This window comes from Mesorhizobium sp. B2-3-2 (assembly GCF_006442295.1).
Taxonomy (GTDB): Bacteria; Pseudomonadota; Alphaproteobacteria; order Rhizobiales; family Rhizobiaceae; genus Mesorhizobium.
In genome coordinates this window covers 56190-110901 of the sequence record NZ_VFWA01000017.1, presented here as the reverse complement: position 1 = coordinate 110901, position 54712 = coordinate 56190, and the positions used below count along the sequence as shown (strand labels likewise).

Sequence of the window (54712 nt, the reverse complement as noted above, 5' to 3'; positions counted from 1 at the left end):
GGCCTTCCTGCTCGCCAACGGCTTCTGCCTGGTCTCCATCGACTATCGCATGCTGCCCGAAGCCGACATCGCCACCCAGGCCGGCGATGTCGAAAAGGCCTATGCCTATGTCCGCGCCAACATTGCCCGACATGGCGGCGATGCCAAGCGGATCGTGGCCATGGGCCATTCGGCCGGTTGTCACCTCGTTGCGCTGACCGGCATGCGCGGCGGTCTGCCAGGTGTGGCCGCACTGCTTCTCGATGACACCAGGGCCTATGACCTCACCGCGCTTGCCAGGAATGGCGGCATGGCGCGGGCCTATGCGCGGGCCTTCCCAGATCCCGCGCAATGGGCGGCGTTGTCGCCGGCCAGTTATGTAGACGGCCGCAAGCACCCGCCGACCTTCATCGCCTACTCAGGCGCTTCGGGCCGGGCGAGGACTCCAAGGCCTTTGCCGAGCGCTTGCGCGCCACCGGCACCAGGGTGACCCTGTTCGACGGCAGCGCCTATACGCATATGTCGATCAACCGCGATTTCGGCGAGGATGGCGACGCCCTGACCGGGGCGGCACTGGCATTCCTGAAATCGGCGGTTGAATGATTCCGGCATCGAAACGGAACCCTGAACGTCACCGCGAGGAGGACCGGCCTACCAGCGCGTCTTTTCGCCCGGAGCCGCCGGTTCGATCGCCAGCGCGTGCAGGCCTGCCTTCAATTCATCGGCCAAAAGCGCGTTGACCGCGCGGTGGCGCTCGACGCGGCTCATGCCGGCAAAATCCTGCGAAACAATGCGGACGCGGAAATGCGTCTCGCCGGTGCCGTCGAACGTAGCCTGATGGCCAGATTCCAGATGATGATGGCCGGCGTGCAGATGGCTTTCGTTGATCACGGCCAGCCGCTCCGGCGAAAATGCCTTTTTCAGCTTGTCTTCCATGGTTGCCTGTATGGACATTGCCGTCTCCCTTCACCACATATCGCCAGCAGGATCGCGGAAGCCGAACCGACTTCGTTGCATGCCGCGCTTCAACAAAATCGGTCCTTCGCCCGCTTTATGCCGCGATTCAGCGGTTAGGGCGATCATCGCGAAAATGTCAATTCTTGTTTCGCATCTGCGAACGCCCCATAAATGGGTTAGATGAAGCCGTATCCCAAATATTTTGAGAAGATCCGCATCCGCCAGGAGAAGGACGCGGAGTTGAAGTCGCACGCGCCGGTCTGCCAGTGGGATGGCTGCAAGGAGGCGGGCACCCACCGCGCTCCGGTCGGGCGCATGAAGGAGGGCGAGTATTTCCGCTTCTGCTTCGACCATGTGCGCGAGTACAACAAGGGTTTCAACTATTTTTCCGGCGTTCCGGACACCGAGGTCGCCCGTTTCCAGAAGGAGGCGATGACCGGCCATCGGCCGACCTGGAAGATGGGCGTCAATGGCGCCTCGACGCGCTCGTCGCCCGATATGGCGCAGATGCGCTCCGGCCGCGCCGGCTACTACAACCGCATGCGCGACCCGTTCGACCTGTTCAAGGGGCCGAAGGATCCGCGCGAGGTGCGCGAGCGCAAGGCCAAGCCGCTTGAGGCCAAGGCGCTGGAAACGCTTGGCCTTGATACAAAGGCGACTGGCAAGGAGATCAAGGCGCGCTATAAGGAACTGGTGAAGCGTCACCATCCGGATGCGAATGGCGGCGACAGAGGTTCGGAAGACCGGTTCCGCGATGTGCTCCAGGCCTATCGCGTGCTCAAGCAGGCGGGTTTGTGCTGAGCAACCCAACGGTTCGTGTCGTTTTCCAACTTTCATAAGGGTGGAAAAGGCTCTAAGACCGCCCCCGGACAAAATCGATTGCCGGCGAAATCAGTCGTTTCGCCCGTGGAGACGTGGATAGAGATGAACAAGGTCGACCGCGACATCGCCAACCTGCCCGACACCACGGTGTCGGTGAAGGACAAATTCGGCTTCGACTCCAAGATGGTGGTGCCGGCCTATTCGGTCACCAGCGAACATGTGCCCGACATCGATCCCGACTATCTTTTCGACAAGGCGACGACGATGGCGATCCTCGCCGGCTTCGCCTACAACCGGCGCGTCATGGTGTCGGGCTATCACGGCACCGGCAAGTCGACCCATATCGAGCAGGTCGCGGCCCGCCTCAACTGGCCTTGCGTGCGCGTCAATCTCGACAGCCATGTCAGCCGCATCGACCTCGTCGGCAAGGACGCGATCGTGGTCAAGGACGGCTTGCAGATCACCGAATTCCGCGACGGCATCCTGCCCTGGGCCTACCAGCACAATGTGGCGTTGTGCTTCGACGAATATGACGCCGGCCGTCCGGACGTGATGTTCGTCATCCAGCGCGTGCTGGAATCGTCTGGTCGCCTCACGCTGCTCGACCAGAGCCGCGTCATCCGTCCGCACCCGGCGTTCCGGCTGTTCTCGACCGCCAACACGGTCGGGCTGGGCGACACCACCGGCCTCTATCACGGCACCCAGCAGATCAACCAGGCGCAGATGGACCGCTGGTCGATCGTCACCACGCTGAACTACCTGCCGCACGACAATGAGGTGAACATCGTGCTGGCCAAGGCCAAGCACTATCGCGACGGCAAGGGCAAGGACATCGTCAACAAGATGGTGCGCGTCGCCGACATGACGCGCTCGGCCTTCATCAACGGCGATCTGTCGACCGTGATGAGCCCGCGTACCGTCATCACCTGGGCCGAGAATGCCGAGATCTTCGGCAATATCGGCATGGCGTTCCGGCTGACCTTCCTCAACAAATGCGACGAACTGGAGCGCTCGGTGGTTGCCGAGTTCTACCAGCGCGCCTTCGGCGAGGATCTGCCGGAGAGCGCCGCCAATGTGGTGCTGGGCTAAGCAGAGCCTCGATGGCGGGTCCGGGCGACAACACGCGCAACAAGTCGAAGACGGGCTCTGAAGCCGACAGCTTCAAGCGTGCCGTCACCGTCTGCATGCGCGCCATCGCCGGCGACAAGGAAATGGAAGTCGGCTTCGCCAAGGACCGCCCGGCGCTCGCCGGCAGCCGCGCCCGGCTGCCGGAATTGCCCAAGAAGGCGTCCAAGGCCGACATAGCCATCACCCGCGGCCTCGGCGATTCCATGGCGCTCAAGCGCGCCTGCCACGACGTGCGCATCCACACCAGGCTGGCGCCGGAAGGCAAGGCGGCCCGCGCCATCTACGACGCGGTCGAGCAGGCGCGCGTCGAGGCGATCGGCAGCCGCGCCATGCAAGGGGTCGCCGACAATATAGGCTCGATGCTGGAGGACAAATACGCCAAGGCCAATCTCGTCGACGTCAAGGACAAGTCCGACGCCCCGATCGAGGAGGCGCTGGCGCTGATGGTGCGCGAGAAGCTGACCGGCCGGCCGATCCCCAAGAGCGGCGAGCGGCTGGTCGAGCTCTGGCGCCCCTGGGTCGAGGAAAAGGCCAGCGCCGACCTCAACGGGCTGTCGTCCAAGCTCGACGACCAGCAGGCCTTCGCCCGCGTCGTGCGTGAAATGCTCGCCTCCATGGAAATGGCCGAGGAACTCGGCGACGAGCAGGAGACCGAAGACTCAGAGGACAATGACGACAACCAGCCGCAAGGCGAGGAACAGAGCGAGGAAGGCGGCGAGGACGATTCCGGCTCCGAACAATCGCAGTCCGAGGATGCCGAGGCTTCCGCTGACGACGAGCAGTCGGCCGAGACCGAAGCCTCCGACGCCACTGCCGACGATTTGTCCGATGATGACGATGCCGATGCCGAGACGCCCGGCGAGGCGCGCCGTAACGACAACCCCTTCACCAACCTGCCGAAGGAGATCGACTACAAGGTCTTCACCTCAGCTTTCGATGAGACGGTGGGGGCGGAGGAGCTTTGCGAGGAAGAAGAACTCGACCGGCTGCGCGCTTTCCTCGACAAGCAACTCGCCAACCTGTCCGGCGTCGTCGGCAGGCTGGCCAACCGTTTGCAGCGCCGCCTGATGGCGCAGCAGAACCGGTCGTGGGATTTCGATCTGGAAGAGGGCTATCTCGACCCGGCACGGTTGGTGCGCGTCGTCATCGATCCGATGCAGCCGCTGTCCTTCAAGCAGGAGCGCGACACCAAATTCCGCGACACCGTGGTGACGCTGGTGCTCGACAATTCGGGTTCCATGCGCGGCCGGCCGATCACCGTCGCCGCCACCTGCGCCGACATTCTGGCGCGCACGCTGGAACGCTGCGGCGTTTCGGTCGAGATTCTGGGCTTCACCACGCGCGCCTGGAAAGGCGGGCAGGCCCGCGAGAAGTGGCTGAAGGACGGCAAGCCGCCGAATCCGGGCCGGCTGAACGACTTGCGCCACATCATCTATAAGTCGGCCGACCATCCCTGGCGGCGGGCACGGCGCAATCTCGGACTGATGATGCGCGAAGGCTTGCTCAAGGAAAACATCGACGGCGAGGCGCTGCTGTGGGCGCATAACCGGCTGATCGCGCGACCCGAACAGCGCAAGATCCTGATGATGATCTCGGACGGCGCGCCGGTCGACGATTCGACGCTCTCGGTCAATCCGGGCAATTATCTCGAGCGCCATCTGCGCGCCGTCATCGAGCTGATCGAGACGCGTTCGCCGGTCGAGCTGCTTGCCATCGGCATCGGCCATGACGTCACCCGCTACTACCGGCGCGCCGTCACCATCGTCGATGCCGAGGAACTGGCCGGCGCCATGACCGAGCAATTGGCTTCGCTGTTCGCCGAGGAAAGCGCACGCGATACACGGCGCGGCGGCATGCGGCGCGCCGGATGATCTTTTCGCGCGGCGAATTTCGACAAGCACTTTTCGCCGCCATCGCCCTGTTTGCCGGTGCAGCCCCGGTGCCATCCAGTTCGGCCGGCGCGACCTCGGTTGAACCGGTCGAGGTCTCGGCCCGCCCGATCACCGAATTCCGTATAGGCCGTACCGACAGGCAATTCGGTCCGCTCGAATTCGTCGGCGGGCTGGAGATGACGTCGCCGTCGCGCGATTTCGGCGCCCTGTCGGCCTTCCGTTTCCTGAAAGGCGGTCGCGACTTCGTCGGCGTCGCCGATACCGGCTTCTGGTTCTTCGGCACCGTGACCCATGATGCGGACAAGCGCCCGTCAGGCATCCGGGACTTCCGCATGGAACAGATGGTCGATGGATCGGGCCAGCCGATCGACGAGAAATCGAAAGTCGATGCCGAGGGGCTTTCCGTCAAGGACGGCATTGCCACCGTGGGTTTCGAGCGCAACCATCGGGTCGCCCAGTTCAGAATAAACCCCGACGGTATGAAGGCGCCCTTCAGGCAGATAGATTTCCTGGTTCCGGCATGGGAACTGCGCCGGAACCGAGGCTTCGAGACGGTCACCCACGCCAATGCCAATGGCCGCCACCAAGGCGGCCTGGTCGTGGTGTCGGAAAAGAGCTTGGACAAGGCCGGCAACATCTATGCCGCCATCATCGAAGGTCCGCACAAGGGCATCTTCACCGTCAAGCGCAACGGCGATTTCGACATCACCGATGGGGCCTTCCTGCCGGATGGCGACCTTCTGCTGCTGGAGCGCAGTTTCACGATGGCAGGAGGCCTCAAGATGCGGCTGCGGCGCATTGACGGCGAGACCGTGGAGAAGGGCGCGGTCGCCGACGGTCCGGTGCTGCTGGAAGCCGATATGGGCTACCAGATCGACAATATGGAAGGGCTCGACGTCTGGACGCGCGAAGACGGCGCGCTGATGGTGTCGCTGATCTCCGACGACAACCACTCGATCCTGCAGCGCAATCTCTACCTGGAATTCATTCTGCACCAGGACTGAGCAAGGCCGCTGCGATCAGGGCCTTGTGGCGATCCAGATGACATGGCGCGCGCCGCGCTTGCCGTTGGCGCGCGTGCTCACCTCCTCGACCGCGAAACCTGCCTGCTTCAGCCGCCGGGTGAAGCCGCTGTCCGGTCCTTGCGACCACACGGCAAGCACGCCGCCGGGCTTCAGTGCGGTGCGCGCTGCCGCCAAGCCCTGCAGGCTGTACAGCGCGTCGTTGGATTTGTGAACGATGCCGTCCGGGCCGTTGTCGACATCGAGCAGGATGGCGTCCCAGACCGCGGGCCGGGATCTTATCAACTGCCCGACATCGGCCTCCCGCACGATGACGCGCGGGTCGTCGAGACAGCCACCAAACAGCTCGGCCATCGGCCCGCGTGCCCAGGCTACGACCGCCGGCACCAACTCCGCGACAACGATTTCAGCAGTCTCGCCCAACTCGTCGAGAGCGGCGCGCAGCGTAAAACCCATGCCAAGCCCGCCGATCAGCATTCTCGGCTGTCTGCGGCCGGCGATCCTCTGACAAGAGAGCTTTGCCAGCGCCTCTTCCGAGCCGCTGAGGCGGCTGTTCATCAACTCGTTGGTGCCCAGCATGATCGAGAATTCGGAACCGCGCCGCTTGAGCCGAAGCTCCTGCGCGCCATCCGGGGTTTTCGCGGAGTCCAGCTGGATCCAGGGAATCACGCGCCACCTCTCGTCGTGGCCGTGATCTGGTCCGAAAACCGGATTCCACTTTTCGGGATCACGGCCTAGACCGCGGCAACAGCCGGCTGGCTCCAGCGCGCGGCGAGCAGCCGGTAGGGGATCAATGCCACGACGGCGATGATCAGCTTCACGCTGAGGTCGCCAAGTGCCCAGGAGACCCAACGCATGGCCTCGACCGGCAACACGCCCATCAGCGGCGCCGTTTCCAGCGCAAAACTGTCGCTTGGGCCAACGAAGGCGAAAGCCGCGGAGAAAGCGACGCTGAAGAACACGACGGTGTCGAACACCGAGCCGACCAGCGTGCCGATGATCGGCGCCCGCCACCAGCTCTGTCGGCGCAGACGGTTGAACACGGTCACGTCGAGCAATTGCGCGGTGAGGAAAGCCGCGCCGGACGCCGCCGCGATGCGCGCCAGCCGGTCGGCGGCGGTCTCGAATTCGATGAAACCATGGCGGAACAGGAAGGGCGGCACGAGGACCGAGCAGACCACCGCCGTCATAAAGCCGACAAAGACGATCCGGCGCGCCACGGCAGGCCCGTAGCGGCGATTGGCGAGGTCGGTGACGAGGAAGGAGAAGGGATAGGTAAAGGCGCCCCAGGTCAGCAGGTCGGCCAGCGACAAGCCGCCGATCTGGCCGTGCATCGGGAACTGCACGAGGATGTTCGATGCCACGACGACAAGCGCCATGGCGGCCACGAAGGGCAGGTATCGCGAGAAAGAAGTCATTTTTTTATCCTGGGTAATGGAACCAGCGGAGCGTCATGTCGAAACCGGATCGCGCTCGCTTTGTTCGAGCACCGGATTTCCGAAACCGCCTTGCGGACGGCGATCCGATGCTCAAGGCCAATAAGAGGTTGGCCAGGGCGGTCGTCCCCCGCCTGAAAGACAGTTTACGCGGCAGCCTGCTCGGCGAGCTTCTTGGCGATCTGCTTCTTCAAGAGGCGCGCGCGCTGCGACAGCTCCTTGACGTCAGCCTTGGCCAGGAAGGCATCGAGACCGCCACGATGCTCGACCGAACGCAGCGCGTTGGCAGAGATGCGCAGGCGCACATTCTGGTTCAGCGCTTCCGAAATCAGCGTCACGTTGACGAGGTTCGGCAGGAAGCGACGCTTGGTCTTGTTGTTGGCGTGGCTCACATTGTTGCCGGTCTGGACTGCCTTGGCAGTGAGTTCGCAGGTGCGGGACATGGTTCTAACCTTCAGTTCTTTCGGGGACCTGCCAAACCTTCGTGCCCACGCCGGGTGGCGCGCGGTTCTGGTCAAGCGGCCTTATGGAAAAAGTTGGCGTTCCATAGTTGCATTTCGCCAATGCGTCAAGCTCCAGCCTGGCCCATCGGCATTTCACATTAAGGCCGGAATTCGTCGTATAAGCGGTTCCATAGGGACATGCCAGACCGGAGTTGTCCGCCTCCGGCTGAAATCAAGGACCCGATCGCGCCATGCTTCGCTTGCCCCATGCCCTTGCCGCCGCGCTGGCCGTCGCCTCGCCGTCGCCTGCGACAGCCGCCTCGCCGCAGTCCTTCAGGGGCGAATACACAGTGTCGTTTCTCGGCCTTTCTATCGCGAAATCAAGCTTTTCCAGCCATTATGAGAACGGCGTCTATTCGATCGACGGCAGCGTTTCCGCGGCTGGTCTGGCCAAGCTGTTCGACGATACGCGCGGCACGATCTCGTCCAAGGGTACGATCTCGGGCCAGAAGATGGTGCCGCAGGCGTTCCGCGCGGACTACACTTCCGGCAAGAAAGCCTCCGCGATCGACATCCGTTTTGCCAATGGCAACGTCACCTCGACGACGGTCGTTCCCGCGCCGGAAAAGCGCGATCCCGACAGTTGGGTGCCGCTCGGCGCCGGCGACCTGGCATCGGTGCTCGATCCGATGGCGGCGACCGTCATCCATGCCGACAGCCTCGACAAGGTCTGCGGCCGCACGGTGAGGCTCTATGACGGCGAGATGCGCGCCGACCTGACGCTGAGCTACGCTTCGAAAGGGTCTATCTCGGTGCCCGGCTACAAGGGCGACACGGTCACCTGCCGGATGGGTTTCGAGCCGGTGGCGGGCTACCGCAAGGGCCGCAAGGCGCTCAACTACCTCAAGAACAAAAGCCGGATGATGGTGACGTTTGCACCGCTTGGCCAAACCGGGGTATATGCGCCGATCCGCGCGACGGTCGGGACGCAGATCGGCACCTTGACGATCAGCGCCAGGCGGTTCGAAGCAATACAATAAGGCGCCACGCGCGCCGCTGGAGACAGAATGGGGCGCGCGACACTGATCGGCTTTTCGGCCGTCGCCATGTGGGCACTGCTGGCGTTGCTTACGGACGCATCCGGCAAGGTGCCGCCGTTCCTCTTGTCGGCGATCACCTTCTCGATCGGCACCGGGGTCGGGCTTTTCGCGCGCCTTTTCATGCCGGCCGCTGATAAAAGCCAGAAGATACCTCGCCAGGTTTGGGTGATCGGCATTGCCGGCCTCTTCGGATATCATTTCTTCTACTTCACCGCTCTGCGCAACGCGCCGGCGGTGGAGGCGAGCCTGATCGCCTATCTGTGGCCGCTGCTGATCGTGCTCGGCTCGGCACTGATGCCGGGCGAGCGGCTGGCCTGGAACCATATCGTGGGCGCGCTGCTCGGCCTTGCCGGCACCGTGCTCATCGTCACCAAGGGCGGCGGCCTCGCCTTCGACGCGCGCTATGCCTTCGGCTACGCCATGGCTGCCGTCTGCGCCGTGCTGTGGTCGTCCTATTCGCTCCTGTCGCGGCGTTTCCCTTCGGTGCCGACCAGCATCGTCACCTGGTTCTGCGCGGCGACCGCGCTGCTGTCGCTTGCTTGCCATCTGGCGCTGGAAGAAACGGTGCTGCCCGCGAGTGCCGGGCAGTGGCTTGCCGTGCTCGGTCTCGGCGTGATGCCGGTCGGGGCAGCCTTCTATGCCTGGGACGTCGGGGTCAAGCGCGGCAACATCCAGGTGCTGGGCGCGGCAAGCTATGCCGCGCCGCTCCTGTCGACGCTGGTGTTGATCGCGGCCGGCGTCGCCGAGCCGTCGCTGCGCATTGTCGCGGCCTGCGTGCTCATCACCAGCGGGGCCGCACTTGCGGCAAAGTCGCTGCTCGTGCGCAAGCCCACCGAAGGCGGAGCCCGGGCATCCGAAAGCGGAGCCGGGGCATCCGAAGGCGGAGCCGGGGCATCCGAAGGCGGAGCCCGGGCATGACGATGCCGTTTCCAGGCGGCATCGACGGCAACGCCAATGCGACGCTGATCTTTTCGCTGGTGGCGGCGGTCGTCTACGCCTTCACATCAGGCATGGCGCCGACGCTCGCCCGTTCGGCGGCAAAAACCCTCGCTGTCGCCATGCTTGCCGTGCTGGCGGCGATGCAGGGCGGGCCGCTGCTGCTGGTCGCCGCCCTTGCACTGAGCGCCATCGGCGACGCCTTCCTGTCGCGCGATGGCGAAAAGATGTTTCTGGGCGGGCTGGGCAGCTTTCTCGCCGCGCATATCGTCTATGTCGTGCTGTTCCTGCGCAGCGGCGAGGGGATGGGAGTGCTGGCGGCCGAACCCTGGCGCGCGGCAATCACACTTGTCATGGCGGTGTTCGTGATCCTCATGCTGGCGGCGCTGTGGCGCCGCATCGGCCCGGCCCTGCGGGCCCCGGTCGCGGGCTATGTCGCGGCCATCCTCGCCATGGGCATTTCGGCGCTGACGACGAGCAGTGCCGCTGTTATCGGCGGCGCCATTCTGTTCATGGCCTCAGACGCGCTGCTGGCCACGGAACGGTTCCTGGCGGCCGCCATTTCGCCGCATCGCGCCTGGATGCGTTTGGCGGTCTGGGTGCTCTACTACACCGCCCAACTCGCGATCACGCTTGGTTTCCTGCTGCGTTAAGGCTGTTTTGGCCGCCAGCCGGGCTCCGCCAGTTCAAACGCCGCAAAGTCGAAGCCCGGCGCCACCGTGCAGCCGACCAGTGTCCACTCGCCCAGGCTGCGTGCCGATTGCCACCAGCCCGCCGGCACGACGATTTGCGGCCGCTCGCCGGCGGCGAACTCGATGCCGAGCACCTGCTCGATCACCCGGTTAGCCCTTGGGCCGCCTTCTTCCCATATCGACAACGCCAGCGGCGCGCCGGCGTAGAAGTGCCACGCCTCGGCGGCATCCCTGACCCGATGCCAGGCGGAAACCTGGCCCTGCTCCAGCAGAAAATAGATCGCCGTCGAGTGGCCTCGGGCCCCGCCGCCACCGTCGCGAAAGGTTTCCGTGTACCAGCCGCCTTCCGGGTGCGGCTTCATGCCAAGGAGGGCGATGATTCCTGCGGAACTCGTCATGGTTTCGACCAGTGTCGCTTGGCCTAGAAATTATCCTTGCGCTTGCGGATCTCGGCAAAAACCTCGACGTCCGACGCCTCCTCCATGCCGAGATGCCTGCGGATTGCCGGATCGTGCCAGCGCAGGAAAGGGTTGGTCGACAATTCGTCGCCGATCGTGGTCGGCAGCGTCGGCTTGTTATCGGCGCGCAACGCTTCAATTTTTGCCGCGCGTTCCTTCAATGCCGAATTGGTCGGGTCGACGCTCAGCGCGAAACGGGCGTTGGCGAGCGTGTATTCGTGCCCGCAATAGACCACGGTCGCGGCAGGCAGTGCAGCGAGCTTCTTCAGGGATCCAAACATCACCGGCGGCTTGCATTCGAACAGCCGCCCGCAACCGAGCGCGAACAGCGTGTCGGCGGTGAACGTCACTTTCGATGCCGGCAGGTGATAGGAGACGTGGCCGGCGGTGTGGCCGGGGGTGGCGATCACTTCGATACGTTCTTCGCCGAGATGCAGGACCGAACCGTCCTCGACCGTGTCGTCAATGCCGGGGATCCTGGCCTTTTCCGCTTCGGGACCGACGATGCGCAGCTTGAACCGCTGCTTCAGCGCCAGATTGGCCTCGACATGGTCGACATGGTGATGCGTGGTCAGGATAACAGTCGGCGTCCAGCCGGTGCGCTTGACCGCGGCCAGGATCGCCGCCTCTTCCGGCGCATCGATAAGCGCGGTCTGACCGCTTTTGGGGTCATGCACCAGCACGCCGAAATTGTCGCTGCGGCACATGAACTGTTCGATTTCGACCGCCATCGCATCTCTCCATCTTCGCCGCAGACATAGGACGCCGACGCGCAGATGTCATCCCGAAGATGACTGATGTCAGGATGTCATTCGACATCCGGGATCTTGGGACCTCACGGCCTTTTGTTGAAACCCGCCGATATCGCGGCTACATCCCTGACATGCATTCCGACATCGTCGATCTCCGCTCCTTCTATTCGACAGCGCTTGGTCGCTTCGCCGAGCATTCGATCACCATGGCCTTGTCATCGATATGGGCCACCGTCCCCAATGAGCGGCTGGTGGGGCTCGGCTACACCTTGCCGTGGCTGGAACGGTTCGGCAGCGACGCCGAGCGGGTGTTCGCCTTCATGCCGGCGACGCAGGGCGCCGTGGTCTGGCCGGCGACGGGGCCGACCGCGACGGCCCTGGTTTTCGACGAGGAACTGCCGCTGGTCGATTCCTGCATCGACCGCATGCTGCTCGTGCATTCGCTCGAACATGTCGAAAACCCCCGCGAAACGCTGAACGAGATCTGGCGCGTGCTGTCGCCGGCCGGCCGGGTGGTCATCGTCGTGCCCAACCGGCGCGGCGTCTGGGCGCGGTTCGAGCACACGCCGTTCGGCAATGGCAGGCCCTTCTCGCGCGGTCAGCTCACCGAATTGCTGCGCGAGGCGAATTTCACGCCCGCCGCCTGGTCCGACGCCCTGTTCTTTCCGCCATCGCGGCGGCGTTTCATGATGCGCTTCCACAATATGCTGGAGCGTGCCGGCCGGCGGCTGTGGCCGATCTTTTCCGGCGTCATCGTGGTCGAGGCGCAGAAGCGGCTCTATCAGGGCGTGCCGGCCGCCCAGCGCGCTTCCCGACGGGTTTTCGTGCCGGTGCTTTCGCCGCATGCAGCAACGCGGCTCGGCCGGCGGATAGAGACCGGGGCCGCGACATCGCCGGGTTCGCGAATGACACCTTCGTGATCATGCTGGAAATTTGCGCCAGACGGCATTTCGCGACCTATCTGTCGCTGACGGGCCCGCAGCCTGGCTGAGGACCGATGCCGTCACTGCTCTCCCGCCGGTTTCAGCGCCGCCTCTGAATGCAAGGACTTCAGTTCATGGCCGATCAACCGGACAATGATGCCTCTGCCCGGCCTATCGCGGCGGTCGAAGCCTCGAGCCTGCGTGACCAGGTGGCGACGATCAAGCTGGCGCTTGCCGGATCGCCGGTCCGCAAAGGGCTACGCTGGGCTTCCATCGGGATGGTTGCCGTCATTGTCGCGACCTCGATCGGCCAGGTTCTGCTCAACCGCTGGAACCAGCCTTTCTACGATGCGCTTGCACGCCGCGACATGCAGGCCTTCCTGCACCAGCTCGCCATTTTTGCCGCCATCGCCGGTGGGCTTCTTGTGCTCAATGTCGGCCAGACCTGGCTCAATCAGACGATCCGGCTGAAGCTGCGCGAGGCGCTGACGCTCGATCTGATCGATGGATGGATGCGGCCGGCGCGCGCCTTTCGCCTGGCGCATGCGGGCGCCATCGGCGTCAATCCCGACCAGCGCATGCAGCAGGATGCGAGCCATCTTTCCGACCTGTCGACGGATCTTGGGGTTGGCCTGCTGCAATCCTTAATCCTGCTCGCCTCCTTCGTCGGCGTGTTGTGGGAGCTGTCCTCGGGCTTCGTCTTCCATATCGGCGGAACGTCGCTCGCCATACCGGGCTACATGGTGTGGGCGGCCATCCTCTATGCCGGAACGGCTTCCTGGCTGAGCTGGCTGGTCGGACGGCCTCTGATCCGCCTCAACAGCGACCGTTACACACGCGAGGCGGAGCTGCGTTCCTCGATGGTGCGCGTCAACGAGAACATCGATGCCATCGCGCTCGCCCGCAGCGAGCCCGACGCCAGGCGGCGGCTGGAAATCGATCTCGGCACCGTGCTCGGGGCCATGCGGCGCATCTACAGCGCCCAGATCAATCTCGCCTGGGTGACAGACACCTATGGCTGGATCACCGTGGTGGCTCCCATTCTGGTCGCTTCGCCGGTCTATTTCGCGGGCGATATCAGTTTCGGCGGGCTGATGATGGCGGTCGGCGCCTTCAATCAGGTCCATTCCTCATTGCGCTGGTTCATCAATAATATCGGCAGCATCGCCGATTGGCGCGCGACGCTGATGCGCGTCGCCGATTTCCGCATTGCGCTGGATGAGACCGATGTGCTGCACGACCAGGAAAAGCGCATCGAATTCGGCGAGAATGCAAACCGCAAGCTGACCTTCGAGAAACTCGAAGTGGCCTCGCCCGAGGGGCGCACGAGGCTCGCCGAACAGCATGTCGAGATCCACGCCGGCGAACGCGTCCTGCTCACCGGCGAGCCGGGCGCGGGCAAGACGCTGTTCTTTCGCGCCATTGCCGGCCTGTGGCCGTGGGGGAGCGGGCGCATCGGCATGCCGGCGGGAGAGATGCCCATCTTCGTGCCGCGCACGCCCTACTTCCCGACCGCCACGCTGCGAGAAGTGCTCGACCGCGTCGACGGGGTTGCGCCGGCAAGCGATGCCGATATTTCGGCCGTGCTGGCCGAGATCGGCCTGGAGCGCCTGTCGTCGTCGCTCGACCGTAGCGCGCGCTGGGAGCATGAACTGGCCGACGACGAACTGCGCCTGCTGGCTTTCGCTCGGCTCGTGCTGCGGCACCCGAAATGGGTGATCATCGATGAGGCTCTCGATGCCTTCGACGGGCCGACGCTGCGGCGGGTGCTGTCGATGCTGGAGAAGCGGCTGGCCGGGGCGACGATCCTCAATATCGGGCGCGGCCAGCACGACAGTCAGTTCTTCCCGCGCGCACTGACCATCGTGAAGGCGTCCGGCATGCCGACCCTGAAGCCCGCACGCATAAGGGCGGGCGCGATCGAGCCGCCGCCGGCAGCTCCTCGCCGCAAGAAATAGCACCTCTCGGGGCTGGCCCGCGCCACGCCATGCGGCAGCTTTATTTCGCCGTGATCGCGAGGGAAGATCGCAGCGGAAACATCGCTTGAGCCGGCCATGCTTGATGCTCTCAGCCTGCTTGCCTGCCTGGCCTGCACCGAGGCCGCCATGACTGCGCCCGCGCCGGATAGTCTGGCCGTTGACGTCGAACTGGTGCTGGCGGTCGACATCTCATTGTCGATGGACGAGAAGGAGTTCGCCCTGCAGCGCGCCGGCTATGTGGAGGCGCTGCGTCATCCCGACTTCATCAAGGCGGTCCGCGCCGGGAACGCTGGTCGCATCGCGCTCACCTATTTCGAATGGGCCGGTACCGTGCGCGACGACGCGCTCATCGGCTGGCAGGTCATCGACGGCGCTGAGAGCGCCAACGCTTTTGCCGACAAGATCGCGGCCCGTCCGTTCCGCAGCTTCCGCGGCACGTCGATCTCCGGCGCGCTCGCCTTCGGCGCGGGGCTTTTCGACCGCACCGCTTTCGAAAGCGAACGCAGCGTCATCGATATTTCCGGTGACGGACCAAACAATATCGGGCCGCCCGTCACCGCCACGCGGGATGCGGCAAACGCCAGAGGCATCGTCATCAACGGCCTGCCGATCCTGATCAATCCATCGCCCACCTTCAGCCATCTCGACCGGTACTACGCCCAGTGCGTAACCGGCGGGCCGGGCTCCTTCGTGCTGCCGATTTATACAGCCGCCGAATTTTCGACGGCGATCCGGCGTAAGCTGATCCTCGAAGTAAGTGGCATTCGGGACAGGCCCGCAATCACCCGCGTCGACGCCGACCCGCCGGTCGACTGCCTGCTTGGGGAGCGGGACAGGCGGTTTCTGTCGGATCCCTATTTCCCGGAACTTGACCGATGAGCATCTGAAGCATCCGGCGGACGAAGCCCAGACCTGTCTTCAAGGCCAAGCCGAAGACAGCGTTGCCTGCCTCGGGTCGCAGCTATTCGATGACCTCGGAGGTAATCGCATCCTGGCCGATGGTTGGGCAGATTGCCTTGCGCGGCCGGTCGTCGGCCTCGAACCGAAGGGAGTTACGCCATGACCGCTTATGCCGTCGCTCACATGCGCCGGGTCAAGATGGGCCCGCAGATTGTCGAATACCTGCAGAAGATCGATGCCACGCTGGAACCTTTCGGCGGCCGGTTCCTGGTCCATGGCGGCGATGTGGAGATGATCGAGAATGACTGGCCGGGGCATCTCATCATCATCGAATTTCCGGACAAACAGCGTGCGCGCCGCTGGTATGATTCAGCTGCCTATCAGGCGATACTGCCGCTGCGGACGGACAATTCGACCGCCGATGTGGTGTTCGTCGACGGCGTCGAACATCCACACAAGGCCACGGATGTCCTGGAATGAAGCGGCGTGCCTTATCGCTTCAACAAGAACACCGCTTGCTGGCCGAAGAAATTCCAGAACCACCACGGCATCGACAGGCCGATCTTCTGGCCGTTGGCGTCGAGCGCGGTTGCCCTTTCCACGCTCGCGCCAAGCTCCTCGCACAAATTGACGAAGTCGCGGATGGTGCAGAAATGGATGTTTGGCGTGTCGTACCAGGAATAGGGCAGGTCCTTGGTCACCGGCATGCGGCCTTTGACGAACAGCGACAGGCGCACCCGCCAGTGGCCGAAATTGGGGAAGGACACGATGGCGTGTTCGCCGATCCTGAGCAGTTCGTCGAGAACGAGCTTCGGGTTGCGGGTCGCCTGCAAGGTCTGCGACAGGACGACGAAGTCGAAACCCTTGTCGGGATAGAATTCAAGATCCTTGTCGGCGTCGCCCTGGACGACGGAGAGGCCGCGCGCCACGCATTCGTTGACACCGCGCTGCGACAGTTCCAGTCCGCGGCCGTCGATCTGCTTGGTCTCCTGCAAAAGCTCGAGCAGCGAGCCATCGCCGGAACCGACGTCCAGCACCCGCGATTGCGGCGGGATCAGACCGGCGATGACCTCGAGATCGACGCGTTGGGCGCGGTTGACGCTCATGGCTTGCCCCTTGTCGTGGCGCGTGATCCGTGACCGACAGGTCTGCAATTCTGCGGGATCATGCGCCGAGCCCTCTCGCTCGCGCGGCCGAGCCGATGAAGCCGTTGATGGCGGCGAACAGTTCCGGCTCGTCGAGCAGGAAGGCGTCGTGCCCGCGATCGGTCTCGATCTCGACGAAGGACACCGACGCGCCGGCGGCATTCAGCGCATGGACGATCGAGCGGCTCTCCTCGGTCGGAAACAGCCAGTCCGAGGTGAACGACACCAGGCAAAAGCGGGTCTTGGTGCCCGCAAAAGCGTCAGCCAGCCTGCCGCCGTGATCGGCGGCGAGGTCGAAATAATCCATGGACCGTGTCATGTAGAGATAGGAATTGGCGTCGAAACGGTCGACGAACGTCATGCCCTGGTGACGCAGATAGCTCTCGATCTGGAAGTCGGCGTCGAAGCCGAAGGTCAGAGCTTCGCGGTCCTGCAGGTTGCGGCCGAACTTCCGGTGCAAGGCTGCTTCCGACAGGTAGGTGATGTGGGCGGCCATGCGCGCCACGGCGAGCCCCTTTTCCGGGCGTTTGCCGTGGTCGAAATACTTGCCGCCATGCCATTCTGGGTCGGCCATCACGGCCTGCCGGCCAACCTCGTGGAAAGCGATGTTCTGCGAGGAATGCCGCGCGCCGGTGGCAATCGGCAGCGCCGAGAAAACACGTTCCGGATAGCTCGACGCCCATTGCAGCACCTGCATGCCGCCCATCGACCCGCCGAGCACGCAAAACAGTTTTTCGATGCCGAAATGGTCGATCAGCATCTGCTGGGCACGCACCATGTCGCGGATGGTGATGACCGGAAGGTCGAGCCCATAGGGCTTGCCGGTAGCGGGATTGGTGGAGGCCGGACCGGTGGAACCGAGGCAGCCGCCGATCACGTTTGAGCAGATGACGAAGAAGCGGTTTGTGTCGATGATCTTGCCGGGGCCGATCAACACTTCCCACCAGCCCGGCTTGCCGGTCACCGGATTGGTGCTGGCGACATGCTGGTCGCCGGTCAATGCGTGGCATACGAGAATGGCGTTGGAACGGGCGTCGTTCAGCGTGCCATAGGCCTGGTAGGCGATCTGAAACGGCGACAGCAGCGTGCCGGCGTCGAGCTTGAGCGGCTTGTCGGCGCCGAAGCGCACGACCGGGCTCGACGGTTGGTCTGCCTCGTTGTTGGTTCTGCCAGCGCGCTGAGCGGCCATCGCATCCTCTTACATCGCACGACGTGTCTGTCGGAAACCGAATACGGGCCGACACTGTGTCCGGCCGGCCGCGGACAATAAAAAACCGGCAATGCCTTCGCAAAGCCGGTTACGTCACGCAAACGGCCCTTTAGCGAATTGTTTAACGTGGCTGCAAGCCGACCGGCCAAATCACCACGGAACTGTTGCTGCCCTTCTAGAACTCACCTGCCTCGCCGTCAATGCCGCCTGCTGGCACCACTGCCACCTCTCGACATTGCGGGCCATGGCTTGTATTTCCGCAGCGGCTTCAGATGGAAGTGTTCTCGACGGATTTTTGCGACATGAGCCAGACCCCGGACAAGGCACGTCCAACCCCGCGCGCGGGCATTATGGACATCCAGGCCTATGTGCCGGGCAAGAGCGCGGCCCCCGCCGGGGTGGACAAGGTCCACAAGCTGTCGTCGAACGAGAACCCGCTCGGCCCCTCGCCGAAGGCAATCGAGGCCGCCCGCGAGGTCGCCGCCAAGCTCGACGTCTATCCCGACGGCACCGCCCGGCGCCTGCGCGAGGCAATCGCCGAGGTGCATGGTCTCAACGCACAGAACATCATCTGTTCCAACGGCTCCGACGAGATCCTCGGCCTGCTGGCGCAGACCTATCTCGCGCCCGGTGACGAGGCCATATTCACCGAACATGCCTTCATGGTCTACAAGATCTACATCCAGTCGGCGGGTGCGACGCCGGTCGCGGTCAAGGAGACCGAGGAGCGCGCCGACATCGATGCGATCCTGGCGGCCGTAACGCCACGTACGAAGATCGTGTTCCTCGCCAATCCCAACAATCCGACCGGCACTTACGTGCCGTTCCAGGAGGTGCGCCGCCTGCATGCCGGCCTGCCGAAGAACGTGCTTCTGGTGCTCGACGCCGCCTATGCCGAATATGTCAGGCGCAACGACTACGAGGCCGGCATCGAGCTGGCGGGCAGCTCGCAGAACGTGGTCATGACCCGCACCTTCTCCAAGATCGGACTTGGCGGGGCGCGGATCGGATGGATGTATGGGCCGATGCACATCGTCGACGCGATCAACCGCATACGCGGCCCGTTCAATGTCAATGCGACGGCGATCGAGGCCGGCATCGCCGCCGTGCGCGACCGCGCCCATGTCGAGCGCAGCGTCGCGCACAACGAGACCTGGCTGGCCTGGCTGAGCGAGCAGATGACCGGGCTCGGGTTGCGGGTAACGCCGAGCGTCGGCAATTTCCTCCTCATTCATTTTCCCGACGACGGCAAGCATTCGGCCGCGGCGGCGGACGATTATCTCACCCAGCGCGGCTACATACTGCGGCGTGTTTCGGGCTACGGATTTCCCAACGCGCTGCGCATGACCGTCGGCACCGAAGAGGCCAATCGCGGCGTTGTCGCGGAACTCACGACATTCCTGAAAAGCTAGAACGCCATGGCATCACCGATGTTCGAAAAGATCGCGCTTGTCGGCATCGGCCTGATCGGCTCGTCGCTGGCACGGGTCATCAGCCGCGAGGGCCTGGCCGGCCATGTCGCCATCTCGACGCGCAGTGCCGCAACGCTGGCGCGGGCGCAAGAGCTTGGGCTGGGCTCCTCCTACACCATGGATGCCAAGGAAGCGGTCCGCGATGCCGACCTGGTTATCGTCTCGGTGCCGGTCGGCTCGTCCGGCGCGGTGGCGCAGGAGATCGCGCCGGCGCTGAAGAGAGGCGCCATCGTCACCGATGTCGGCTCGACCAAGGCTTCCGTGATCGCACAGATGCAGCCGCATATACCCGGCGGCGTGCATTTCATTCCCGGCCATCCGCTGGCCGGCACGGAGAAATCAGGGCCCGATGCCGGTTTCGCCGATCTGTTCGACAATCGCTGGTGCATTTTCACGCCGCTGCCGGGCACGGATACGGACGCGCTGGAAAAGCTGTCCGAATTCTGGCGCCGTTGCGGCGCCAACATCGACACGATGGATCCGCAGCATCACGACATGACGCTGGCCATCGTCTCGCATTTGCCGCACATCATCGCCTACAACATCGTCGGCACCGCTGATGACCTGGAATCGGTGACCAAGACGGAAGTCATCAAATATTCCGCTTCCGGTTTCCGCGACTTCACGCGTCTCGCTGCCTCCGATCCGACCATGTGGCGGGACGTGTGCCTGCACAACAAGGATGCGATCCTGGAAATGCTGGCGCGGTTCTCGGAGGATCTGGCTTTTCTGCAGCGGGCGATCCGCTGGGGCGACGGCGACAAGCTGTTCGACCTGTTCACCCGCACCCGCGCCGTGCGCCGCTCGATCATCGAGGCCGGCCAGGACATCGACGTGCCGGATTTCGGCCGCCAGGCGATCGAACATCCGGCGAAAAACTAGGCTTCTTCAGGCCAGGTCGCCGTCATCATCGCCAGCGTCTCGGCCTTGTTCGGCGCGCCCAGCCTGCCGCCGAAGCGCTGACATTTGAGTGCCGCGGCCGCGCTGGCAAAGCGTAGCGCCTCTTCGATCGGCATGGCTTGCCCCAACCCCGCGGCGAAGGCACCATGAAAGACGTCGCCGGCTGCCAGCGTATCCACCACCTTGACCTTTGGCGCAGCGACGTGGCGCACGCAGCCTGCCTGCCTGTCATGCCACCATGTTCCAGCGCCGCCTGCGGTTACCGCGACGAAGGCCCCGGTGCGCGACGCAAGGGAGGCGCATGCGGCCTGCGGGTCCGCTGCCTGGCCGCAGACGATGCGCGCCGCCGGTTCGGAGGCGACGATGTGCGAGGCGAGCGGCAACAGCCGCTCCAGCACTGCCAATGGCGCGGTGTCGGCATCGAGAATCCCGGGGCGGCGGGCAGCGCGCGCAGCGCTGAGCGCCAGCGCTGCCGCACCCGGCCAGCGCACATCGACCAGCACGGCATCGAAAGCGGTGAGATCGGCGACCGGCAAGCCGTCGGGATCGGCCTGGGCGCGCTGATCGTAGAAAGGCACGATGATGCGCTCCCCATGGCCGTCGACGAGGATCGCGGCCAGCGCCGAGCGCGCTCCGGCGACGCGACGGACGAGACTGCAATCGACGCCCTCCGCCTCGATGCCCGATATCAGATGGTCGCCGACCTGATCATCGCCGGCGCTCGCCCAAAGCCACACTTCGGCGCCCAGCCGGCGTGCGGCGCAGGCCGCACTCGTGGCCATGCCGGAAGCGATCTGGACGGCATCGGCGGCCATGAACTTGCCCTGATGGACGGGAAGCGTTTCGACGCGAAGAATGGTGTCGAGCGTCAGCGCGCCGACGCTCAGGAGTTTTGCCGGTCTGTCCATTGGGGATGCTTAGCGCAGTTCACCGTTTCACGGAAACGGCGAACTGCTCTACCTCTTTGTTTTGACGCAATTCCGGACGGAAAACCGTCCACACTTTTCCTGGAATTGCTCTAGTCGACCGGCTTGATCTTGCCCAGCGGGATAAAGCCGAGCGAGGCCTTGCCCTTGACCACCTTGAGCGGCATCGACGGTTCGTTGCCGAGCAGCGCCAGGGCGGCAAAGCCTTGTTCGATCTGGTTCTTCTGCTCGGGTATGGCGGCGCCGAGAATGGCGGCCACGGCTTTCGGGTCTTTCAGTCTGATCATCAGATCGGCATCGACCAGACCCTCGGCGTCGACCGACAGCGGCCCGGAAACGGCGACGTGCGCCGTGCCAGACGACAAATCGAGCCTGCGGATCTCGATAGCTTGGCCGCGCAGGCTTTTCAGTTGCGTGCCGATCAGTGCCAAGCCGTTCTTCAGCGTCGCCTCGCCACTGGCGTCGAGCGGCGGCAGGACGCGGCCCCCGATCGCATCGGGATCGATCTCCAGATCGCGGAAGCTGCCGATATAGTCGATATCCCTGCCGTTCGGCTGCAGCTGGCCCGCCGCCCTGCCGGCGCTGAACAGTTGCACCGGATCGGTGTCGTCGGCCGGATCGGTCTGGCCGGACAGGCCCTCGGCCGTGAGCGAAATGCGCCGCGGCAGCGGCCATGAGAGCTTGACGTTGGCCTGCAGATCATCCCAGTCGATCCACAGCGGCACCATGCCCGGAACCGAGGTCCTGAGCGGACCGCGCAGGTCCGCGACCGGCGACAGCGGCTGGATGATCTGGGCGACGGCGTTGAAGGAGCCGGCGGAGGCGGCAACGTTCTTGGCGTCGTCCTCATAGGCAAGATTGTCGCAGGAGACGGCGAAGCTCAGGGGATAACCGCTGACCTGGAGATTGGCGCAGCCGGCCTCGATGCCACTCTTGTTGAGCGTGGCGACCGCCTTGTCGGCTTCGCTCCGGACCCTGTCGGCGAGATAGAACCAGCCGCCGCTGTAGATGGCGAACAGCGCGATGACAAACGCTGCAAGCCAGAACAGGCGGCGGCGATGCTTCGGCTGGCGTTCGTCAGTGGACGTCATGCTGCGGTTCTCGTTCACGCATCGGGGGCTGTGGGCGGGCTGTCGATTCTGGCAACGACAATAGGTAGACAGAGATGGACGGAAAAAACACCGATTCCGGTGTGGTGTTGCCATTCTTACGCAATCAGGCACGGCGATATGGGCGATTTTTGGGTGTTTGGCTATGGTTCGTTGATATGGCGGCCGGGGTTCGCGCATGTCGAGACAAGGCGGGCGCGCCTGCATGGCTATCGTCGCGCGCTGTGCGTCTATTCCTTCCTCCATCGCGGCACGCGGGAACGTCCGGGGCTGGTACTCGGCCTTGACCGCGGGGGCTCCTGCGTCGGGCTGGCTTTCCGGGTGCCGGGCGAGTTGCGGGACGAGGTCGTCGCCTATCTGCGGGAGCGCGAGCTGGTCACCAATGTCTATCTCGAGCGCATGCTCAATGTCCGCCTTGACGGCGGCGGCACGGTCGAAGCCGTGGCCTATATCGTCGACCGCGGCCATGAGCAGTATGCCGGTGCGCTCGATGCCGCCCACGCCGCTGATGTGGTGCGCGGCGCTGTCGGCCAGTCCGGCAACAACGAGGACTATGTGTCGAGCACGCTCGACCATCTCCGGGCGCTCGGCATTCGCGACCACTGGCTGGAAGACGTGGCGAGGCGGATCGCGCCTTTGTGAAGCGCTGGTTCCGCGGAAAAATCCGGTGAGGCCTTTGACCTCGATGCGGCAAGACCTAGCTTAGGCCTCGAACCCGCAATGGGCGGCAGCCGCCCAATCCCACCCACGGAGATCAGCCTTGCAGAAACGCCGTCTCGGTCGCACCGACCTTTCCATCGCGCCCCTGGTTCTGGGCGGCAATGTCTTCGGCTGGACCGCCGACGAGAAGACGTCGTTCGACCTGCTCGACCGCTTCGTCGGCGCTGGCCTGAACGCGGTCGACACAGCGGACGCCTATTCGCGCTGGGTGCCCGGCCATCAGGGCGGCGAATCGGAAACCATCATCGGCAAATGGATGAAGGACCGCGGCAACCGTGATAAGGTCGTGGTGATCACCAAAGTCGGCTCGGACATGGGACAGGGCCACAAGGACCTGTCCGCCGCTTACATCGAAAAGGCCGTCGATGCATCGCTGAAGCGGCTTCAGACCGAATTCATCGATCTTTATCTGTCGCACTGGCCGGATCCGACCACGCCCTATGAGGAAACCCTCGGCGCCTATGAGAAGCTGCTCGCCAAGGGCAAGATCCGCTACGCCGGCTGCTCCAACCTAGACGCCGCCCAGCTACGCGCCGCACTGGACGTGGCGAGCCTGCGCAGCCTGCCCCGCTACGAGGTGCTGCAGCCGGAATACAATCTCTACGACCGCTCGTCGTTCGATGGCCCGCTGCGCGATCTCTGCATGGCCGAGGATATCGGCGTCATCACTTATTTCAGCCTGGCCAAGGGTTTCTTGAGCGGCAAATATCGCAGCGAGGCGGATCTCGGCAAAAGCGAGCGCGGCGGCGGGGTGAAGGACTACCTCAATGCGCGCGGGATGCGCATCCTCGCGGCACTCGACGCGGTGTCTGCCAGGCATTCGGCCAAACAGGCGGAAGTGGCGCTTGCCTGGGTCATCGCCCGGCCGGGCGTCACCGCGCCGATCGCCAGCGCCACCAAGCCTGAACAGATGGACAGCCTGATCAAGGCGGCGTCGCTGGAGCTGAACGCCGACGACATGGCCGAGCTTGACAAGGCGAGCGGCTGAGCCGCCAACAGCGCGCACGATCGTCCAAGACGATCTCCCCGACCTTGCCATACCGTCATTGACGCTTGGCAAGACAGGAGGCGCGGATGGCCGGCTCGTTTTTTTCGCAGCCGGATCTGTGGCCTCAGTTCGCTGCGCTGATGCTTGCCGCCATGGTCGTCATGGGCAGCCCGGGACCGGCGACGATAAGCGTTACCGCCGTCGGCGCGGCTTTCGGCCTGCGCCATTCCCTGAGCTACGCCTCAGGGGTGATCCTGGGCACGATCGCCGTGCTTCTGGTCGTGGCAAGCGGGGTGAGCGCTATGCTTGCCGCGATGCCGCGGCTCGCGCCGCTGCTCGTCGCTGCGTCGGCTGCCTATATCCTCTATCTCGCGTTCAAGATCGCCACCGCGCCGCCCCTGGCGGCGCATGCAGGAGAGGCCGCGCGCCCGACATTCGCTGGCGGCTTCCTGCTGGCGGTGGCCAACCCCAAGGCCTATGTGGCCATCGGCGCGGTGTTCGCCGGCGCGTCTGTTGATTGGGGCGCCGGCGACATCGGCACCGCGCCGAAACTGGCGGCCCTCGCGTTCATGATCGTCGCCATCCATGCCGTGTGGCTGCTTGCGGGCGCCGCTTTCGCGCGCTTCCTGCGCAGGCCGGTGGCCTCGCGCATCATCAATCTGGTCTTTGCCGCGACGCTGGTGCTGACGACCGCACTGGCCGTGTTCGCTTGAACGTTGCGCGAGCGGCCGTCGGCGCCGATGGCCGCACTTCAGGCTTTGGCGCCGAGTTCCCGCAGCCGCTTCACTGCCGTCGGCGGCAAGGCGGGCGGATTGGGCGCGCGGGACGCGTCGATGAGGAACTGGTCGCAGGCGGTTTCGGTTTCCCCGATCAGCCGCCGCATGAATTCCTCCTTGTCCAGGCCCGGCGGGATCGGCGGCAGGAAGCGCGCCTTGATGGTGCCGGGATAGCGCAGGAACTTGCGGCGCGGCCAATAGAGGCCGGCAACATGGGCGACCGGCACCACGGGAATGCCGAGCTGTGCATAGATTTCGACGATGCCGTATTTGTAGGCGGGTTCGTCGCCGGGCGCGCGGCGGGTGCCTTCGGGATAGATGATGAGCTGGCGCGGGTTGCGCGCGATTTCTTCCTTTGTCGCCGCAACCACCGCCTTCAGCGCCTTTGAGCGGCTGCCACGGTCAACCGGGATCATGCGCATTTTCAGGATGTACCAGCCAAAGAACGGAATCCAGGTCAGCTCGCGCTTCAGGATGTAGAGCGGATCCTGGAGATAGGGGAAGAAGGCGATCGCGTCCCAGAAGGACTGGTGCTTGGGCGCCAGGATGAAAGAGCCTTCGGGCAGATTTTCCAGCCCGGTGATGTCGCTCTTCGTCCCGGCGATCTTGTCGTAGAGCCACATCGAGGTGCGCGACCAGAACTTCGGCACGAACCAGGCGCGATGGCGCGGCGACAGGAAATAATAGGGAGTCCAGAGGATCATCTGGACGATCAGATTGACGTAGAAGACGAAGTTGAACGCCAGCGATCGGACTTGGAGCATTGGGGGAGGCCCGGTAAAGAGGTGTGCGTTGGTTACACCAAGCGGGCGCAAAAAGGAAATGGCCGAAGATGCCCCGAATGGCGTCGAAAAGCGTTTCGGCTTCGCCTGAAGGTCCAGCCGCGCTACATCAGCCGCGCCAGTCTTTCTTTCAGGCGCGGGGCGGCGAAATCGAGAAATGCGCGCAGCTTGACCGGCAGCAGGCCGTGGCCTGCGTGCACCAGGCTTACCGGCCAGGGTTCCGGTTCGAACTCCCGCAGCAGCACGCGCAGCGCGCCTGACCGCACCGCCGCGTCGATCTGGTAGGACAGCACCCTCGTCAGCCCGACGCCGGCGAGCGCGGCATCGATGGCCGCTTCGGCGGTGTTGACCTGGAGCCGCGAGCGGATCCGAACCGGCATCTCGGTCTTGCCGGCGGTAAAGCTCCATGTCGAGAGCGCGCCCGGCCCTTCGAAGGTGATGCAGCTGTGGGCCTCGAGGTCCGCAAGCGTCGTCGGGGCGCCGCGTTCGGCCAGATAGCCGGGGCTCGCGCAAACGACATGGCGGATCGTACCGATCCGCATGGCGACAAAACTGGAGTCGGGAAGCCGGCCGATGCGGATGGCGAGGTCGAAATGGTCCTCGACCAGTTGGGTTATGCGGTCGGCCAGCGTCAGGCGGATGTCCACGTCGGGATAGGCGGCGAGGAAGCCGGTCACGACCGGCAGCACGTGCAGGCGGCCGAATACGACCGGCGCGGTGATGGCCAGTTCGCCCGTCGGGGCGCTGTATTCGCCGGCCGCCATGCGCTCGGCCTCGCCGACCTCGCCCAGGATGCGACGGCAGGCGGCCAGATAGGCCTGGCCGGCATCGGTCAGCGTAAGCCGGCGCGTCGAGCGGTTCAGAAGGCGGGTCTTGAGATGCCGTTCCAGGTCGGAAACCTTGCGGCTGACCGTCGCCAGCGGAATGCGAAAACGGCGCGCGGCGGCAGACAGGCTGCCGGCCTCCGCCGCGGCGACAAAAAGCGACATGGCTTCGAGCCGGTCCATGGTTTCTTCCGGAAATTGGAAGGATAGATTACAAATATGGCATCTACATCTGCTTGATGGAAGCCTCCATATTGGCCGTGACGCTGACGGCCTGGGTCGAGAAAGGAATTGTCATGTCGCAAGACCGCCCGCCGCTGCCGCCATTCACCGCGGAAACCGCCGCGCAGAAGGCGCGCATGGCCGAGGATGCCTGGAACTCGCGCGATCCAGCCCGTGTCGCGCTTGCCTATACGGCAGACAGTCGCTGGCGCAACCGTGCCGAGTTCCTGCAAGGGCGCGATGCCATCCAGGCTTTCCTGACGCGCAAATGGAGCCGGGAACTCGACTACCGGCTGATCAAGGAGGTCTGGGCTTTCCATGCCAACCGTATCGCCGTGCGTTTCGCCTATGAGTGGCATGACGACAGCGGCTCCTGGTTCCGCAGCTATGGCAATGAGAACTGGGAATTCGACGAACATGGGCTGATGCGGCTGCGCATCGCCAGCATCAACGACCTGCCGATCGGCGCTGCCGACCGTAAATACCACTGGCCGCTCGGCCGGCGGCCGGACGACCATCCGTCGCTGTCGGAACTCGGGCTTTAACCCTTCCGGGCAAGAAAGGCTATCGATGGGCGCGCATGCTTTCACCAGCGACGTCGCTTTCACACCGACTGTTAAGGCGATCCAGGCCCGCAAGGGCTCGCGCCAGGCCTATTCCCGGGTCGAGGAGCGCGGTGGTTGGCAATCGGGGATTACATCGGACCTTGCCGCCTTCATCGAGATGCAGACCAGCGTCTTCCTGTCGACGGCCAACGGTGTTGGCCAGCCCTATATCCAGCATCGCGGCGGGCCGGCCGGCTTCCTCAAGGTGCTCGATGAAAAGACGATCGGCTTCGCCGATTTCGCCGGCAACAGACAGTTCATCACCCAGGGCAATCTCGCCGACAATCCGCAGGCCTTCCTGTTCCTCATCGACTATGCCCATCGCCGGCGCGTCAAGATCTGGGGCAGCGCGCGCGTGGTGGAAGGCAACGCCGAACTGATGGCGAGGCTGATGCCGCGGGATTATGCGGCACGGCCCGAACAGGTCATCCTGTTCACCGTGGCGACCTGGGATGCCAATTGTCCGCGGCACATTCCGCAGCGTTTCGAGGCCGCCGATGTGGCGGCGGCGCTGGCCGAACGGGACAGGCGGATCGAACGGCTCGAACAGGAAGTCGCTCGCCTGCGGCAGGCGCCGGTCGTCACCAAATGATGAGGTGCCGAGGCAGGTTCAGCTGCCGGCGGCGATCTCGGCCAACGCGATGCCGTCCGGCGTCGGCTTCACCGGAACGATGCCGCGCGCCAATGCCAGCAGATATTTGTTGTATTCGGTGAACAGAACGCGCAGTGCCCGCGGCTTGGTCAGCCAGCCGCCATTGTCGAGATTGCTGTTGACCACCGGATAGGGTTCGAGCTTGGCCTTGTGCAGCAGCCGGCCCATTTCGAGCAGGCTGCGCGGCATGTGGTAATTGTTGGTGACGAGGATCACCGTGCCATAGGCATGGCTCTCGACCCATTTGGCGCTTTCCTCGGCATTGCCGATCGTGTCGAGCGCGGCGCGGTCGATGTCGACGCAGCAGGAAAACAGCCTGCTGTCGCCGCCGGTCGCGGCCTGAAGCTGACGTCGGCTGGCGGAGGGATGCACACCGCTGATCAAAAGCCGCGCGCCCTTGCCCGACGCCAGCAGCTCCATCGCCGCATCGAGGCGCGATTGGCCGCCGGTCAACACGATGATCGCGTCGGCCCTGGCCGGGTTGGCAGGGGTGGTCAGATGACTGACAGTGTTGGCGAACCAGCCGAAGCCGCCGGCAAATAGGGCGACCAGGGTAAGCAACGCGAAAGAAGAAACGCGCAGCACGGCCGAAACCCGGTCGCGTCCATGCGGACGCGCCGCCAACGCCGGCATCGGTCCAACGGTACTGGTCGAGTCCCGCACCTCCATCATGGCATGGTTAATCCCGAAATGCGGCCTTTGGTAGGAAAAAATTGCAATTTGCGTTACGGCAGTTCTTCATACGTGATCGATCCTGGTTATTCGACGTCGTCATGCTTCAGGCTGGCGGACGTCGATGTCGCTGAGATAGGCGACGACGGTGGCGTGCGAGGTTGCGGCCGTCAGCGCGCCGATGACCAGCACCATCAGCACGACACCGAGATAGCCGGCCGAGCCGATGGCGAAGTTGCCGAATAGCGCAGTCGCCTGGTCGGCCTGCGGGGTCGCCATGTTGCGCGAGGACCACCAGGAAAAGACGATGAAGACGGCGACCGCGGCGGCTCCGCCGGCGGCCGCGCCCTTCATGCCGGTGATCAGGAAATGGCGGCGGAACTCGCGGGCGATGAAACGCGCTTCGGCGCCGACGAAATGGAGTACCTCGATGATGTGGCCGTTGCCGGCCATGGCGCCGCGCGTGGCGAACACCACTGTCAGCACCGTCGCCGAGAGCATCAGCGCCAGCACCGCGATACCGATGGTCACCGTGGTGCGGGCCATGGCCACCAACCGGTCCACCCAGGTGCGGTGATCGTCAAGCGATGCGCTCGGCAGCTTCGGCGTGATCGCGGCGCGCATGGCGGCGAAATCGGGCGGGTTGTTCTCGTCGATGGTGACGATGATCAGCCGCGGCACCGGCAGTTCGTCGATGTTGAGGCCCGAACCCAGCCATGGCTCCAGCAATCTGGCGGTGGCGTCGCGGTCGATGATCCTTGTCGCCTTCACGCCGGGGAATTCGCCGGCGATCTGCGAGGCCTGGGCCAGGGCTGCCTCCATGTCGAGGCCGTCGACCGGCTTGATCTGGATCGTCGCCTCGCGCGAGATCTGGTTTTCCCAGACCGAGGCGGTGTCGCGCACCAGCGTAACCGCGCCGAAGGTCAGGCAGGAAAGGAAGGTCATGATGGCGATGACCAGCACGAGGGCGCGGCCGGCGATGTTCTGCGCCGGCACGATGGGCGCCATCTTGCGCTGGACGCGCGGCCTCGGCGCGGCCGCTTCGTCGGCCTGTGCGTCGAGGTGTTCGGCGGAAAGCTCAGTCATAGATGTCAAGCCTCCCGCCGGCCAGGATCATGCGGCGCGCATCGACCTGCTCCATCAGGCCGAGATCGTGGGTCGCGATCACCACGGCGGTGCCCAGGCGGTTGAGTTCGATGAAGAGCCTGAGCAGGCGTCGCGCCAGCGGCGGATCGACATTGCCGGTCGGCTCGTCGGCCAGCAGGATCTCCGGCTGCTCGATCAGGGCGCGGGCGATCGCGGCCCGCTGCTTCTCGCCGCCCGACAGGACCGGCGGCAGCACATGCATGCGTTCGCCGAGCCCGACCCATTTCAACAGCTCGGTCACGTCGGTGCGGTAGCTCGTTTCCTCGCGCCCGCGCACGCGCAAGGGCAACGCGACATTCTCATAGGTGGTCATGTGGTCGAGCAGGCGGAAATCCTGGAACACCACGCCGATGCGGCGCCTGAGATGCGGCAGTTCGGTGCGCGAGATGCGGGAGCGGTCCTTGCCGAAGATGGTGATCAGCCCGCGCGTCGGCTTCAGCGACATGAACAGAAGGCGCAGCAATGTCGTCTTGCCGGCACCCGAAGGCCCGCTCAGGAACTGGAAGGAGCGCTCCGGTATGTGCAGGGAGATGTCGCGGAGGATTTCCGGACCCATGCCATAGCGGAGGCCGACATTTTCGAAGCGAATCAATTTCGGCGACCTGAAATTCCTAGAGCGTGATGCCGAAAAGTGTGAGACGGTTTTCGGGCGACATCATGCTCTATCACTCTAATTCGGAGGCGGATTCAGATTTCAGGTCGATTTGACCTGAAATCGGAATCCGTCGGCGGCGAGCCGGCCTGGGAAAAGACCATCGGCCGGCATGGTTAACCGGCGGTTAATCGGTGGGTTGTTTCGGCTCGTCACGAGGACTCCGGTGGGGAAGCGTTAACCATTTCCCTTTACGCAAAAGAAACGAAAAGCGAACGTGCAGCAATGCTGGGGCCATGATGGCTGAGGATCGAACCGCGCGCCCGGTTTCCGGCGAAATCATGACCGATCCGCCGGCAAATGCCGCGCCGGAGCATGTCCTGCGCGCCGGCGCGGCGGATATCGTCGATGCCGACTATGTGGTGGTGCCACGCGCCGCGCCCCGTGCCGAAGCTATTTCGCCGCCGCTGCGTGTCATGTCCATGCCATCCCTCGAAGGCATGGACATGCTGCGCAAACCCGAGCCGCCGGCGGAGCGGCCACCGGCGCCGCGCGCTGGGCCGATCTTCTGGATCGCCGGCATCGGCGCCGCCTTCGCTGCTTTCTGGGTCTCCGGCGGCCATGCACTGGTGCGCCAGGCGCCGCTCCTCGCGGGCGGACCGGCATCGGCATTGAGCATTTCAGGGGTCACGTCACGCGTGGACGCGTCCGGAGCCGTGCTGTTCGTCGATGGCGAGGCCGCCAATGACGGTGCGAATCCGGCGACGCTGCCGCCGCTCGAGATCCGCGTCACCGGCAATGACGGGCGCACAACGCGCTATACTTTGGGGACATCCAGCCGCTCATTGGCGCCAAGTGAAAGATTCGGCTTTGCCAGCCGGCTCGACGTGCCTAGAAACGGCGTAAGGACGGTGTCGGTCACCTTCGCGGAATAGCATGTGCGACAGGTGAGGCCGGCCCGCAAACGGCTGATGTCAGCGCTTCCGGTGCGCGAAGGCCTTAAAGTCTTGAAGGGACGAAGCATGCCAGTTGTGCGCGGCAAGGACATCGAGGTCCTGTTTTCGGCGTCGGCCATCGCCCGGCGCAATCTCGAACTCGCCAAGGAGATCGCCGGGCACGACTATCACGATCTTCTGGTGATCTCGGTGCTGAAGGGCTCGTTCATCTTCGCCGCAGACCTTATCCGCGCCATGCATGATGTCGGCCTGTCGCCAGAGGTTGAGTTCATCTTCATCTCCAGCTACGGCGCGGGCACCACAAGCGGCGAGGTAAGGGTGCTGCGCGACATCGACAACGAGGTCGCCGGCCGCGACGTGCTTCTGATCGACGACATTCTGGAGTCGGGCAAGACGCTGAGCTTCACCCGCGACCTGATGCTGTCACGCGGCGCCAGAAGCTGCGCCATCGCGGTGCTGCTCGACAAGCGCATGCGCCGCCAGACCACCCTCAATGCCGATTATGTCGGCTTCGACTGCCCGGATTATTTCGTCGTCGGCTACGGCATGGATGTCGCGCACGCCTTCCGCGAACTGCCGTTCGTCGGCGTCGTCAAAGGCGATGCGTGAGGCAGCGGCAAATACTGAAAAAGGCCTTAACGGCTTCAAGAAAATAACCCATGCCGGAGCGCCGGGCCCTTCAGAAAAAGTCAACGTTTGCTCGCCAAACATGCCGGCCATGGCAAAGCTTCTGATCGTCGAGGACGATGAGTCCGTCCGCACCCTCGCAGCCCGGGCGCTCGAACGCGCCGGGCACGCAATCGACATCGCCGCCGACGGCGCGCAAGGGCTGGCGCTGATACGCGCCGCGAAGGGCGGCTATGATCTCGTCGTCTCCGACATCCGCATGCCCGAGATGGACGGCATCGAGATGGCGATTGCAGCTTCGGCACGTTTCCCGTCGATGAAGATCCTGCTGATGACCGGCTATGCCGATCAGCGCGAGCGCGCCGAGGAGTTGAACGGCATCATCCTCGACGTCGTGCAGAAGCCGTTCACGCTGGCCGAAATCCGTTCACGCGTCGAACGTGCGCTGAGCATTTTCGCCTGATCAGGCAGGATCGGCAGCGACGAGCACGGGGGGCTTGCGCCGTTCGGTGTTGAGCGCCAAGAGGCCAGCTCCGATGATAAGGGCGGCGCCGATCACGGTTGTCGACCGCGGCACTTCGGCGAAGAACAGAAAACCCCACAGCGGCGACCACAGGATGCCGGTGTATTCGAAGGTGGCGACGCGGTTTGCCGGCGCCATCCGGTAGGCTTGCGACAGCAAGATCATGCCGGCGGAAGCGACGAAGCCGCAGGCGGCCATCTTGAGGAAATCCGGCATTGTCGGCCACAGCCAGGGGCGCACCAGGAATTCCAGGCTGGGATGGGCCGCATGATTGATGCCGGCAAGCCAGAACAGGCTTGCGACCAGTGCCGCACCGGCGAGATAGGCACCGTTCTGGTAGAAGGCCATCACGGTCGAGGATTCGGTGTCGCCGATCTTGCGCGCCATCAGTTGCGAGAAGCCGTAGAGCACCGCGGAGCCCAGCGACAGCAGCGCCGCCCAGTCGAACAGTCCCGCACCCGGGCGCAGCATCACGACGACGCCAAGCAGCCCGATCAACACGGTCGCCAGCGTCTGCCAGGAGACCCGTTCGCCAAGATAGGGCCCGGCCAGCACCATGATGCACAGCGGGGCCATGAAATAGAGCGCCACGGCATCGGCCAGGGGCAGGGCGGCGATGGCGAGGTAGTACATGGTGTAGGAGGTGAACTGGATGAAGGCGCGCATGGTCAGCATGCCGAACCGCCGCGACAGGATCGCACGCAGCCCGACATCGGCATGGACGAGGACAATCAGGATCGGCAGGGCGACGATCGCGCGGATGGCCATCACCTCGGTCACGGGGTAGCCGCCCGACACCGCCTTGACGAGCGGGTCTTGCAGCGAGAAGACCAACACGCCCAGGCACAGGCTCAGCATGCCGAGCACCATCCGATTGCGCATGAGGATCCCAAGCTCCCGTACCAGGACGCAAGCAAGCTTGCAGCAAGCTAAAAAGAACCCGCCACCGTTTCGGGCAGCGGGCATGAGTGAGGACTCTTGATTGGTCCGTGGCCGAATCCTCAGCCACATATCCAATGGGTGAAGCAACTATCATCCCGTGTTTGACATGTTGCAAACGAATTGGAATGATACCAGCAATCAAAATTCCTTATGGCGGACGGGATGCGGCCCACCCTCGACAGCGATCTCCTGCGCACCTTCGTGGCCATTGTCGAAGCAGGCAATTTCACCAAGGCGGCCGAGCAGGCCGGTCGCACCCAATCGGCGGTTTCGATGCAGATGAAGAAGCTCGAAAGCGTCATCGGCGACAGCCTGTTCGAGCGCGGGTCGCGCGGCGTGGCGCTGACGCGGCGCGGCGGCGAGCTGATTGTCAATGCCCGCCGCATCGTCTCGCTGCTCGACGAGACTGCAGCGTCGATGGCGGCGGCGCCGCTCGGCGGGCCGGTGCGGATCGGCATTCCGGAGGAATACGGCCATGCCATCCTGTCGCGCGCGCTCGGAGCGTTCTCGAAGCGTCACACCAAGGTAGAGGTCACCGTGCGCTATGCCCATTCGGGGGCGCAGATAGCGGCGCTTGCCGCCGGCGAACTCGATCTTTGCGTGGTGTTCGAATGGCAGGATCCTTCAGGCGGCGAAGTGCTGATGCACGATCCGACGGTGTGGGTGACATCGATCCTGCATAACATGCATGAGGAGCGTCCGGTGCCGATCGCGCTCTATAACCGGGCCGGCTGGTGCAAGGATTTCGCCATCAAATCGCTCGAGCAGCGCGGGCTTGGCTATCGTGTCGCCTACACCAGCGACACGACCGGCGGCCTGAAGCTTGCCGTGACCTCGGGTCTGGCGATCGCACCGATTTCGCGCAGCAACATTCCGGACGGCTGCCGGGAGTTGACGTCGGCCGACGGTTTCGGTGACATCGATTCCTCGAATGTGGTGATGCATCGCAACCCGAATGCGTCGGGCGAGGCGATCGACGGCATGCAAGAGGCGATCCGCGAGGCGTTCGTCAACAGGCAGAGTCAGCCGGCCGCATCCTCGTAGAAATGCAGCCGGTTGCCGAACGGATCGGCAACCGACACCTCGCGGGTCTTCCACGGCGTCTCTTCCAGGCCCGGCCTGGCGAAACGGTATGCTTTGCCGATCAGTTCGCGATGCAGGGCGGCGATGTCCTCGACCTTGATACGCATGGCGATGCCGGGCGCGCCGTCGCCATGGTGTTCGCTCAGATGCAGGACGCAGCCGTCACGGCCGACCGCCATGTAAAGCGGCGCGTTGTCGTCGAAGCGGTGCTCCCACAGCACCTCGAAGCCGAGGAAGCCCACGTAAAACTCATGGGCCTTGGCAATGTCGAAGATGCGCAGGATGGGCGTCACTGTGCCGAGTTTGGGCATGATGTTGCAGCCGCTCCCGAATTACAGACCGATGCCGCGGCGGCGATCCCTATTTCAGTTCCAGCAGCCGTTCCAGATAGCTGCGCTCGATGTCGGGGCTGAGCGCATTGCCGAGCCGTTTGCGGATCGCTTCCAGGATCTGGCGGGCGCGCTGCACGTCGATCTCGTCCGGCACCTTCACCGAATCGCCGAAATCGGGACCCTGGCTGGCGCGCGGCCGGCCGAGCGGATCGCGATCGGCGTTCTGCTGGCGACCGCCTTCCTCGCTGCCGCCTTCGTCGCCCTGCATCGCCTGCATCTGCTTCATCATGTCCTTGGCGCCCTTGCGCAGCGCCTCCAGCGCGCGGCCCTGGTGGCCAACGGCCTGATCACCTTCACCATCGCCCAGGGCCTGCTCGGCATTGCCCATTGATTTGCCGGCCTCGCCGAAGCCTTCATTGGGCTCCATGCCCATCCCCTCGAGCCCCTTCTTCAACTGCTCGAGGTCGTTCTTCAGCTGGCCTTGGCCTTCCTGCAACTGCTTCAGCGCGTCGGCGAATTCCTGCGGCGTCATCGGCTTTTGCCCGGCGAGCGGATCGCGGTTCTCGCCTGCGCCCGGCCTGTCCTGATCCTCGCCGCCGCCTTCGCCGAGCTGTTCATCGCGGTTCTGGCCGCGCTGGCGCTCGCCGCGTTGCATCTGGTCCATGCGGAAGGTGTCGTTCATCATCTCCTGCTGGCGCCGCAGGATGTCGCCGAGCTTGTCCATCTGCTGGCGCATCTGGCTGTCCTGCTGGCCACCCTGCTGCTGGCGGCCGGCCTGGAGGTTGTTCATCATGTCCTGCAGCTGCGACAGCAATTGCTGCGCCTTGTCGCGATCGCCGGACTTCGCCAGGTTCTCGATCTGGTCCATCATGCGGTCGATGTCGCTCTGGCGCAGTTCCTGGCCGTTCTGCTGCATCTGCGGGGCGTTGGGATTCTGCTTGGCGCGCTCGGCGAATTCCTGCAGGAACTGGTTCATCGCCTCGCGCAGTTCCTTCATCGCCTTTTCGATCTCCGCGTCGCTGGCGCCGTTCTTGATAGCGTCCTGCAAAGCCTGCTGCGCCTGGCGCAGCCGCTTCTCGGCAGCCGAGAGATTGCCCTCCTCGATGCCGAGCGCGATTTCCCAGAGATAGGAGACTTCGTTGCGCAACTGGTCGTCGCTGTCGGCCATCTTCAACCGGCTGCGCGCGCTCATGATGGCGAGGTAGTGGGACATGTTGTCGAACGTGTCCTCGGGCCGCAGCGTGATCGCATCCATCAGGTCGAGCACGCGCGGCTTGGCGTTGGCGTCGAGCGCCAGCAGGCGGCGCTGCTCGATAACGGCCCGCGCCAGTGGATTGGAGAACGGCCGCTCCGGCATCACCAATGTCTTGGTTTCGCTGCTCGCCGTATGCCCGGCATCGTCGGTGGCGACCAGCGTCAACTTGATCTCGGCGCCAGCCCAGACGTGCTCGGTCAGGTCCTTCGAGGTCCGGGCGGCATTCGCCTTGCCGCCGCGGCGCGGCAGCGTCAGCGGCATGTCGGGCGGACCGTAGAGCGGACGCGCATCGGGCACCTGCGGATCGGCGAGCGCGAACACGGCCTTGGCGTTGGCGGCGCCATAATCGTCGTCGATCTGGTAGTTGAGCTCGAAAGCGCCGTTGACAGCGCGCTTCGGCTCGCCGACGAAACGGATCTGCGGCGGCTTGTCCGGGATCACCGCGAAGGCCCAACGGCCGAGTTCGTCCTCGCCCGACTTCAGCGTCAGCGTGCCATCGCTCGTCAGCTTGCCGATGAACTGACGCACTTTGGACTGCGCTGCCGGGCTTGCCGCCGGCTTGGCCGCAGCGGCCTGCGGGTCGGCGGGATCGATGGCGCGGGCATTGCCATTCTTGTCGGCATAGGCAAGTGTCTCCTCGCCCGTGCCGCCTGTGACGCGCAGCGAAACGTCGCTGCCTTCGGGAACGTGGAAGGCCGGCGCCGCCTGGTTGGCATCCGCGGTCAGGAAGATCGGGGGCTTGCCGGTATAAGCGGGCGGCGTCACCCATGCATCGATGCGCGGCGGCACGGCGTCATGCGCGTCCCGGGCGCTGAACGCGTCGGCTACCCGGCCACCGGTCGGTCCGAAGGAAAAAGCGAAGGCGGTGACGAGCAGAAGCGCCGCCACGGCGCGCAATCCCCAGGGATCGCGTTCCGGCACGCGCGTGCGCGGCACGTCGGCACCGAGGCTGTCGAGCCTGTCGGCCATGCGCTTCTGGTGCTCGCGCCACAGCGCCTGCGAGAAGCTGCTTTCGCGGCCGCTCGGCCGGTCCGTCTGGGTCTGGACGGGGTGGTGCAGCAAATGGTTGGCCGCCTCGATCCGGCGGTCGATCTCGGCGCCGCCCGGCATGCGAAAAAAGCGTAGCGGGTAGAGCGCAGCCAGTGTCGCGACGCCGAAGGCGGCGACCAGCCCGATGCGCGCCGCATCGGGCAGGCGCGGGAAGAGCCCTAGCCAGGAAATGCTGAGAAACAGGCTGGCGACGACGAGAAGCGGCAGCAGGAGCGGCCAGCCCCGTTCGACCATCATCGACACCCGCGTCGCCAGCCGGCTGAGCGCCAGGCGCCCGGCGAGACCGCGATCGCTGCTGAAGATCGGTCGTTCCGTCATCGGCCCTTCCACGGGAGCGGGCGGGATGGCCCGAACCTCACGACTCGAAGAATACCCAGCAAACGCGGCGAAGGCGAGGCAGTTCCTGAAAAACGTGAGCGAGAGAAAGGCGCAGCGATCAGAATTTCGCCGGATTTGCGTTCGCGCCGCAGACCAGGACGGCGACCCGTTCGCCGGGTGCCGGCGCATAGCGGCCAGACAGGATGGCGCCGAAAGCCGCGGCGCCACCGGGTTCCGAGATGATCCGCACCCGGTCCCACAGCGCCTTCTGGGCGGCGACGATGTCGTCGTCGCTGACCAGGATGGAGCGTTCCACGAAGGCCTCGGCGATCGGGAACATCATCTCGCCGACACGTTTGGGCGCCAGGGAATCGGCGGCGATGCCCTCGGCCGGCGCATCGACCGGATGGCCGGCCTCGAGGGCGCGATAGAGTGTCGGCGCGCCCTCCGGTTCGACGGCGACGATGCGGATACGGCCGGCGAACCAGGCGGCGATGCCACCGATCAGGCCGCCGCCGCCGACGGCGACCAGCAAAGTATCGATCTGAGGCAGGTCGTTCTCGATTTCCAGTCCGAGCGTGCCTTGCCCGATAAGCGTTTCCTCCTGGTTGAAAGCGTGGATCTGCAAGGCGCCGGTTTGCTCGGCGAAACGTTCGCTGGCGGCCAGCGCCTCGGCATAGCGGGCGCCGCCGACGACCAGTTCGGCGCCGTAGCCGCGGATGCGCTCCAGCTTGGCCGGCGGGCTCACCTCCGGAACGAAGATGGTCGCCCTGTGGCCGAGCCGCATGGCGGAATACGCCACCGCCGCGCCATGATTGCCGCCCGAGGCGGCGACGACACCGGCCTCGGGGACCTGCCGCTCGAGAAGATTGGTGAACGCGCCGCGCGCTTTGAACGAACCGGAATGCTGCAGGCATTCGAGTTTGAGGTCGAGCGCCAGCGGCGGCCGGTCGAAATCGGCCATGTCGACGCGCAGCACCGGCGTGTGGCGAACATAGGGACGGATGCGCGGTTCCATCGCGGCGATGCGTTCGCGCGTTATGGTGCTGCCGTTGGTCATGGCCATCTCCTTGGGATTGACAGTAATCAGTAACTTGGCAAAATGGCTAAATGCAAGAGGTTGATGTGTTCAAGGCGATCGCCAACGAACGAAGGCTACGAATCCTCGATTGGCTGAAGGATCCGCGCGCGCATTTCCCGGCCCAGGCGGATGGCGATCTGGTCGAGGACGGCGTCTGTGCACTGCTGATCGCTGAAAAGCTCGGCATTACGCAGGCGACGCTCAGCGAGCACATGCGTGTGCTCACCCAGGCAGGGCTGTTACGGACCAAGCGCATCAAGCAATGGACCTTCTACCGCCGCGACGAGGACAAGATCGCCGAGACAAGAGCGCTCATCCAGAAGCGGCTATAGGGCCGCCGTCGGCGGCTTCTATGCAAGCCAGTCGGGCATCGAATCCAGGCCGATCAGCTCGTCATAGGTCTGGCGCGGGCGCACGACGTGGAAACGATCGCCGTCGACCAGCACCTCCGGTACCAGCAGGCGGGTGTTGTAGGTGCCGGCCTGCACCGCGCCATAGGCGCCAGCGGTGGCGATGGCGACCAGGTCGCCGGACTTGAGCCTTGGCAGGTCGCGGTCGAGGCCGAGATAGTCGCCGGTCTCGCAGACCGGGCCGACGATATCGACCGTCATGCGCGGCGCGTCGGCGGGCGGCAGCACCGCCGGTCTTACGTCGTGAAAAGCGTCGTAGAGCGTCGGCCGGATCAGGTCGTTCATGGCGGCGTCCACGACGAGGAAATTCTTGGCATCGCCTTCTTTCGCGAAGATCACTTGCGAGACGAGGATACCGGCATTGCCAACGATCAGCCGGCCCGGCTCGAACATCACCTTCAAGCCGAGCTTGGTGACGTGCTTGCGGACGATCTGCGCATAGGCGTCGGGGAGCGGTGGCGGGTTGTTGTCGACGCGGTAGGGAATGCCGAGACCGCCGCCGAGATCGACATGCTCGATCGCATGGCCGTCGGCGCGCAGCGCGCCGACCAGTTCCACCAAAAGCGCGAAGGCATCGTCGAAGGGTTGCAGCTCGGTGATCTGGCTGCCGATATGGGTGTCGATGCCGGTGACCTTGATGCCCGGCAATTCAGCCGCGCGCGCATAGACCTGACGCGCCTTCTGCCATGGGATGCCGAACTTGTTCTCGGCTTTGCCTGTCGAGATCTTCTTGTGCGTCCTGGCGTCGACATCCGGATTGATGCGCAGCGAGACCGGCGCCACCTTGCCCAGGGCAACGGCGCGCGACGAGAGCAGTTCGAGTTCGGGCTCGGATTCGACGTTGAAGCACAGGATGCCGGCCGCCAGCGCAAAGTCCATTTCACGCGCGGTCTTGCCGACGCCGGAGAACAGGATCTTGTCGGCCGGGATGCCGGCTGCCAGCGCGCGCCGCAACTCGCCTTCCGACACCACGTCGGCTCCGGCGCCGAGCCTGGCCAAGGTCCTCAGCACCGCCTGATTGGAATTCGCCTTCATGGCGTAGCAGACCAGCGTGTCGAGCCCGGAAAAGGCCTGGGCGAAGACGCGGTAGTGCCTGGTCAGCGTGGCCGTCGAATAGCAGTAGAACGGCGTGCCGACGGTTGCGGCGATATCCGTTATCGCCACGTCCTCGGCATGAAGCACGCCGTCGCGGTAGTCGAAATGATTCACGAGAGTGGTTCCGAAAAGTTGGAGCAGGGTAGGAGCGGTTTTAGCACTCTAAACCGCTCTCACCGGCTCTAGAGCAGCGGGTCGAGAATGAACTTCTTGTCCGCGACCGGTTTTTCCGGCTCCGGCGGCACAGGTTGGTGGGCCTTCTCGGCGTCCTTGCGTGCCTGCACGGCCGCCTCGTAAGGCGTGTCGAGACCGGACCTTCTGCCGCAAGCCGTAACGGCGGCAACCGCCGCAAGCAGCGTCAGTGTCACCAAAATCCTGCTTCCGGTCATCGATCCATCCGTCCGAAACTTTTTCCGCCGCTGCTTTTAGCCGAGTTCTCGGCGCATTGCACCCTGGATATTGCCGTTGATATCCGGGATATTGCCGGTCGCAATATCCGGGATATTGCAACGGCAATATCCGGCGTCACGCCTTGGCCAGCCGCTTTTTCCAGTAGCGGATCTGCTTCCTGACTTCGGACGGTGCGGTGCCGCCGAAGGAGGTGCGGCTCTTCACCGAGTTCTGCACGGCCAGCACCGAAAAAATGTCCTTCGTGATGCCGGGATGGATCGACTGCAAGTCTTCCAGCGCAAGCTTCTCCAGGCTCAGCTTCTTCTCTTCGGCCAGCGCCACCGCCCGTCCCGTGACATGATGCGCCTCGCGGAACGGCAGGCCGAGCGTGCGCACCAGCCAGTCGGCAAGGTCGGTCGCGGTCGCGTGGCCGGAGCCGGCGGCCTTCTTCATCGCCGCCGCGTTCACCGTCATGTCGGAGACCATGCCGGTCATCGCCGCCAGCATCAGGTCGAGCGTCTCGGCGGCATCGAACACCGATTCCTTGTCTTCCTGCATGTCCTTGCCATAGGTCAAAGGCATGCCCTTCATCACCGTCAGCAGGCCGACCAGATGGCCGGTGACGCGGCCGGTCTTGCCGCGCACCAATTCGGCGGCGTCGGGGTTCTTCTTCTGCGGCATGATGGAGGAGCCGGTGGAGAAGCTGTCCGACAGCCTGATGAAGCCGAATTGCGGCGTCGACCAGATGATGATTTCTTCCGCCAGCCGCGACAGATGCGTGGCGCATATCGCCGCCAGTCCAAGGAATTCCAGCGCGAAATCGCGGTCCGAGACGCTGTCCAGCGAATTGCGCATCGGTTCGCGGAAGCCGAGCGCCGTGGCGGTCTGGTGGCGGTCGATCGGAAAGCTGGTGCCGGCAAGGGCGGCCGCACCCAGCGGGCTTTCGTCCATGCGTTCGATGGCGTCGCGCACCCGCGACAGGTCGCGCGAAAACATCTCGACATAGGCCATGCAATGGTGGCCGAAGGTCACCGGCTGCGCCGCCTGCATATGGGTGAAGCCCGGCATCACCGTCGCGGCGTGCTGCTCGGCCCGCTCCAGCAACGCACCGATCAGGCCTTTCAAGGCCTCGGCGACGCGAAAGCACTCGTCCTTGACCCAGAGCCGGAGATCCACTGCAACCTGGTCGTTGCGAGAGCGGGCCGTGTGCAGCCGGCCGGCGGCCGGACCGATCAGCTCGGCGAGACGGGCCTCGACATTCATGTGGATGTCTTCCAGCCTGGTCGAGAATTCAAACGTGCCCGTCTCGATCTCTTTCAGGATCGTGTTCAGGCCGTGAGCGATTTTTTCTTGATCGGCCGCCGAAATAATGCGCGTTTGCGCCAGCATCGCGCTATGGGCGATCGAACCTCTGATGTCCTGCGCATAGAGTTTGCGGTCGAACGAGATCGACGCGTTGATAGCTTCCATGATCGCGGCCGGACCCGAGGCAAATCGTCCGCCCCACATCTGGTTGCTGGTCTTCTTGTCGCTCATGGCTATAAAACCCGTGCTTCGGAGCAGTTTTAAGAAAATGGCAGACGGAAACAGATTTTTCCCGGCCCCGCGCCTGATCCTCGCCGCCCTGGTGGCGGGAGCGCTGGCCGGCGCGGTCGCGGTATATGTCAGCGAGAGCCGGTCTGGCAACAACGCCGCGCCGCATGTCGCCGTCGGCGACAGCAAGGACGATGTCGCCTGCGCCGCCAAGAGCGAACGCGCCAAGAAGATCGCCGCTGCCGCCACCGGCGAGGTCGCGGCCCTCTTGCCCGCCGATCCGCCGCAATCGATGAAGAGCCTCGCCTTCAACGGCCCGGACGGCAAGCCGATGACCATCGCCGACCATGCCGGCAAGACGGTGCTGCTCAATCTGTGGGCGACGTGGTGCGCGCCATGCCGCGCCGAAATGCCTGCGCTGGACGCTTTGCAGAAGGAGAAGGGCAGCGATACCTTCCAGGTCGTCGCCGTCAATGTCGATGCCGGCGACGACGTGAAGCCGAAGAAGTTCCTTAGGGACACCGGCGTCGAGGCGCTCGGCTATTACCGGGATTCGACGATGGCGCTGTTCAACGACCTGAAGACGCGCGGCCTGGCGCTCGGCCTGCCCGTCACCATGCTGATCGACGGCGAAGGCTGCCTGATCGCTCATATGAACGGCCCGGCCGAGTGGTCGGGGCCGGACGCCAAGCGGCTTGTCGAGGCCGCGCTGGGGTCGTGACGGAACTGGAGTCGGGCTGAGCGCAATCGCGGCTTGAGCACCGCGAGGCTCCGCCCTGCTCATTGGCTTCGGCCGGAACCGTCGTAACGAAGTCGGTCAATTCGTCGAATGCCTCGATCGGCGGCGGCTTGCCGGATAGTAGCCCTGGCCGATCTCGCAGGCCCCGGCGTCCGGGAACTCACCTCAAGGACATATGGCGAGCTGCTTCTGTTAGCGGCCAGACGAGCCGTTGTTTGGCAGGGGATACACGCCCTTCAATACTTCGTGGAAGTGATGACTGACCGCCGCGTTGCACTCGCAAGCAAGCGACCGCAGGCCGTCGACCCTGCGAACGGCGATCCGGGCACGGCGCGTCTCAATGAGGCCGCCTTCTTTCAGATCGCGTATGACGCGGCTCAAATAACTTCGGCCGACTCCGAGCATTACGGCGAGCTGTTCCTGTGTCAGCGCCAGATCGGGAGTGCCTGTCCGATCGATGGCGGCCAGCAGCCATTTTGCTGTCCGTTGCTCGATCGAATGCGCGGCATTGCAGGCGACGGATTGGAACATCTGCGCCATCAGGCAGTCAGCGTACCGCGCGAACAGGTTCCGCAACGTCGACGAGCGGGACTTCGCCTCTTCAAGGTTAAGCAGGTTAATGCGAAAGAACGAACCTCCCAATTGTACTTCAGCGCGAGCGTAAGCTGGAAGCCTGCCTTGGCTGACAACTCCGCCTATCGCTCCTTCTCGTCCGACCAGAGCCGTCTCGATCGCACGTCCGTCGCTCAGCACGACGAGATAGGAGATCAGGCTTGGGCCTCGCGGGAAGTATGCATGGCGAACGGTGTCGCCAGGTTCATAAAGCAGTGTTCCGGTGGGGGCCGACCATTCCTCGAGCCAAGGCTGGAGAATGCCCCAATCTTCCGCTGTGAGTGCCCGCAGAAGATTGTTGCCGATCATGCTGGAGTCTGTGTGGGCGCGGACTTCCATAACAATCCTCTGAACAATCGCTTGCGGCCCATATCCCAATAACCGGAGAAATGTCCACTAGTGCGCAGACGAGCAGAGCGCGAATGTCTAAAAAGTGACAGGGGTGCTGATCCAGGCCCCATCGAGCGCGAGCTGTGGCGCGTCGGCTCCAGGCGAAATGCTAGACGATCGCCTGGGCGGACAACAAAGCCCGGCGGTTGAATTCCTGGCGTGTCGCGTTCTGCACGCCGATACTGAACCCGTGCAACCAGCGTGAGATATGAACCCGGAACAACCGCCCGCTTCAGGGGCCAATCCCCTTCTCCGGCTCTACATCGCCGGAGACACGCCCGGTGCTCGTCGGGCGTTGGAAAGCCGCCTGAAAATAATCGAGGAGATGAGCGCAACCATTGAAATCCAGATTGTCGATATCCTGAAGCACCCTCATGAGGCGGAACGAGCAGGTATACTGGCAACACCGACGCTCTCCGACGAATCCGCCGATCCCCCGCGTCGTCTGGTGGGCGATATCAGCAATATCGTTCAGGTTCTCGACTATTTCGGTTTTCGCAAGAAGGGTGATATTCATGACCGCGACGGATGAGATCTCTATCGACCCGGTTCTCGAACGCGTCAATACAGGGATCGAGGCTTTTGACGACTTGGTGATGGGTGGCTTGCCGCGCGGGCGCACCACTATCGTGGGGGGCACGCCCGGCAGCGGCAAGACCGTGTTCGCCACGCAATTCCTGGCGCATGGCATCACCGATCTCAATGAAGCCGGTGTCTTCGTCACTTTCGAGGAGTCGCCAACCGAGATCGAGGTCAATATGGCGAGCTTCGGCTGGGACATCCGCGGCTGGCGAGCGGCGGACAAGCTTGTCTTCGTCGATGCGAGCCCGCGCGATCAGGATCAGGTGATTGTGGGCGATTTCGATCTCGCCGGTCTCCTGACCCGCATTCTGCACGCCAGCCGAAGCGCCGGGGCAAAGCGCATCGTGCTCGATTCGGTTACTCAACTTTTCGATCATTTCGTAGCCGAGCGAACGGCAGTGCGCCGCGAACTGCTGCGTATTGCGACCGCGCTGAAGAAAGAAGGGCTGACGGTCCTTATGACCGCCGAGCGCAACAGTGAATATGGTGAAATCTCCCGCCACCGAATAGAGGAGTTCGTCGCAGACAATGTCGTGATCCTTCGCAATGCCCTTGATCGCGAGCGCCGTCGACGGACCATAGAAGTCCTGAAAATGCGGGGCAGCCGTCACGTCGAGGGCGAAGTGCCCATAACGCTGGTCGCCGAACAGGGCATTGTGGCCGTGCCTTTGTCATCGTTGCGTCTGGAGCAGCAATCAAGCACGAAACGGGTCACCAGCGGCAATTCCGAACTCGACAAGATGTGCAGCGGCGGGTTCTTTCGCGACAGCGTAACCCTTGTCAGTGGCGCCACAGGCACCGGAAAGACTCTGCTGGTTACCAATTTTCTTGCGGGCGGAGTGGCTGCGGGCGAACGCGCCTTGCTCGTCGGCTATGAGGAGAGCCGCGGCCAGCTCTTCCGCAACGCGCGCAGTTGGGGCGTCGATTTCGAAGCCATGGAGGCGGATGGTCGGCTAAAGGTAGTCTGCCTTTATCCGGAAGCGCAGAGTTTGCCGGATCACCTTCTGATGATCCGCGAACTGGTGGCGGAGTTCAAACCCGATCGCATGGCAATAGACAGCCTGTCGGCATTGGAGCGCATCGCGCCGGAAACCGGTTTCCGGGAGTTCCTGATCAGCGTCACCTCCTTCATAAAGAAGCGCGAAATTGCCGGCCTTTGCACCGCTACCAACAAATCGCTTGTCGGTGGCCAGAGCGCTAGCGAGCAGCATATCTCCACGCTCACAGACTCAATCATTCTGCTGCGCTACATTCAGCAGGAAGAATTCATGCACCGCGGCATGATGGTCTTGAAAATGCGCGGCAGCGAACACGACAAGCAGATACGGCGCTTCACCATCGACAGCGGCGGCATGCATCTCGGAATGCCCTTTGACGGCGCGCCCGATGTATTCGGCGACTCCGCCTTGGCTAGCGCGCCGTCGACATGAAAAATGCCTTGAGCGTGGCGCAAAACGTCACCGAAATGCTGGAACCGTCCGGAGATACGTCTCTGGCCGGCATCAGCCAGCTCAGCTTTCGCCAGTTGATCGAAAATACCGCCGACGGGATGCTGGTGGTCGATTTGGACGGCACGGTGCTCTATGCCAATCCTGCGGCAGCCATAATTTTTGGACAGCCGCTTGATGAACTCCTGCACGTTCCGCTTGGCCGGCCGGTCGTCTCTGGAGAGATCGCCGAGATCACCGTTCACCGTTCCGGCCGCAAGCCGGCAGAAGTGGAAATGCGCACGGTCGAGGTTACCTGGGACGGCAGGCCGGCATTACTTGCCAGCCTGCGCGATGTCTCGGCTCAGCGATCAAGAGAAGAGAACGCACGTCAGTCACAAAAGCTCGAAGCCATTGGACGCCTCGCGGCCGGCATCGTCCATGACTTCAATAACCTGCTCGCCGTTTTCGAGTCTGGCCTTCGGCTTCTGCAGAGACAGATCGCTAAAGATCCCGCGGATGAGAAAGTCACTCCGCTGGTCGAGGAGATGCTCAGGCGGATCGAAAATGGAGGAGCGCTGACACAGCAACTGCTTGCCTTTTCCCGACGCCAATCCCTGGTTCCGGAACAGATTGATCTCAACGAACGAATCAAGGGGCTGACCACGCTGCTGGAACGGACGTTGGGGAGCGGAATCCGCGTGCAATGCAATCTGGATCCGGCCTTGGGCCCCGTCCTCATCGATGCCAACCAGCTCGACATCGCCGTTCTTAACCTTGCCGTGAACGCCCGGGACGCAATGAATGGCAGTGGCACCCTCACGATTGAGACCAGCAATTTTCCAAATGATCTGGAGGATTTGCGTGCAGCGGCGGCTTCATTCGTTCGCGTGACAATACACGATACCGGCTGCGGAATGAGCAAGGACACCCTGGCGCGCGTTTTCGAGCCATTCTTCACAACAAAATCGGAAGGGCAGGGTACGGGACTGGGGCTAAGCCAAGTTTACGGCTTCATCAAGCAATCCGGCGGGCATGTCCGAATCGATAGCGAAATCGGCCGGGGAACAAGCCTGCATCTCTACTTGCCCCGCGCTTCTGGAAGCTGAGGGGAGGCAGACCTGGCGCTCAACCCGTCAGGCTGAGCGGGCGTTGTCATGTCAGTGTTGTCATGTGCTGTTAGACACCGTCCGTCGGTGAGGTCGCTGACCGTCTCGATACAGGTCCCTGGTACATCAATTCAAACAACAAGCCGCCATGCAATCCTTTCCGGGTCACTTCCATCGGGAAGTGAACGCTACTTTAGCCGGAAGTGAAGTGCGCTTGCCCGCAACAAAACCGTTGTCCGCTGCGCGCGAACGACACATAGTGCCATTGCGGGAGTGTCCCTTTCGCCAATGACAAGCAATGAAAACGGGAGACGAAACATGAAGTTCTTTGGCTTCGCGGCCGGTGTCGCCGTGACCCTGCTTTCCACAACCTCCGCCTTCGCCGTCACGCAGATCAGCTGGTGGCACGCCATGACCGGCGCCAACGCAGAGGTCGTCGACAAGATTTCCAAGGATTTCAACGCCAGCCAGGGCGACTATCAGATCGTTCCGGTTTTCAAGGGCACCTATCCCGAAACGCTGAATGCCGGCATCGCCGCCTACCGCGCCGGCCAGGCGCCCGACATCATCCAGGTGTTCGATGTCGGCACCGGCGTGATGATGGCGGCCCGGGACGCGATCAAGCCAGTGGCCGAGGTGCTGACCGGCGCCGGGATGAACTTTGACAAGAGCCAGTATCTGCCAGGCATCGTCGGTTATTATTCGACGCCGGACGGCACCATGCTGTCCTTTCCCTACAACTCCTCCTCGCCGATCCTCTACTACAACAAGGACATCTTCCAGAAGGCGGGGCTCGACGTGAACAACCCACCCAAGACCTGGAACGAGGTGTGGGAGGATGCCAAAAAGATCAAGGCGAGCGGCGCCGCCGCTTGCGGCTACACCTCGACCTGGCTGACCTGGATTCACCTGGAAAACTTCGCGGCGTGGAACGATGTGCCGTGGGCCACGCAGCAGAATGGCCTGGCCGGCGGTGATGTCGAACTCAAGATCAACGCGCCGATCTTCGTCAAACATTTCCAGGCGCTCGCGGATCTGGCCAAGGACGGCACCTTCAAATATGGCGGGCGCACCTCCGAAGCCAAGCAGATATTCCTCGCCGGCGAATGTGGCATCTTCACCGAATCCTCGGGCGGCCTGGGCGACATCGTCAAGTCGGGCATGAACTACGGCATTGGCCAGTTGCCCTATGACAGCGACGCCAAGGGCGCGCCGCAGAACACGACGCCGGGCGGCGCCAGCCTTTGGGTCTTCGGCGGCAAGTCCGACGAGGAATACAAGGGCGTCGCGGCCTTCTTCGCCTATCTGTCCAAGACCGATGTGCAGGAATATCTGCACCAGAAATCGGGATACCTGCCGGTGACGCTCGCCGCCTATGAGGCGACGAAAAAGTCCGGCTTCTACGACAAGAATCCCGGGCGCGAGACGCCGATCCTGCAGATGACGGGCAAGGCGCCGACCGACAATTCGAAGGGCGTGCGGTTGCCAAACCTGCCGCAGGTGCGTGACATCCAGAACGAGGAGTTCGAAAAGATGCTTGCCGGCCAGGAAACCGCCCAGCAGGCGCTCGACAATGCCGTCACGCGCGGCAACGCGGCGATCAAGGAAGCGCTGGGGAATTAGGGCGCGGCGAGCCTATCGAGTTATAGTCCTTGCTTTACGAGGCCCTCCTCCGCCCTGCCGGGCATCTCCCCCTCAACGGGGGAGATCGGCTGTCGCGACCGTTTTCGGAAATTGCCAAGGCTGGAGCATGGCAGCCGTCGCAGGAACTGCCGATCTTCCTACAAGAGGAGGAGATGCCCGGCAGGGCAGCGGGGGGCGCGGTAGCGTGCCGCTCGGCTGATTATTTCTATGCCGGAGCGGCGCATTGACCCCGCGCGTCGTCTTTCCCAACAAGGTCTTGCCCTACCTCCTGGTGGCGCCGCAACTTGCCATCACGCTGGTGTTCTTCTATTGGCCGGCCGGGCAGGCGCTCTACCAGTCGATGCTGCGGCAGGATCCGTTCGGGCTGAGGAGCAGGTTCGTCTGGTTTGCCAATTTCCGCAAGGTGCTTGCCGATCCGGCCTATCTCAACTCGATCAAGGTCACAGTGGTGTTTTCGCTTGCGACCGTGATCGTTGCCATGGGCGTGGCGCTGCTCCTTGCCGTCATGGCGGAAAAGGTGGTGCGCGGCAAAGGCCTCTACCGCACGCTGATGATCTGGCCCTACGCGGTGGCGCCGGCGATCGCCGGCATGCTGTGGCTGTTCCTGTTCAACCCATCGATAGGCTCGCTGTCCTATCTGCTGAGACGTTTCGGCGTCGCCTGGGATCCGCTGCTCAACGGCACCGACGCCATGATCCTTCTGGTGGCGGCGGCCGCCTGGAAGCAGATCAGCTATAATTTCCTGTTCTTCGTCGCCGGGCTGCAGGCGGTGCCGAAAACGCTGATCGAGGCGGCGGCGATCGACGGCGCCGGCGAAACCAAGCGCTTCTGGACCATCGTCTTTCCGCTTTTGGCACCGACGACGTTTTTCCTTTTGGTCGTCAACACCGTCTATGCCCTGTTCGACACGTTCGGCATCGTCCACGCCGTCACCGGCGGCGGGCCGGGCAAGGCCACCGAGACATTGGTCTACAAGGTCTACAATGACGGCTTCGTCAATCTGATCCTCGGCGATTCGGCGGCGCAGTCGGTCATCCTGATGGTCATCGTCATCGCGCTCACCGCTATCCAGTTCCGCTACGTGGAACGCAAGGTTCATTACGGCTGAGGAGCGCGATGATCGGCCAATCCCCGTTCCGCATTTTCCTCGCACATGCCGTGCTCATCCTCGGCATACTGATCGTCGCCTTTCCGATCTACTACACGTTCGTTGCCTCGACGCAGACGCTGCAAACCATCCTCAGGCCGCCACTGCCCTTCCGGCCGGGCAGCGAGTTCTGGAACAATTACGGCGAGGCGCTATTCGGCGGCGTCGGCCGCATCGGCGGGCTCGGCGTCGGCAGGCTGCTCCTCAACTCCACGATCATGGCGCTCGGCGTCGCGGTCGGAAAGATATTCATTTCGATCCTGTCGGCCTACGCGATCGTCTTCTTCCGTTTTCCGCTGCGCATGACTTTCTTCTGGCTGATCTTCATCACCCTGATGCTTCCCGTCGAGGTGCGCATCCTGCCGACCTACAAGGTAATGGTCGATCTCGGCATGGTCGACACCTATGCCGGACTGATCATCCCGCTGATCGCCTCGGCCACCGCAACGCTGTTGTTCCGCCAGTTCTTCATGACCATCCCGGGCGAATTGGTGGAGGCGGCGCGCGTCGACGGCGCCGGCCCATGGCGCTTCTTCTTCGATATCCTGTTGCCATTGTCGCGCACCAATATCGCGGCGCTGTTCGTCATCCTTTTCATCTACGGCTGGACGCAGTATCTGTGGCCGCTGCTGGTCACCAACAGCAACGATATGAACACCATCGTCATCGCACTGAAGAAGATGGTTTCCTTCGCCGATGCCGACACCCAATGGCATTTGGTCATGGTCACGGCGATCCTGGCAATCTTGCCGCCAATCCTGGTCGTGGTGCTGATGCAGCGCTGGTTCGTGCGCGGACTGGTCGACACCGAAAAGTGAGAAGCCGATGGCGACGGTCGATCTGAGGGACGTGAAGAAGGTCTATGCCGGCGGCGTCGAAGCCGTGAAGGGCGTCTCCATCGCCATTCCCGACAAGCAACTTTGCGTGCTCGTCGGCCCGTCCGGCTGCGGCAAGTCCACGCTTTTGAGGATGATCGCCGGGTTGGAGACCATATCTTCCGGCACGGTCGCTATCGACGGCAAGATTGTCAACTCGATTGGCCCGACCGAGCGCGACATCGCCATGGTGTTCCAAAACTATGCGCTCTATCCGCATATGAAAGTCTACGACAACATGGCTTACGGGCTACGCAATCGCGGTACGCCCAAGGACGAGATCGACAGCAGGGTTCGTTCGACCGCCAAGGTGCTGGAGCTTTCCGCGCTGCTTGACCGACGCCCGCGCGAGCTTTCCGGCGGTCAGCGCCAGCGCGTCGCCATGGGCCGCGCCATCGTGCGCAATCCGAAAGTCTTCCTGTTCGACGAGCCACTCTCCAATCTCGATGCCAAGCTGCGCGGCCAGATGCGGGTCGAAATCAAGAATTTGCAGCGCTCGCTCGGTGTCACCTCGGTCTACGTCACCCATGACCAATTGGAAGCGATGACGTTGGCCGATATCCTCGTCGTCATGAATGGCGGATTGGTCGAGCAGACGGGCGCGCCACTCGACATTTACGAAAAGCCGGCCTCGACCTTCGTCGCTTCTTTCATCGGCGCACCGCCGATGAATCTTCTGTCCCTTTCGGGTCTGGCGCTGACCAGCAGCAAGACGATCGACTTTGCGCCTGCGAATGCCGTCACGCTCGGCTTCCGTCCCGAGGATGCCGATGTCGCCTTGGCGGCCGAGGCACCGTCCGGTGCGCTCGTGCTGCCGACAATAGTGGAGGCGGTCGAGCCGGTGGGAGCCGACAGCTTTCTTCACTGTGCGGCAGGCGGCGACCGCATCGTCGTGCGTGTGGCCGCGCGCGCAACAGCCAAGCCCGGCGACCAGTTGCGCGTCGTGGTCAAGGCCGAGAAACTTCACTGGTTCGATCAGGCTGCAAAGAGGGTCGACTGACGCCAATCTTGCATGCTGATTAGCGGACTGCGGACCGTCGGCCGGTCAGGCGAACACATGCGCCTGTCCCCACACGGTGAGCCGGACGATCTCACCGACCGCCGGCGCGTCCATGCCGGACTTGCGCAGGATCAGCGGCGTGCTGCCGATGGCGGCGGCGTCCGGCGGGTCGGGGCTGTTGAGCAATCGCACCGCGACCGTGCAGGTCGAGCCGGCGAATTCGGATTCCGTTACCTCGCCAAACAGCATGTCCGGCGTGCCCGACATGCCCTCGCGCGACGTTCGCTTCAGCCCGATCTGCTCCGGCCGCAACATGATGCGGGCGACATCGCGGCTGTCCGACGTGTCGACGGCGATGCGGCCAAGCGGCGACGTGGCGAAGCCGCCCGCTATCTTCGCCGGCAGGATGATGGCCTCGCCGAGGAACTCGGCGATCATCCTGTCCTTCGGCTTGAGATAAAGTTCGCGCGGCGTGCCGACCTGCGAGAACCGGCCGTCGCGCATCACGGCGACCTGACTGGCGAAGGACAGCGCCTCGGCCTGGTCGTGCGTCACCAGGATGGTGGTGATGCCGGCGGCTTCGAGCAGTTCCGCCACGGCCTTGCGCATGGAGGCGCGCAGGCCGGTGTCGAGCGCCGAGAACGGTTCGTCGAGCAACATCAGCCGCGGCTTCATCGCCATGGCGCGGGCGAGCGCCACGCGTTGCTGCTGACCGCCGGAGAGTTCGTGTGGCCGGCGCTTCAGGATCGCCTTGTCCAGCCCAACGATATAGGCCAGTTCGACGATGCGTTCGGAGCGTTTGTCCAGCCTGCGGTCCATCCCGAAACCGATATTGTCGCCAATCGTCAGGTGCGGAAACAGGGCGCCGTCCTGTGCAACCAGGCCGATACCGCGGCGGTGCGCCGGAACGGCGCCGCCGCTGTCGGCCAACACCTTTCCGTCAAGCACAATGCTGCCCTGGTCGGGCGCCTCGAAACCGGCGATCAGCCGCAGCAAGGTGGTCTTGCCGCAGCCGGACGGCCCGACGATGGCCGTGCGGCTGCCGCTGGCAACGTCGAGATCGATGCCGGCAAGCGCCGCGACCGGGCCGTAATGCTTGTGCAAGCCCCTGAGTTCGAGAAAGCTCATCGTCCAGCCATCCGTTTTGACTGGACATAGAGCAGCCAGGTCAGGGGCAGCGACATCGCCACCATGATGAAGGCGTAAGGTGCTGCCGAAGCGTAGTCGATCTCGCCGCTGTAGGACCAGAACGCCATCGCCAGCGTGCGGGTGCCGTTCGGCGCCAGCATCTGGGTCGCGGTCAGCTCGTTCATGATGCCGAGCGCCACCAGCGCCATGCCGGCGGCGGCACCCGGCGCCGACAGGCGGATCGTCGTCGACCACAATGCATGGAGCGGCGGCCGCCCGAGGCTGGATGCGGCGCGCTCGAGCTCCACCGGAGCCTGGGCGATCGACGCCCGCAGGCTGATCAGGGCGCGGGGCAGGAACATCAAGGCATAGGCAACCAGGATGGTGAACAGGGTCTGATAGAGCGGCAGCGCGATGCGCACGGTGATGGTGACCAGCGCCAACGCGATCACGACCCCGGGCAGCGATCCGACGATGTAGTTGCAACCCTCCAGCAAGCGCTGCAGAGGCCCCGGCGCGCGGATCGAGATCCAGGCCATCGGCATGGCGGCAACGGTGGCGAGCAGCGCGCCGGCGAGCGCCAGGAACAGCGTCTGGCCGAGCGCCAGGCCGATCTCGTCGAGCCGCCAGACCTCGGCGCCGCCGGCGGCAAGCCAGCGGCCTATGGTGACGAACGGCACGCCGAGCGCCAAAAGCGTGGTGGCGGCAAGCAGCAGCAGGCAAGGCACGGTCGCCCGGCCGAGCGGCGCGCGCTGCTGGTGGCGCGCCGCGCCCGAACCGACGCGGGCATAGCGCTCCTCGCCGCGCACCAGTACCTCCAGCCCGAGCAGCACGAAGCAGCAACTCACCAGCACCCCGGCCAGCATGTTCGCGGCCGGCCCGTTGAAGGTTGACTGGAACTGGTCGACGATCGCCGTGGTGAAGGTGTCGAAGCGGATGAAGACGTAAAGGCCGTATTCGGCCAACAGGTGCAGGCCGACCAGCAATGCGCCGCCACAAATGGCAAGCCTGAGCTGCGGCAGTACGACACGCCAGAACACGCGCCAGGGACCAAGGCCGAGTGCGGCGGCGGCGTCTTCGAGCGCGGGATCGAGCCGGCGCAGGGCCGCCGATACCGGCAGGTAAAGGAACGGGAAATACGCTATGACAGAGACAAGCACGCCGGCCCACAAGCCGTGCAGCCCGGGCACCATGGTGATCCAGGCATAGCTGTGCACGAAGGCGGGAATGGCGAGCGGCGCCACGCATAACCAGGCCCACAGCCGTGCGCCGGGCAGGTCGCTGCGCTCGGTCAGCCAGGCCAGCGTCACGGACAGGATGATGGCGATCGGCACTGCGAGGGCGACAAGCAGGACGGTGTTGGCCAGAAGCTCGCCGACACGCGGCCGGAAAACCAGCGCCGATACGGTCTCCCAGCCGGTCTGCACGGCGACCCAGACGATGAATGCAAGCGGCAGCAGCGCCAACAGCGAAATGAAGATAGCGGCGGCAACGATCCATGACGCAGCGCGCCGGCGCGCCCTGCGGCGCGTCCTCGACGGCAGGCCCAGGCTTGCGATGTCGGCCGCGAACTGCATCGGCTCAGACTTCGCGCCCTTGCCGTCTGGCGGCGGCAATCGAAAGACCATGATCATGGTCGGGAATACAGCGTGTCGTCATCGACGAATGCCATCTCGAAAAAACAAAACGCTCCCGCGGAATTCCCGCGGGAGCACGGCCGGTGTCCTTATTAGGACGAACGGCAACTAAAGCAAGCCGGCCGCCGTCATCAGGTCGGTGGCCTTCTTGGAGTTCAGCGTCGCGGCATCGATCTTCGGCGCCTGCAGGTCGGCCAGCGGCACCAGCTTCGGATTGGACTCCGCGCCCTTGCCGACCGCGTATTCGAAGGACGTTCCGTTCTTCAGCACGTCCTGGCCGCCCTTGCCGGTCACCCACTTCAGGAAGGCCTGGGCTTCCTTCGGATGCTTGCTCGAAGCCAGCACGCCGCCGCCGGAGGTCGAGACGAAGGCGCCCGGATCCTGGTTCTTGAAATAATGCAGCGCAACGTTCTTGCTGTTTTCGCCGGTCTTGGCCTGATCGCCGAAGTAGTAGTAGTGATAGATCACGCCGCCTTCGATTTCGCCGGCATTGACCGCCTTCATCACGGTGCTGTTGCCCTTGTAGGCGGTGAAATTCTCCTTCATCGCCTTCAGCCAGTCCGCCGTCGCGGCTTCGCCCTTGAGCTGCAGCAGCGCGCTGACGATCGCCTGGAAATCGGCGCCCGACGGCGAGGCGGCCCAGCGGCCTTTCCAGCTCGGATCGGCA

At 63.9% G+C, this 54712-nt stretch carries 58 protein-coding genes and 1 riboswitch (2 of these 59 only partly in view); of the genes, 32 read left to right on the top strand and 26 right to left on the bottom strand.

Annotated features, from left to right (window positions below; translation table 11 throughout):
* Positions 1 to 469, top strand: the 3' portion of a protein-coding gene (locus tag FJ964_RS26740; protein WP_224713218.1) for an alpha/beta hydrolase. The gene continues 224 nt to the left of window position 1, outside the view; 469 of the gene's 693 nt are visible here — the last part of the coding sequence; its start codon lies off the left edge, out of view; its stop codon occupies positions 467 to 469.
* Positions 470 to 630: 161 nt separating this feature from the next.
* On the opposite strand, the gene FJ964_RS26735 is transcribed toward FJ964_RS26740, so the two are convergent.
* Positions 631 to 933: a BolA family protein gene (locus tag FJ964_RS26735; protein ID WP_140553332.1), complete on the bottom strand. Its 303-nt coding sequence runs from the start codon at positions 931 to 933 to the stop codon at positions 631 to 633.
* Between the two features lie 183 nt (positions 934 to 1116).
* Here FJ964_RS26735 and FJ964_RS26730 point away from each other — a divergent pair, with 183 nt between their 5' ends.
* The 4 genes from FJ964_RS26730 (at position 1117) to FJ964_RS26715 (ending at position 5782) form a co-directional block, all read left to right on the top strand.
* Complete coding sequence (locus tag FJ964_RS26730; protein ID WP_140553331.1) at positions 1117 to 1737, top strand: J domain-containing protein; 621 nt, start codon at positions 1117 to 1119, stop codon at positions 1735 to 1737.
* A 123-nt stretch (positions 1738 to 1860) separates the two neighbouring features.
* Positions 1861 to 2847, top strand: coding sequence for a cobaltochelatase subunit CobS (gene cobS, locus FJ964_RS26725; RefSeq protein WP_140500761.1), 987 nt, complete (start codon positions 1861 to 1863; stop codon positions 2845 to 2847).
* Positions 2848 to 2858: 11 nt separating this feature from the next.
* Positions 2859 to 4757, top strand: coding sequence for a cobaltochelatase subunit CobT (cobT, locus tag FJ964_RS26720; protein ID WP_140553329.1), 1899 nt, complete (start codon positions 2859 to 2861; stop codon positions 4755 to 4757).
* Complete coding sequence (locus FJ964_RS26715) at positions 4754 to 5782, top strand: esterase-like activity of phytase family protein (protein ID WP_140553328.1); 1029 nt, start codon at positions 4754 to 4756, stop codon at positions 5780 to 5782. The genes cobT and FJ964_RS26715 overlap by 4 nt, the downstream gene beginning before the upstream one ends.
* Before the next feature lie 15 nt (positions 5783 to 5797).
* On the opposite strand, the gene FJ964_RS26710 is transcribed toward FJ964_RS26715, so the two are convergent.
* The 3 genes from FJ964_RS26710 to rpmB form a co-directional block, all read right to left on the bottom strand.
* Positions 5798 to 6469 carry a hypothetical protein gene (locus FJ964_RS26710; protein ID WP_140553326.1) on the bottom strand — a complete coding sequence of 224 codons (672 nt, stop codon included), beginning with the start codon at positions 6467 to 6469 and terminating at the stop codon, positions 5798 to 5800.
* A gap of 65 nt (positions 6470 to 6534) precedes the next feature.
* Positions 6535 to 7218, bottom strand: a complete 684-nt coding sequence (locus tag FJ964_RS26705; RefSeq protein WP_140553325.1) for a queuosine precursor transporter — start codon at positions 7216 to 7218, stop codon at positions 6535 to 6537.
* Between the two features lie 164 nt (positions 7219 to 7382).
* Positions 7383 to 7679, bottom strand: a complete 297-nt coding sequence (rpmB, locus tag FJ964_RS26700) for a 50S ribosomal protein L28 (RefSeq protein ID WP_140500766.1) — start codon at positions 7677 to 7679, stop codon at positions 7383 to 7385.
* A gap of 251 nt (positions 7680 to 7930) precedes the next feature.
* Here rpmB and FJ964_RS26695 point away from each other — a divergent pair, with 251 nt between their 5' ends.
* Genes FJ964_RS26695 through FJ964_RS26685 form a run of 3 tightly spaced genes read left to right on the top strand, consistent with a single transcriptional unit; the run spans position 7931 to position 10368 of the window.
* Entirely contained in the window at positions 7931 to 8719 is a 789-nt protein-coding gene (locus tag FJ964_RS26695; protein WP_140553323.1) for a DUF3108 domain-containing protein, read from the top strand.
* A 27-nt stretch (positions 8720 to 8746) separates the two neighbouring features.
* Positions 8747 to 9697, top strand: coding sequence for an EamA family transporter (locus FJ964_RS26690; RefSeq protein WP_140553322.1), 951 nt, complete (start codon positions 8747 to 8749; stop codon positions 9695 to 9697).
* Complete coding sequence (locus tag FJ964_RS26685) at positions 9694 to 10368, top strand: lysoplasmalogenase family protein (protein ID WP_140553320.1); 675 nt, start codon at positions 9694 to 9696, stop codon at positions 10366 to 10368. Before FJ964_RS26690 ends, FJ964_RS26685 begins: the two co-directional genes overlap by 4 nt.
* Here FJ964_RS26685 and FJ964_RS26680 read toward each other — a convergent pair.
* Together FJ964_RS26680 and gloB are read right to left on the bottom strand one after the other, a co-directional pair.
* Positions 10365 to 10805, bottom strand: a complete 441-nt coding sequence (locus FJ964_RS26680; protein WP_140553318.1) for a cupin domain-containing protein — start codon at positions 10803 to 10805, stop codon at positions 10365 to 10367. The two genes, FJ964_RS26685 and FJ964_RS26680, sit on opposite strands and share 4 nt — an antisense overlap.
* Before the next feature lie 23 nt (positions 10806 to 10828).
* On the bottom strand, positions 10829 to 11596 hold the full coding sequence (gene gloB / locus FJ964_RS26675) for a hydroxyacylglutathione hydrolase (RefSeq protein WP_140553316.1): 768 nt from the start codon (positions 11594 to 11596) through the stop codon (positions 10829 to 10831).
* Between the two features lie 152 nt (positions 11597 to 11748).
* Here gloB and FJ964_RS26670 point away from each other — a divergent pair, with 152 nt between their 5' ends.
* The 4 genes from FJ964_RS26670 to FJ964_RS26655 all read left to right on the top strand — a co-directional run bounded on the left by FJ964_RS26670 (position 11749) and on the right by FJ964_RS26655 (position 15899).
* The gene (locus FJ964_RS26670; RefSeq protein WP_140553315.1) at positions 11749 to 12537 is read left to right on the top strand and encodes a methyltransferase domain-containing protein; all 789 of its coding nucleotides are present in this window, start codon (positions 11749 to 11751) and stop codon (positions 12535 to 12537) included.
* Between the two features lie 137 nt (positions 12538 to 12674).
* Positions 12675 to 14498 carry an ABC transporter ATP-binding protein/permease gene (locus tag FJ964_RS26665; RefSeq protein ID WP_140553313.1) on the top strand — a complete coding sequence of 608 codons (1824 nt, stop codon included), beginning with the start codon at positions 12675 to 12677 and terminating at the stop codon, positions 14496 to 14498.
* 96 nt (positions 14499 to 14594) lie between these two features.
* Positions 14595 to 15398: a DUF1194 domain-containing protein gene (locus FJ964_RS26660; RefSeq protein ID WP_140553311.1), complete on the top strand. Its 804-nt coding sequence runs from the start codon at positions 14595 to 14597 to the stop codon at positions 15396 to 15398.
* 180 nt (positions 15399 to 15578) lie between these two features.
* Positions 15579 to 15899, top strand: coding sequence for a DUF1330 domain-containing protein (locus FJ964_RS26655; protein WP_140553310.1), 321 nt, complete (start codon positions 15579 to 15581; stop codon positions 15897 to 15899).
* Between the two features lie 11 nt (positions 15900 to 15910).
* Here FJ964_RS26655 and metW read toward each other — a convergent pair whose 3' ends face one another.
* Complete coding sequence (gene metW / locus FJ964_RS26650) at positions 15911 to 16525, bottom strand: methionine biosynthesis protein MetW (protein ID WP_140553308.1); 615 nt, start codon at positions 16523 to 16525, stop codon at positions 15911 to 15913.
* Between the two features lie 58 nt (positions 16526 to 16583).
* Positions 16584 to 17753: a homoserine O-acetyltransferase gene (locus FJ964_RS26645; RefSeq protein WP_140553306.1), complete on the bottom strand. Its 1170-nt coding sequence runs from the start codon at positions 17751 to 17753 to the stop codon at positions 16584 to 16586.
* Positions 17754 to 17863: 110 nt separating this feature from the next.
* Positions 17864 to 17941: riboswitch (SAM riboswitch) on the bottom strand.
* A 135-nt stretch (positions 17942 to 18076) separates the two neighbouring features.
* On the opposite strand from FJ964_RS26645, the gene hisC reads away from it, so the two are divergent.
* Both hisC and FJ964_RS26635 read left to right on the top strand, forming a co-directional pair.
* A complete protein-coding gene (gene hisC / locus FJ964_RS26640) occupies positions 18077 to 19186 on the top strand; it encodes a histidinol-phosphate transaminase (protein ID WP_140553305.1) in 1110 nt (369 codons plus the stop codon).
* A 6-nt stretch (positions 19187 to 19192) separates the two neighbouring features.
* Entirely contained in the window at positions 19193 to 20128 is a 936-nt protein-coding gene (locus FJ964_RS26635) for a prephenate/arogenate dehydrogenase family protein (RefSeq protein ID WP_181172631.1), read from the top strand.
* Here FJ964_RS26635 and FJ964_RS26630 read toward each other — a convergent pair.
* Together FJ964_RS26630 and FJ964_RS26625 are read right to left on the bottom strand one after the other, a co-directional pair.
* Complete coding sequence (locus FJ964_RS26630; RefSeq protein WP_140553301.1) at positions 20125 to 21054, bottom strand: sugar kinase; 930 nt, start codon at positions 21052 to 21054, stop codon at positions 20125 to 20127. The genes FJ964_RS26635 and FJ964_RS26630 overlap by 4 nt on opposite strands.
* A 110-nt stretch (positions 21055 to 21164) precedes the next feature.
* Positions 21165 to 22163, bottom strand: a complete 999-nt coding sequence (locus FJ964_RS26625; protein ID WP_140553300.1) for a DUF2125 domain-containing protein — start codon at positions 22161 to 22163, stop codon at positions 21165 to 21167.
* 138 nt (positions 22164 to 22301) lie between these two features.
* Between FJ964_RS26625 and FJ964_RS26620 the strand changes: the two genes are divergently transcribed.
* The 3 genes from FJ964_RS26620 (at position 22302) to FJ964_RS26610 (ending at position 24602) form a co-directional block, all read left to right on the top strand.
* Entirely contained in the window at positions 22302 to 22823 is a 522-nt protein-coding gene (locus tag FJ964_RS26620; RefSeq protein WP_140553298.1) for a gamma-glutamylcyclotransferase, read from the top strand.
* 118 nt (positions 22824 to 22941) lie between these two features.
* On the top strand, positions 22942 to 23889 hold the full coding sequence (locus FJ964_RS26615) for an aldo/keto reductase (protein ID WP_140553296.1): 948 nt from the start codon (positions 22942 to 22944) through the stop codon (positions 23887 to 23889).
* Between the two features lie 86 nt (positions 23890 to 23975).
* The gene (locus tag FJ964_RS26610) at positions 23976 to 24602 is read left to right on the top strand and encodes a LysE family transporter (protein WP_140553295.1); all 627 of its coding nucleotides are present in this window, start codon (positions 23976 to 23978) and stop codon (positions 24600 to 24602) included.
* Between the two features lie 38 nt (positions 24603 to 24640).
* Here FJ964_RS26610 and FJ964_RS26605 read toward each other — a convergent pair whose 3' ends face one another.
* Positions 24641 to 25429: a 1-acyl-sn-glycerol-3-phosphate acyltransferase gene (locus tag FJ964_RS26605; RefSeq protein ID WP_140500784.1), complete on the bottom strand. Its 789-nt coding sequence runs from the start codon at positions 25427 to 25429 to the stop codon at positions 24641 to 24643.
* 122 nt (positions 25430 to 25551) lie between these two features.
* On the bottom strand, positions 25552 to 26454 hold the full coding sequence (locus tag FJ964_RS26600; protein WP_140553293.1) for a LysR family transcriptional regulator: 903 nt from the start codon (positions 26452 to 26454) through the stop codon (positions 25552 to 25554).
* Between the two features lie 113 nt (positions 26455 to 26567).
* Between FJ964_RS26600 and FJ964_RS26595 the strand changes: the two genes are divergently transcribed.
* Together FJ964_RS26595 and FJ964_RS26590 are read left to right on the top strand one after the other, a co-directional pair.
* Positions 26568 to 27038, top strand: a complete 471-nt coding sequence (locus FJ964_RS26595) for a DUF1348 family protein (RefSeq protein WP_140553291.1) — start codon at positions 26568 to 26570, stop codon at positions 27036 to 27038.
* A 25-nt stretch (positions 27039 to 27063) separates the two neighbouring features.
* A complete protein-coding gene (locus tag FJ964_RS26590; protein ID WP_140553289.1) occupies positions 27064 to 27690 on the top strand; it encodes a pyridoxamine 5'-phosphate oxidase family protein in 627 nt (208 codons plus the stop codon).
* Between the two features lie 18 nt (positions 27691 to 27708).
* Here the strand turns inward: FJ964_RS26590 and FJ964_RS26585 are convergent, their stop codons facing one another.
* The 3 genes from FJ964_RS26585 to ftsE form a co-directional block, all read right to left on the bottom strand.
* Positions 27709 to 28422: a YdcF family protein gene (locus FJ964_RS26585; protein WP_140553287.1), complete on the bottom strand. Its 714-nt coding sequence runs from the start codon at positions 28420 to 28422 to the stop codon at positions 27709 to 27711.
* A gap of 99 nt (positions 28423 to 28521) precedes the next feature.
* Positions 28522 to 29508 (bottom strand): ABC transporter permease, encoded by a 987-nt coding sequence (locus FJ964_RS26580; protein WP_140553285.1) that lies wholly within the window; start codon positions 29506 to 29508, stop codon positions 28522 to 28524.
* Entirely contained in the window at positions 29501 to 30160 is a 660-nt protein-coding gene (gene ftsE, locus FJ964_RS26575) for a cell division ATP-binding protein FtsE (RefSeq protein WP_027054078.1), read from the bottom strand. The genes FJ964_RS26580 and ftsE overlap by 8 nt, the downstream gene beginning before the upstream one ends.
* 296 nt (positions 30161 to 30456) lie before the next feature.
* On the opposite strand from ftsE, the gene FJ964_RS26570 reads away from it, so the two are divergent.
* The 3 genes from FJ964_RS26570 (at position 30457) to FJ964_RS26560 (ending at position 32206) form a co-directional block, all read left to right on the top strand.
* Complete coding sequence (locus tag FJ964_RS26570) at positions 30457 to 31095, top strand: cadherin-like beta sandwich domain-containing protein (protein WP_140553283.1); 639 nt, start codon at positions 30457 to 30459, stop codon at positions 31093 to 31095.
* An 87-nt stretch (positions 31096 to 31182) separates the two neighbouring features.
* On the top strand, positions 31183 to 31725 hold the full coding sequence (hpt, locus tag FJ964_RS26565; protein WP_023677924.1) for a hypoxanthine phosphoribosyltransferase: 543 nt from the start codon (positions 31183 to 31185) through the stop codon (positions 31723 to 31725).
* Positions 31726 to 31834: 109 nt separating this feature from the next.
* The gene (locus tag FJ964_RS26560; protein ID WP_181172630.1) at positions 31835 to 32206 is read left to right on the top strand and encodes a response regulator; all 372 of its coding nucleotides are present in this window, start codon (positions 31835 to 31837) and stop codon (positions 32204 to 32206) included.
* Here FJ964_RS26560 and FJ964_RS26555 read toward each other — a convergent pair whose 3' ends face one another.
* Complete coding sequence (locus FJ964_RS26555; protein WP_181172629.1) at positions 32207 to 33148, bottom strand: DMT family transporter; 942 nt, start codon at positions 33146 to 33148, stop codon at positions 32207 to 32209.
* 222 nt (positions 33149 to 33370) lie between these two features.
* On the opposite strand from FJ964_RS26555, the gene FJ964_RS26550 reads away from it, so the two are divergent.
* Positions 33371 to 34252 (top strand): LysR family transcriptional regulator, encoded by an 882-nt coding sequence (locus FJ964_RS26550; RefSeq protein ID WP_140553280.1) that lies wholly within the window; start codon positions 33371 to 33373, stop codon positions 34250 to 34252.
* Here the strand turns inward: FJ964_RS26550 and FJ964_RS26545 are convergent.
* The 3 genes from FJ964_RS26545 to FJ964_RS26535 form a co-directional block, all read right to left on the bottom strand.
* Complete coding sequence (locus tag FJ964_RS26545; protein WP_140553278.1) at positions 34231 to 34602, bottom strand: glyoxalase superfamily protein; 372 nt, start codon at positions 34600 to 34602, stop codon at positions 34231 to 34233. The two genes, FJ964_RS26550 and FJ964_RS26545, sit on opposite strands and share 22 nt — an antisense overlap.
* 49 nt (positions 34603 to 34651) lie before the next feature.
* Positions 34652 to 37246 (bottom strand): TIGR02302 family protein, encoded by a 2595-nt coding sequence (locus FJ964_RS26540; RefSeq protein WP_140553276.1) that lies wholly within the window; start codon positions 37244 to 37246, stop codon positions 34652 to 34654.
* A gap of 118 nt (positions 37247 to 37364) precedes the next feature.
* On the bottom strand, positions 37365 to 38306 hold the full coding sequence (locus FJ964_RS26535; protein ID WP_140553275.1) for a threonine/serine dehydratase: 942 nt from the start codon (positions 38304 to 38306) through the stop codon (positions 37365 to 37367).
* A 50-nt stretch (positions 38307 to 38356) separates the two neighbouring features.
* On the opposite strand from FJ964_RS26535, the gene FJ964_RS26530 reads away from it, so the two are divergent.
* On the top strand, positions 38357 to 38659 hold the full coding sequence (locus tag FJ964_RS26530) for a metalloregulator ArsR/SmtB family transcription factor (RefSeq protein ID WP_140553274.1): 303 nt from the start codon (positions 38357 to 38359) through the stop codon (positions 38657 to 38659).
* 18 nt (positions 38660 to 38677) lie between these two features.
* Here FJ964_RS26530 and lysA read toward each other — a convergent pair whose 3' ends face one another.
* The 3 genes from lysA to argH form a co-directional block, all read right to left on the bottom strand.
* A complete protein-coding gene (gene lysA, locus FJ964_RS26525; protein ID WP_140553273.1) occupies positions 38678 to 39946 on the bottom strand; it encodes a diaminopimelate decarboxylase in 1269 nt (422 codons plus the stop codon).
* A 68-nt stretch (positions 39947 to 40014) separates the two neighbouring features.
* Positions 40015 to 40221, bottom strand: coding sequence for a lipoprotein (locus tag FJ964_RS26520; protein ID WP_140500798.1), 207 nt, complete (start codon positions 40219 to 40221; stop codon positions 40015 to 40017).
* A 136-nt stretch (positions 40222 to 40357) separates the two neighbouring features.
* Complete coding sequence (argH, locus tag FJ964_RS26515) at positions 40358 to 41758, bottom strand: argininosuccinate lyase (RefSeq protein ID WP_140553271.1); 1401 nt, start codon at positions 41756 to 41758, stop codon at positions 40358 to 40360.
* A 37-nt stretch (positions 41759 to 41795) separates the two neighbouring features.
* On the opposite strand from argH, the gene FJ964_RS26510 reads away from it, so the two are divergent.
* On the top strand, positions 41796 to 42476 hold the full coding sequence (locus FJ964_RS26510) for a TlpA disulfide reductase family protein (protein WP_140553269.1): 681 nt from the start codon (positions 41796 to 41798) through the stop codon (positions 42474 to 42476).
* 210 nt (positions 42477 to 42686) lie between these two features.
* Here FJ964_RS26510 and FJ964_RS26505 read toward each other — a convergent pair whose 3' ends face one another.
* Positions 42687 to 43415, bottom strand: coding sequence for a Crp/Fnr family transcriptional regulator (locus FJ964_RS26505; RefSeq protein WP_224659060.1), 729 nt, complete (start codon positions 43413 to 43415; stop codon positions 42687 to 42689).
* Between the two features lie 289 nt (positions 43416 to 43704).
* Here FJ964_RS26505 and FJ964_RS26500 point away from each other — a divergent pair, with 289 nt between their 5' ends.
* The 7 genes from FJ964_RS26500 (at position 43705) to FJ964_RS26470 (ending at position 51280) form a co-directional block, all read left to right on the top strand.
* Positions 43705 to 44028, top strand: coding sequence for a circadian clock KaiB family protein (locus FJ964_RS26500; protein WP_140553265.1), 324 nt, complete (start codon positions 43705 to 43707; stop codon positions 44026 to 44028).
* Complete coding sequence (gene kaiC / locus FJ964_RS26495; RefSeq protein ID WP_140553263.1) at positions 44012 to 45508, top strand: circadian clock protein KaiC; 1497 nt, start codon at positions 44012 to 44014, stop codon at positions 45506 to 45508. The genes FJ964_RS26500 and kaiC overlap by 17 nt, the downstream gene beginning before the upstream one ends.
* Positions 45505 to 46614 (top strand): ATP-binding protein, encoded by a 1110-nt coding sequence (locus FJ964_RS26490; protein ID WP_224659061.1) that lies wholly within the window; start codon positions 45505 to 45507, stop codon positions 46612 to 46614. The genes kaiC and FJ964_RS26490 overlap by 4 nt, the downstream gene beginning before the upstream one ends.
* Positions 46615 to 46932: 318 nt before the next feature.
* A complete protein-coding gene (gene ugpB / locus FJ964_RS26485; protein WP_140553261.1) occupies positions 46933 to 48237 on the top strand; it encodes a sn-glycerol-3-phosphate ABC transporter substrate-binding protein UgpB in 1305 nt (434 codons plus the stop codon).
* Between the two features lie 244 nt (positions 48238 to 48481).
* Positions 48482 to 49366: a sn-glycerol-3-phosphate ABC transporter permease UgpA gene (gene ugpA / locus FJ964_RS26480; RefSeq protein WP_140553259.1), complete on the top strand. Its 885-nt coding sequence runs from the start codon at positions 48482 to 48484 to the stop codon at positions 49364 to 49366.
* 8 nt (positions 49367 to 49374) lie between these two features.
* Entirely contained in the window at positions 49375 to 50223 is an 849-nt protein-coding gene (gene ugpE / locus FJ964_RS26475) for a sn-glycerol-3-phosphate ABC transporter permease UgpE (protein ID WP_140553257.1), read from the top strand.
* Between the two features lie 7 nt (positions 50224 to 50230).
* A complete protein-coding gene (locus FJ964_RS26470; RefSeq protein WP_140553256.1) occupies positions 50231 to 51280 on the top strand; it encodes a sn-glycerol-3-phosphate import ATP-binding protein UgpC in 1050 nt (349 codons plus the stop codon).
* A 45-nt stretch (positions 51281 to 51325) separates the two neighbouring features.
* Here FJ964_RS26470 and FJ964_RS26465 read toward each other — a convergent pair whose 3' ends face one another.
* From FJ964_RS26465 to FJ964_RS26455, 3 genes are all read right to left on the bottom strand, one after another.
* A complete protein-coding gene (locus FJ964_RS26465; RefSeq protein WP_140553254.1) occupies positions 51326 to 52408 on the bottom strand; it encodes an ABC transporter ATP-binding protein in 1083 nt (360 codons plus the stop codon).
* The gene (locus FJ964_RS26460; protein WP_140553253.1) at positions 52405 to 54036 is read right to left on the bottom strand and encodes an iron ABC transporter permease; all 1632 of its coding nucleotides are present in this window, start codon (positions 54034 to 54036) and stop codon (positions 52405 to 52407) included. The genes FJ964_RS26465 and FJ964_RS26460 overlap by 4 nt, the downstream gene beginning before the upstream one ends.
* Before the next feature lie 117 nt (positions 54037 to 54153).
* On the bottom strand, positions 54154 to 54712 hold the 3' portion of the coding sequence (locus FJ964_RS26455; protein WP_140553251.1) for an iron ABC transporter substrate-binding protein. The gene runs 449 nt beyond the window's last position; only the last 559 of its 1008 coding nucleotides appear in the window; the start codon falls outside the window, past its right edge; it ends in the stop codon at positions 54154 to 54156.

Bases quoted from the DNA above. Each gene is read 5' to 3' on its own strand.
- FJ964_RS26735 (WP_140553332.1), bottom strand. From the start codon at position 933: ATGTCCATACAGGCAACCATGGAAGACAAGCTGAAAAAGGCATTTTCG.
- FJ964_RS26730 (WP_140553331.1), top strand. From the start codon at position 1,117: ATGAAGCCGTATCCCAAATATTTTGAGAAGATCCGCATCCGCCAGGAG.
- cobS (WP_140500761.1), top strand. From the start codon at position 1,861: ATGAACAAGGTCGACCGCGACATCGCCAACCTGCCCGACACCACGGTG.
- cobT (WP_140553329.1), top strand. From the start codon at position 2,859: ATGGCGGGTCCGGGCGACAACACGCGCAACAAGTCGAAGACGGGCTCT.
- FJ964_RS26715 (WP_140553328.1), top strand. From the start codon at position 4,754: ATGATCTTTTCGCGCGGCGAATTTCGACAAGCACTTTTCGCCGCCATC.
- FJ964_RS26705 (WP_140553325.1), bottom strand. From the start codon at position 7,218: ATGACTTCTTTCTCGCGATACCTGCCCTTCGTGGCCGCCATGGCGCTT.
- rpmB (WP_140500766.1), bottom strand. From the start codon at position 7,679: ATGTCCCGCACCTGCGAACTCACTGCCAAGGCAGTCCAGACCGGCAAC.
- FJ964_RS26695 (WP_140553323.1), top strand. From the start codon at position 7,931: ATGCTTCGCTTGCCCCATGCCCTTGCCGCCGCGCTGGCCGTCGCCTCG.
- FJ964_RS26690 (WP_140553322.1), top strand. From the start codon at position 8,747: ATGGGGCGCGCGACACTGATCGGCTTTTCGGCCGTCGCCATGTGGGCA.
- FJ964_RS26685 (WP_140553320.1), top strand. From the start codon at position 9,694: ATGACGATGCCGTTTCCAGGCGGCATCGACGGCAACGCCAATGCGACG.
- FJ964_RS26680 (WP_140553318.1), bottom strand. From the start codon at position 10,805: ATGACGAGTTCCGCAGGAATCATCGCCCTCCTTGGCATGAAGCCGCAC.
- gloB (WP_140553316.1), bottom strand. From the start codon at position 11,596: ATGGCGGTCGAAATCGAACAGTTCATGTGCCGCAGCGACAATTTCGGC.
- FJ964_RS26670 (WP_140553315.1), top strand. From the start codon at position 11,749: ATGCATTCCGACATCGTCGATCTCCGCTCCTTCTATTCGACAGCGCTT.
- FJ964_RS26665 (WP_140553313.1), top strand. From the start codon at position 12,675: ATGGCCGATCAACCGGACAATGATGCCTCTGCCCGGCCTATCGCGGCG.
- FJ964_RS26660 (WP_140553311.1), top strand. From the start codon at position 14,595: ATGCTTGATGCTCTCAGCCTGCTTGCCTGCCTGGCCTGCACCGAGGCC.
- FJ964_RS26655 (WP_140553310.1), top strand. From the start codon at position 15,579: ATGACCGCTTATGCCGTCGCTCACATGCGCCGGGTCAAGATGGGCCCG.
- metW (WP_140553308.1), bottom strand. From the start codon at position 16,525: ATGAGCGTCAACCGCGCCCAACGCGTCGATCTCGAGGTCATCGCCGGT.
- FJ964_RS26645 (WP_140553306.1), bottom strand. From the start codon at position 17,753: ATGGCCGCTCAGCGCGCTGGCAGAACCAACAACGAGGCAGACCAACCG.
- hisC (WP_140553305.1), top strand. From the start codon at position 18,077: ATGAGCCAGACCCCGGACAAGGCACGTCCAACCCCGCGCGCGGGCATT.
- FJ964_RS26635 (WP_181172631.1), top strand. From the start codon at position 19,193: ATGGCATCACCGATGTTCGAAAAGATCGCGCTTGTCGGCATCGGCCTG.
- FJ964_RS26630 (WP_140553301.1), bottom strand. From the start codon at position 21,054: ATGGACAGACCGGCAAAACTCCTGAGCGTCGGCGCGCTGACGCTCGAC.
- FJ964_RS26625 (WP_140553300.1), bottom strand. From the start codon at position 22,163: ATGACGTCCACTGACGAACGCCAGCCGAAGCATCGCCGCCGCCTGTTC.
- FJ964_RS26620 (WP_140553298.1), top strand. From the start codon at position 22,302: ATGGGCGATTTTTGGGTGTTTGGCTATGGTTCGTTGATATGGCGGCCG.
- FJ964_RS26610 (WP_140553295.1), top strand. From the start codon at position 23,976: ATGGCCGGCTCGTTTTTTTCGCAGCCGGATCTGTGGCCTCAGTTCGCT.
- FJ964_RS26605 (WP_140500784.1), bottom strand. From the start codon at position 25,429: ATGCTCCAAGTCCGATCGCTGGCGTTCAACTTCGTCTTCTACGTCAAT.
- FJ964_RS26600 (WP_140553293.1), bottom strand. From the start codon at position 26,454: ATGGACCGGCTCGAAGCCATGTCGCTTTTTGTCGCCGCGGCGGAGGCC.
- FJ964_RS26595 (WP_140553291.1), top strand. From the start codon at position 26,568: ATGTCGCAAGACCGCCCGCCGCTGCCGCCATTCACCGCGGAAACCGCC.
- FJ964_RS26590 (WP_140553289.1), top strand. From the start codon at position 27,064: ATGGGCGCGCATGCTTTCACCAGCGACGTCGCTTTCACACCGACTGTT.
- FJ964_RS26585 (WP_140553287.1), bottom strand. From the start codon at position 28,422: ATGATGGAGGTGCGGGACTCGACCAGTACCGTTGGACCGATGCCGGCG.
- FJ964_RS26580 (WP_140553285.1), bottom strand. From the start codon at position 29,508: ATGACTGAGCTTTCCGCCGAACACCTCGACGCACAGGCCGACGAAGCG.
- FJ964_RS26570 (WP_140553283.1), top strand. From the start codon at position 30,457: ATGATGGCTGAGGATCGAACCGCGCGCCCGGTTTCCGGCGAAATCATG.
- hpt (WP_023677924.1), top strand. From the start codon at position 31,183: ATGCCAGTTGTGCGCGGCAAGGACATCGAGGTCCTGTTTTCGGCGTCG.
- FJ964_RS26560 (WP_181172630.1), top strand. From the start codon at position 31,835: ATGGCAAAGCTTCTGATCGTCGAGGACGATGAGTCCGTCCGCACCCTC.
- FJ964_RS26555 (WP_181172629.1), bottom strand. From the start codon at position 33,148: ATGCGCAATCGGATGGTGCTCGGCATGCTGAGCCTGTGCCTGGGCGTG.
- FJ964_RS26550 (WP_140553280.1), top strand. From the start codon at position 33,371: ATGCGGCCCACCCTCGACAGCGATCTCCTGCGCACCTTCGTGGCCATT.
- FJ964_RS26545 (WP_140553278.1), bottom strand. From the start codon at position 34,602: ATGCCCAAACTCGGCACAGTGACGCCCATCCTGCGCATCTTCGACATT.
- FJ964_RS26540 (WP_140553276.1), bottom strand. From the start codon at position 37,246: ATGACGGAACGACCGATCTTCAGCAGCGATCGCGGTCTCGCCGGGCGC.
- FJ964_RS26535 (WP_140553275.1), bottom strand. From the start codon at position 38,306: ATGACCAACGGCAGCACCATAACGCGCGAACGCATCGCCGCGATGGAA.
- FJ964_RS26530 (WP_140553274.1), top strand. From the start codon at position 38,357: ATGCAAGAGGTTGATGTGTTCAAGGCGATCGCCAACGAACGAAGGCTA.
- FJ964_RS26520 (WP_140500798.1), bottom strand. From the start codon at position 40,221: ATGACCGGAAGCAGGATTTTGGTGACACTGACGCTGCTTGCGGCGGTT.
- argH (WP_140553271.1), bottom strand. From the start codon at position 41,758: ATGAGCGACAAGAAGACCAGCAACCAGATGTGGGGCGGACGATTTGCC.
- FJ964_RS26510 (WP_140553269.1), top strand. From the start codon at position 41,796: ATGGCAGACGGAAACAGATTTTTCCCGGCCCCGCGCCTGATCCTCGCC.
- FJ964_RS26505 (WP_224659060.1), bottom strand. From the start codon at position 43,415: ATGATCGGCAACAATCTTCTGCGGGCACTCACAGCGGAAGATTGGGGC.
- FJ964_RS26500 (WP_140553265.1), top strand. From the start codon at position 43,705: ATGAACCCGGAACAACCGCCCGCTTCAGGGGCCAATCCCCTTCTCCGG.
- kaiC (WP_140553263.1), top strand. From the start codon at position 44,012: ATGACCGCGACGGATGAGATCTCTATCGACCCGGTTCTCGAACGCGTC.
- FJ964_RS26490 (WP_224659061.1), top strand. From the start codon at position 45,505: ATGAAAAATGCCTTGAGCGTGGCGCAAAACGTCACCGAAATGCTGGAA.
- ugpB (WP_140553261.1), top strand. From the start codon at position 46,933: ATGAAGTTCTTTGGCTTCGCGGCCGGTGTCGCCGTGACCCTGCTTTCC.
- ugpE (WP_140553257.1), top strand. From the start codon at position 49,375: ATGATCGGCCAATCCCCGTTCCGCATTTTCCTCGCACATGCCGTGCTC.
- FJ964_RS26470 (WP_140553256.1), top strand. From the start codon at position 50,231: ATGGCGACGGTCGATCTGAGGGACGTGAAGAAGGTCTATGCCGGCGGC.
- FJ964_RS26465 (WP_140553254.1), bottom strand. From the start codon at position 52,408: ATGAGCTTTCTCGAACTCAGGGGCTTGCACAAGCATTACGGCCCGGTC.
- FJ964_RS26460 (WP_140553253.1), bottom strand. From the start codon at position 54,036: ATGGTCTTTCGATTGCCGCCGCCAGACGGCAAGGGCGCGAAGTCTGAG.